Source organism: Microbacterium sp. bgisy189, assembly GCF_057707225.1.
The window spans coordinates 115,344-171,071 of record NZ_JBYIPT010000005.1 but is presented as its reverse complement, the minus strand read 5'-3'; the positions used below and the strand labels follow the sequence as shown (position 1 = coordinate 171,071).

55 protein-coding genes (2 of these 55 running past the window's edge) are annotated in these 55,728 nt (G+C 69.9%); 26 read left to right on the top strand and 29 right to left on the bottom strand.

Features of this window, described 5'->3' with window-relative positions:
- Positions 1-109, bottom strand: partial view of a methionine synthase gene (locus tag AC3ENX_RS08860; protein ID WP_434811504.1) — the 5' portion only. It extends 917 nt beyond the left edge of the window; only the first 109 of its 1,026 coding nucleotides appear in the window; the start codon lies at positions 107-109; its stop codon lies off the left edge, out of view.
- Between the two features lie 17 nt (positions 110-126).
- Complete coding sequence (locus AC3ENX_RS08855) at positions 127-1,116, bottom strand: putative oxygenase MesX (protein WP_434811503.1); 990 nt, start codon at positions 1,114-1,116, stop codon at positions 127-129.
- 119 nt (positions 1,117-1,235) lie between these two features.
- Here AC3ENX_RS08855 and AC3ENX_RS08850 point away from each other — a divergent pair, with 119 nt between their 5' ends.
- Genes AC3ENX_RS08850 through AC3ENX_RS08840 form a run of 3 tightly spaced genes read left to right on the top strand, consistent with a single transcriptional unit; the run spans position 1,236 to position 3,575 of the window.
- A complete protein-coding gene (locus AC3ENX_RS08850; RefSeq protein WP_434811502.1) occupies positions 1,236-2,177 on the top strand; it encodes a LysR family transcriptional regulator in 942 nt (313 codons plus the stop codon).
- Between the two features lie 52 nt (positions 2,178-2,229).
- Positions 2,230-2,580, top strand: coding sequence for an ArsR/SmtB family transcription factor (locus AC3ENX_RS08845; protein ID WP_434811501.1), 351 nt, complete (start codon positions 2,230-2,232; stop codon positions 2,578-2,580).
- Positions 2,581-2,609: 29 nt separating this feature from the next.
- Positions 2,610-3,575, top strand: coding sequence for an SRPBCC family protein (locus tag AC3ENX_RS08840; RefSeq protein ID WP_434811500.1), 966 nt, complete (start codon positions 2,610-2,612; stop codon positions 3,573-3,575).
- Between the two features lie 145 nt (positions 3,576-3,720).
- On the opposite strand, the gene sufU is transcribed toward AC3ENX_RS08840, so the two are convergent.
- From sufU to AC3ENX_RS08810, 6 genes are read right to left on the bottom strand one after another with little or no spacing between them, the layout of a single operon-like run.
- Positions 3,721-4,182, bottom strand: coding sequence for a Fe-S cluster assembly sulfur transfer protein SufU (sufU, locus tag AC3ENX_RS08835; protein ID WP_434811499.1), 462 nt, complete (start codon positions 4,180-4,182; stop codon positions 3,721-3,723).
- Positions 4,179-5,492 (bottom strand): aminotransferase class V-fold PLP-dependent enzyme, encoded by a 1,314-nt coding sequence (locus tag AC3ENX_RS08830; RefSeq protein WP_434811498.1) that lies wholly within the window; start codon positions 5,490-5,492, stop codon positions 4,179-4,181. Before AC3ENX_RS08830 ends, sufU begins: the two co-directional genes overlap by 4 nt.
- A gap of 52 nt (positions 5,493-5,544) precedes the next feature.
- On the bottom strand, positions 5,545-6,285 hold the full coding sequence (locus AC3ENX_RS08825) for a hypothetical protein (protein ID WP_434811497.1): 741 nt from the start codon (positions 6,283-6,285) through the stop codon (positions 5,545-5,547).
- Between the two features lie 36 nt (positions 6,286-6,321).
- Positions 6,322-7,548: an amidohydrolase gene (locus AC3ENX_RS08820; protein WP_434811496.1), complete on the bottom strand. Its 1,227-nt coding sequence runs from the start codon at positions 7,546-7,548 to the stop codon at positions 6,322-6,324.
- Between the two features lie 47 nt (positions 7,549-7,595).
- Entirely contained in the window at positions 7,596-8,612 is a 1,017-nt protein-coding gene (locus AC3ENX_RS08815) for a LacI family DNA-binding transcriptional regulator (protein ID WP_434811495.1), read from the bottom strand.
- An 8-nt stretch (positions 8,613-8,620) separates the two neighbouring features.
- Positions 8,621-10,303, bottom strand: coding sequence for a glycoside hydrolase family 13 protein (locus tag AC3ENX_RS08810; RefSeq protein ID WP_434811494.1), 1,683 nt, complete (start codon positions 10,301-10,303; stop codon positions 8,621-8,623).
- 93 nt (positions 10,304-10,396) lie between these two features.
- Here AC3ENX_RS08810 and AC3ENX_RS08805 point away from each other — a divergent pair, with 93 nt between their 5' ends.
- Both AC3ENX_RS08805 and AC3ENX_RS08800 read left to right on the top strand, forming a co-directional pair.
- Positions 10,397-10,915, top strand: a complete 519-nt coding sequence (locus tag AC3ENX_RS08805; protein ID WP_434811493.1) for an adenine phosphoribosyltransferase — start codon at positions 10,397-10,399, stop codon at positions 10,913-10,915.
- Between the two features lie 118 nt (positions 10,916-11,033).
- Entirely contained in the window at positions 11,034-12,401 is a 1,368-nt protein-coding gene (locus AC3ENX_RS08800) for a MinD/ParA family ATP-binding protein (RefSeq protein WP_434811492.1), read from the top strand.
- 6 nt (positions 12,402-12,407) lie between these two features.
- On the opposite strand, the gene AC3ENX_RS08795 is transcribed toward AC3ENX_RS08800, so the two are convergent.
- Positions 12,408-13,328 carry a 2-hydroxyacid dehydrogenase gene (locus tag AC3ENX_RS08795; RefSeq protein ID WP_434811491.1) on the bottom strand — a complete coding sequence of 307 codons (921 nt, stop codon included), beginning with the start codon at positions 13,326-13,328 and terminating at the stop codon, positions 12,408-12,410.
- A 114-nt stretch (positions 13,329-13,442) separates the two neighbouring features.
- On the opposite strand from AC3ENX_RS08795, the gene AC3ENX_RS08790 reads away from it, so the two are divergent.
- A complete protein-coding gene (locus AC3ENX_RS08790; RefSeq protein WP_434811533.1) occupies positions 13,443-13,874 on the top strand; it encodes a DUF1761 domain-containing protein in 432 nt (143 codons plus the stop codon).
- A gap of 37 nt (positions 13,875-13,911) precedes the next feature.
- Here the strand turns inward: AC3ENX_RS08790 and hpxO are convergent, their stop codons facing one another.
- From hpxO to AC3ENX_RS08770, 4 genes are all read right to left on the bottom strand, one after another.
- Positions 13,912-15,099 (bottom strand): FAD-dependent urate hydroxylase HpxO, encoded by a 1,188-nt coding sequence (hpxO, locus tag AC3ENX_RS08785; protein ID WP_434811490.1) that lies wholly within the window; start codon positions 15,097-15,099, stop codon positions 13,912-13,914.
- Between the two features lie 63 nt (positions 15,100-15,162).
- Positions 15,163-15,483 (bottom strand): hydroxyisourate hydrolase, encoded by a 321-nt coding sequence (uraH, locus tag AC3ENX_RS08780; RefSeq protein ID WP_434811489.1) that lies wholly within the window; start codon positions 15,481-15,483, stop codon positions 15,163-15,165.
- Position 15,484: 1 nt separating this feature from the next.
- Entirely contained in the window at positions 15,485-15,982 is a 498-nt protein-coding gene (gene uraD / locus AC3ENX_RS08775; RefSeq protein ID WP_434811488.1) for a 2-oxo-4-hydroxy-4-carboxy-5-ureidoimidazoline decarboxylase, read from the bottom strand.
- Between the two features lie 44 nt (positions 15,983-16,026).
- Positions 16,027-16,632, bottom strand: a complete 606-nt coding sequence (locus AC3ENX_RS08770) for a helix-turn-helix domain-containing protein (RefSeq protein WP_434811487.1) — start codon at positions 16,630-16,632, stop codon at positions 16,027-16,029.
- Positions 16,633-16,849: 217 nt separating this feature from the next.
- Here AC3ENX_RS08770 and AC3ENX_RS08765 point away from each other — a divergent pair, with 217 nt between their 5' ends.
- Positions 16,850-18,499, top strand: coding sequence for an NCS1 family nucleobase:cation symporter-1 (locus tag AC3ENX_RS08765; RefSeq protein WP_434811486.1), 1,650 nt, complete (start codon positions 16,850-16,852; stop codon positions 18,497-18,499).
- Positions 18,496-19,203 (top strand): aspartate/glutamate racemase family protein, encoded by a 708-nt coding sequence (locus tag AC3ENX_RS08760; RefSeq protein ID WP_434811485.1) that lies wholly within the window; start codon positions 18,496-18,498, stop codon positions 19,201-19,203. The genes AC3ENX_RS08765 and AC3ENX_RS08760 overlap by 4 nt, the downstream gene beginning before the upstream one ends.
- Positions 19,204-19,223: 20 nt before the next feature.
- On the opposite strand, the gene AC3ENX_RS08755 is transcribed toward AC3ENX_RS08760, so the two are convergent.
- The 3 genes from AC3ENX_RS08755 to AC3ENX_RS08745 are packed head-to-tail and all read right to left on the bottom strand — an operon-like array spanning position 19,224 to position 21,903.
- A complete protein-coding gene (locus AC3ENX_RS08755; protein ID WP_434811484.1) occupies positions 19,224-20,012 on the bottom strand; it encodes an ABC transporter ATP-binding protein in 789 nt (262 codons plus the stop codon).
- A 14-nt stretch (positions 20,013-20,026) separates the two neighbouring features.
- Positions 20,027-20,893 (bottom strand): ABC transporter permease, encoded by an 867-nt coding sequence (locus AC3ENX_RS08750; RefSeq protein WP_084201860.1) that lies wholly within the window; start codon positions 20,891-20,893, stop codon positions 20,027-20,029.
- 53 nt (positions 20,894-20,946) lie between these two features.
- Complete coding sequence (locus AC3ENX_RS08745; RefSeq protein WP_434811483.1) at positions 20,947-21,903, bottom strand: ABC transporter substrate-binding protein; 957 nt, start codon at positions 21,901-21,903, stop codon at positions 20,947-20,949.
- A 191-nt stretch (positions 21,904-22,094) separates the two neighbouring features.
- Here AC3ENX_RS08745 and AC3ENX_RS08740 point away from each other — a divergent pair, with 191 nt between their 5' ends.
- From AC3ENX_RS08740 to AC3ENX_RS08715, 6 genes are all read left to right on the top strand, one after another.
- Positions 22,095-22,715: a helix-turn-helix domain-containing protein gene (locus AC3ENX_RS08740; RefSeq protein WP_434811482.1), complete on the top strand. Its 621-nt coding sequence runs from the start codon at positions 22,095-22,097 to the stop codon at positions 22,713-22,715.
- 73 nt (positions 22,716-22,788) lie between these two features.
- Positions 22,789-24,177, top strand: coding sequence for an allantoinase AllB (gene allB, locus AC3ENX_RS08735; RefSeq protein WP_434811481.1), 1,389 nt, complete (start codon positions 22,789-22,791; stop codon positions 24,175-24,177).
- The gene (locus tag AC3ENX_RS08730; RefSeq protein WP_434811480.1) at positions 24,174-25,259 is read left to right on the top strand and encodes an acetamidase/formamidase family protein; all 1,086 of its coding nucleotides are present in this window, start codon (positions 24,174-24,176) and stop codon (positions 25,257-25,259) included. The genes allB and AC3ENX_RS08730 overlap by 4 nt, the downstream gene beginning before the upstream one ends.
- A 136-nt stretch (positions 25,260-25,395) precedes the next feature.
- The gene (locus AC3ENX_RS08725; protein ID WP_434811479.1) at positions 25,396-26,970 is read left to right on the top strand and encodes an AtzH-like domain-containing protein; all 1,575 of its coding nucleotides are present in this window, start codon (positions 25,396-25,398) and stop codon (positions 26,968-26,970) included.
- A complete protein-coding gene (locus AC3ENX_RS08720) occupies positions 26,967-28,214 on the top strand; it encodes a pyridoxal-phosphate-dependent aminotransferase family protein (protein ID WP_434811478.1) in 1,248 nt (415 codons plus the stop codon). The genes AC3ENX_RS08725 and AC3ENX_RS08720 overlap by 4 nt, the downstream gene beginning before the upstream one ends.
- Positions 28,211-29,515, top strand: coding sequence for an allantoate amidohydrolase (locus tag AC3ENX_RS08715; protein WP_434811477.1), 1,305 nt, complete (start codon positions 28,211-28,213; stop codon positions 29,513-29,515). The genes AC3ENX_RS08720 and AC3ENX_RS08715 overlap by 4 nt, the downstream gene beginning before the upstream one ends.
- 6 nt (positions 29,516-29,521) lie before the next feature.
- On the opposite strand, the gene AC3ENX_RS08710 is transcribed toward AC3ENX_RS08715, so the two are convergent.
- Positions 29,522-30,136, bottom strand: coding sequence for an LOG family protein (locus tag AC3ENX_RS08710; RefSeq protein ID WP_434811476.1), 615 nt, complete (start codon positions 30,134-30,136; stop codon positions 29,522-29,524).
- Positions 30,137-30,208: 72 nt separating this feature from the next.
- On the opposite strand from AC3ENX_RS08710, the gene AC3ENX_RS08705 reads away from it, so the two are divergent.
- Both AC3ENX_RS08705 and AC3ENX_RS08700 read left to right on the top strand, forming a co-directional pair.
- Positions 30,209-31,579: an amidohydrolase family protein gene (locus tag AC3ENX_RS08705; RefSeq protein ID WP_434811475.1), complete on the top strand. Its 1,371-nt coding sequence runs from the start codon at positions 30,209-30,211 to the stop codon at positions 31,577-31,579.
- Positions 31,580-31,645: 66 nt separating this feature from the next.
- A complete protein-coding gene (locus AC3ENX_RS08700; protein WP_434811474.1) occupies positions 31,646-33,112 on the top strand; it encodes a D-alanyl-D-alanine carboxypeptidase family protein in 1,467 nt (488 codons plus the stop codon).
- Positions 33,113-33,128: 16 nt separating this feature from the next.
- Here the strand turns inward: AC3ENX_RS08700 and AC3ENX_RS08695 are convergent, their stop codons facing one another.
- From AC3ENX_RS08695 to AC3ENX_RS08670, 6 genes are all read right to left on the bottom strand, one after another.
- A complete protein-coding gene (locus AC3ENX_RS08695; RefSeq protein WP_434811473.1) occupies positions 33,129-33,923 on the bottom strand; it encodes an ABC transporter permease in 795 nt (264 codons plus the stop codon).
- Positions 33,923-34,726 (bottom strand): ABC transporter permease, encoded by an 804-nt coding sequence (locus tag AC3ENX_RS08690; protein WP_434811472.1) that lies wholly within the window; start codon positions 34,724-34,726, stop codon positions 33,923-33,925. The genes AC3ENX_RS08695 and AC3ENX_RS08690 overlap by 1 nt, the downstream gene beginning before the upstream one ends.
- On the bottom strand, positions 34,726-35,547 hold the full coding sequence (locus AC3ENX_RS08685; RefSeq protein ID WP_434811471.1) for an ABC transporter ATP-binding protein: 822 nt from the start codon (positions 35,545-35,547) through the stop codon (positions 34,726-34,728). The genes AC3ENX_RS08690 and AC3ENX_RS08685 overlap by 1 nt, the downstream gene beginning before the upstream one ends.
- A gap of 7 nt (positions 35,548-35,554) precedes the next feature.
- On the bottom strand, positions 35,555-36,658 hold the full coding sequence (locus AC3ENX_RS08680) for an ABC transporter substrate-binding protein (protein WP_434811470.1): 1,104 nt from the start codon (positions 36,656-36,658) through the stop codon (positions 35,555-35,557).
- 116 nt (positions 36,659-36,774) lie between these two features.
- Positions 36,775-39,519, bottom strand: a complete 2,745-nt coding sequence (locus AC3ENX_RS08675; RefSeq protein WP_434811469.1) for a molybdopterin-dependent oxidoreductase — start codon at positions 39,517-39,519, stop codon at positions 36,775-36,777.
- Entirely contained in the window at positions 39,516-40,340 is an 825-nt protein-coding gene (locus AC3ENX_RS08670) for an FAD binding domain-containing protein (protein WP_434811468.1), read from the bottom strand. The genes AC3ENX_RS08675 and AC3ENX_RS08670 overlap by 4 nt, the downstream gene beginning before the upstream one ends.
- A 118-nt stretch (positions 40,341-40,458) precedes the next feature.
- Between AC3ENX_RS08670 and AC3ENX_RS08665 the strand changes: the two genes are divergently transcribed.
- Together AC3ENX_RS08665 and AC3ENX_RS08660 are read left to right on the top strand one after the other, a co-directional pair.
- Positions 40,459-41,541: an XdhC family protein gene (locus AC3ENX_RS08665; RefSeq protein ID WP_434811467.1), complete on the top strand. Its 1,083-nt coding sequence runs from the start codon at positions 40,459-40,461 to the stop codon at positions 41,539-41,541.
- Entirely contained in the window at positions 41,538-42,098 is a 561-nt protein-coding gene (locus AC3ENX_RS08660; protein ID WP_434811466.1) for a nucleotidyltransferase family protein, read from the top strand. The genes AC3ENX_RS08665 and AC3ENX_RS08660 overlap by 4 nt, the downstream gene beginning before the upstream one ends.
- 84 nt (positions 42,099-42,182) lie before the next feature.
- Here AC3ENX_RS08660 and purQ read toward each other — a convergent pair whose 3' ends face one another.
- Together purQ and purS are read right to left on the bottom strand one after the other, a co-directional pair.
- Positions 42,183-42,890 (bottom strand): phosphoribosylformylglycinamidine synthase subunit PurQ, encoded by a 708-nt coding sequence (purQ, locus tag AC3ENX_RS08655; RefSeq protein WP_434811465.1) that lies wholly within the window; start codon positions 42,888-42,890, stop codon positions 42,183-42,185.
- Positions 42,887-43,132 carry a phosphoribosylformylglycinamidine synthase subunit PurS gene (gene purS, locus AC3ENX_RS08650; RefSeq protein WP_434811464.1) on the bottom strand — a complete coding sequence of 82 codons (246 nt, stop codon included), beginning with the start codon at positions 43,130-43,132 and terminating at the stop codon, positions 42,887-42,889. The genes purQ and purS overlap by 4 nt, the downstream gene beginning before the upstream one ends.
- Positions 43,133-43,430: 298 nt before the next feature.
- Here purS and AC3ENX_RS08645 point away from each other — a divergent pair, with 298 nt between their 5' ends.
- The 5 genes from AC3ENX_RS08645 (at position 43,431) to AC3ENX_RS08625 (ending at position 49,239) form a co-directional block, all read left to right on the top strand.
- The gene (locus tag AC3ENX_RS08645) at positions 43,431-44,708 is read left to right on the top strand and encodes an ABC transporter substrate-binding protein (RefSeq protein ID WP_434811463.1); all 1,278 of its coding nucleotides are present in this window, start codon (positions 43,431-43,433) and stop codon (positions 44,706-44,708) included.
- Between the two features lie 100 nt (positions 44,709-44,808).
- A complete protein-coding gene (locus AC3ENX_RS08640; protein WP_434811462.1) occupies positions 44,809-45,792 on the top strand; it encodes a carbohydrate ABC transporter permease in 984 nt (327 codons plus the stop codon).
- Positions 45,792-46,685, top strand: a complete 894-nt coding sequence (locus AC3ENX_RS08635) for a carbohydrate ABC transporter permease (RefSeq protein WP_434811461.1) — start codon at positions 45,792-45,794, stop codon at positions 46,683-46,685. Before AC3ENX_RS08640 ends, AC3ENX_RS08635 begins: the two co-directional genes overlap by 1 nt.
- Positions 46,686-46,741: 56 nt before the next feature.
- On the top strand, positions 46,742-48,229 hold the full coding sequence (locus tag AC3ENX_RS08630) for a GH1 family beta-glucosidase (protein ID WP_434811460.1): 1,488 nt from the start codon (positions 46,742-46,744) through the stop codon (positions 48,227-48,229).
- The gene (locus tag AC3ENX_RS08625; protein ID WP_434811459.1) at positions 48,226-49,239 is read left to right on the top strand and encodes a LacI family DNA-binding transcriptional regulator; all 1,014 of its coding nucleotides are present in this window, start codon (positions 48,226-48,228) and stop codon (positions 49,237-49,239) included. The genes AC3ENX_RS08630 and AC3ENX_RS08625 overlap by 4 nt, the downstream gene beginning before the upstream one ends.
- A 22-nt stretch (positions 49,240-49,261) precedes the next feature.
- Here AC3ENX_RS08625 and AC3ENX_RS08620 read toward each other — a convergent pair whose 3' ends face one another.
- From AC3ENX_RS08620 to AC3ENX_RS08610, 3 genes are all read right to left on the bottom strand, one after another.
- Positions 49,262-50,137 carry a VOC family protein gene (locus AC3ENX_RS08620; RefSeq protein WP_434811532.1) on the bottom strand — a complete coding sequence of 292 codons (876 nt, stop codon included), beginning with the start codon at positions 50,135-50,137 and terminating at the stop codon, positions 49,262-49,264.
- A gap of 110 nt (positions 50,138-50,247) precedes the next feature.
- Complete coding sequence (locus AC3ENX_RS08615) at positions 50,248-51,606, bottom strand: uracil-xanthine permease family protein (RefSeq protein WP_434811458.1); 1,359 nt, start codon at positions 51,604-51,606, stop codon at positions 50,248-50,250.
- 91 nt (positions 51,607-51,697) lie between these two features.
- Positions 51,698-52,594 carry a phosphoribosylaminoimidazolesuccinocarboxamide synthase gene (locus AC3ENX_RS08610; RefSeq protein WP_434811457.1) on the bottom strand — a complete coding sequence of 299 codons (897 nt, stop codon included), beginning with the start codon at positions 52,592-52,594 and terminating at the stop codon, positions 51,698-51,700.
- Between the two features lie 88 nt (positions 52,595-52,682).
- On the opposite strand from AC3ENX_RS08610, the gene AC3ENX_RS08605 reads away from it, so the two are divergent.
- The 3 genes from AC3ENX_RS08605 to AC3ENX_RS08595 all read left to right on the top strand — a co-directional run bounded on the left by AC3ENX_RS08605 (position 52,683) and on the right by AC3ENX_RS08595 (position 55,606).
- Complete coding sequence (locus tag AC3ENX_RS08605) at positions 52,683-53,324, top strand: TetR/AcrR family transcriptional regulator (RefSeq protein ID WP_434811456.1); 642 nt, start codon at positions 52,683-52,685, stop codon at positions 53,322-53,324.
- Between the two features lie 77 nt (positions 53,325-53,401).
- Positions 53,402-53,911, top strand: coding sequence for a septum formation family protein (locus AC3ENX_RS08600; RefSeq protein ID WP_434811455.1), 510 nt, complete (start codon positions 53,402-53,404; stop codon positions 53,909-53,911).
- A 114-nt stretch (positions 53,912-54,025) separates the two neighbouring features.
- Positions 54,026-55,606, top strand: coding sequence for a DHA2 family efflux MFS transporter permease subunit (locus tag AC3ENX_RS08595; RefSeq protein ID WP_434811454.1), 1,581 nt, complete (start codon positions 54,026-54,028; stop codon positions 55,604-55,606).
- Between the two features lie 31 nt (positions 55,607-55,637).
- On the opposite strand, the gene purD is transcribed toward AC3ENX_RS08595, so the two are convergent.
- Positions 55,638-55,728, bottom strand: partial view of a phosphoribosylamine--glycine ligase gene (gene purD / locus AC3ENX_RS08590; protein WP_434811453.1) — the 3' portion only. 1,184 nt of this gene lie beyond the right edge of the window; the window shows 91 of its 1,275 coding nt (coding positions 1,185-1,275); the start codon falls outside the window, past its right edge; the stop codon is at positions 55,638-55,640.

Sequence of the window (55,728 nt, the reverse complement as noted above, 5' to 3'; positions counted from 1 at the left end):
CGAGCGCGTCGCCTTCGAGCTTCCACGGTGACCACAGGGTTTCGGGCTCGGCGAGCCACGACGGCTTGGGCAGGCTGCCGACGATCGAGGTCGGAAGGAGGGTGCTCATGTCGTGATCCTCCGCGCTCAGCCGACCGGGGCGAGCGCGCCGGCGAGCCACTGCTCGAGCGCGTCGTTGTGCGGCGTCATGAAGTGCTCGTCGGTGTACTTGCCCTGCGTGACGCCGAGTCGGCTGCGCTCTTCGCGGTCGTAGTCGATCTGCGTGCGCGAGAAGTCCAGCGACTCGAGGGTCGGCCGGTAGATGTCGGCTGCGGCCGAGTTCGCGTTGTAGATCTCGGGGCGGTAGATCTTCTGGAACGTCTCCATCGTGCTGATCGTGCTGATCAGCTGCAGGTTCGAGTAGTCGCTCAGCAGGTCGCCGCGGAAGTAGAACGCGAGCGGCGCGACACTGCCGCGCGGCATGAAGTACCGCACCTGCAGGCCCATCTTGGCGAAGTACTCGTCGGTCAGCGAGAACGCGTCCTGCTCGTACTCGACGCCCAGCACGGGGTGCACGTTCGTGGTGCGACGGTAGGTCTTGCTCGTCGAGACGCTGATGCAGATGACCGGTGTCTGCGTGAAGCGCTCGCGGTACGCGTCGGATGCCAGGAACTGTTCGAACAGGCGGCCGTGCAGCAGGCCGAAGTCGTCGGGCAGGTGCGACGATCCGCTGTTGCTGAGCGAGGGGAGCACGATGCTGAAGTCGTAGTCGCGGACGTACGACGAGAAGTTGTTGCCGACGATGCCGTGGTGGCGGGCACCCGTGCGGCGGTCGACGATCGAGGTGTCGAGCACTTCGAGCAGCGGAAAGCTCTGCGCTTCACCGTCGGCGGTGAAGTCAAGATGCACCGAGACGATCTCGAGTTCGACGGCGTAGCGGTCGCGAGTCGGGTTGTCCCAGCCTGCGAGGTCGTTGAACCGGTTCTCGATCATCGCGAGCGTGTTGCGCAGGTTCTGCTGACGGTGCTCACCGCGGGCCAGGTTCGCGAAGTTCGTCGTGACGCGCGAGTCGTCGGAGGGGGTGTAGTCCTCGTCGAAGCGTGTCGTCGTGAAGCGGAAGCTGAAGTCGTGGGCCATGCTCGTCATCCGGTCGGGTGGGCCGGGGTCGGCCGCAGAAGGGGGATGCATCAATGGTGACGCCGCAAGGCGGTTATCGGGTAACTTGCGCTGACTATGCGCTCATATAGGGTTTGCCTATGGCTCAACGATCGGGCGGGATGACGCTGCTGCAGCTGCGCTACTTCATCGAGGTCGCGGCCGAGGGGTCGATCTCGGGCGCGGCCGACCTGCTCTACGTCGCGCAGCCGACCATGTCGGCCGCGATGAAAGACCTCGAGTCGCGCGTGGGCCGGCCGCTGCTCGTCCGCTCCGCGCGCGGCGTGACCCTCACCGACGAGGGTGCCGAGTTCCTCGGCTACGCCCGCCAGGTCGTCGAGCAGGTCGAACTGCTCGAGCAGCGCTACCTCGACCGCCCGCCCTCCCGCCGTCTGCTCGGCGTCTCGACGCAGCACTACTCGTTCGCCGTCGACGCCTTCGTGCGCATGGTGAAGGCCTCGGATGCCGCGGAGTACGAATTCTCGCTCCGCGAGACCCGCACGTGGGACATCATCGAAGACGTCCGCACGCTGCGCAGTGAAATCGGCATCCTCTATCGCAACGACTTCAACCGGAAGGTGATCGACAAGCTGCTGCGCGACTCGGGGCTCGCCTTCCACCCGCTGTTCCTCGCCGACCCGCACATCTTCATCTCGCGCACCAACCCGCTCGCGAAGCGGGAGCGGGTGACGCTCGACGACCTCGCCGACCTGCCGCGCCTCACGTTCGACCAGGGTGCGAACAACTCCTTCTACTTCGCCGAAGAGATCCTCTCGACCCGCTCGAGCCGGCAGGACATCCGCGTGTCCGACCGCGCCACGATCTTCAACCTCATGATCGGCCTCGACGGCTACACGATCTCGACCGGCATCATCAGCGACGAACTCGACCCCGAGATCGTCGCGATCCCGCTCCAGGTCGAAGAGCGCATCGAGATCGGCTGGATCGACCACACCGCCATCCCGCTCACCGACCAGGCCCACCGCTACCTGTCAGAGGTGCGCGCCGTCGTCTCCGGCTTCGGAGTGCAGCTGCTCGACTGAGGTTGTGAAGACCTCTTGACACCCGGCATCCACTGCCTTAACGTACAACCAAATGGTTGTACAAGATTCCAGCCCGGAGCTGACCGACGATGAGACCGACCGCCTGTTCCATGCACTCGCGGCGGCGACCCGCCGTGACATCCTGCGTCGCACGATCGAGCGCGAGCAGTCCGTCTCGGCGCTCGCCGCTGACTACGACATGTCGTTCGCCGCGGTGCAGAAGCACGTGGCCGTGCTCGAAGCCGCACACCTCATCGTCAAGCGCGCCGAGGGCCGGGAGCGGCTTGTCCGAGCGGATCCCGTCATGATCGCCCGCGCCCGCGCCCTGCTGTCGCGCTACGAAGACCTCTGGCGCGCACGCATCGACCGGCTCGACGCGTTCCTCGCCGAGCCCGAGCACTGACCCATACGAAGTCACCCAAGGAGAGAGCAATGCCTGTCACCGACATCACCACCGACACCGAGAACCTCACGATGACGCTCGTCGCCGACGTCGACGCATCCGTCGACCGGCTGTGGCGCGCGTTCACGCAGCCCCGCCAGCTCGAGCGCTTCTGGGGCCCTCCCGGGTGGCCGGCCACCTTCACCGACTTCGACTTCACGGTCGGCGGCCGCGCGAAGTACCACATGACCAGCCCGAAAGGTGAGGCCTCGTACGGGGCGTGGGAGTTCCTCTCGATCGACGAGGGCAACGGCTTCGAAGTGCTCGACAACTTCACGGATGCCGAGGGCACCGTCTTCGATGGCTTCCCGACCATGCGCATGACGTACGCATTCACCGCGACCGACACCGGCGCGCGCATGACCAACGTCACGACGTTCGCCTCGCTCGAAGGGCTGCAGCAGGCGATCGACATGGGCGCCGTCGAAGGCTCGCGCATGGCGATGGACCAGCTGGATGCCGTGCTGCACGACCTGCGCGACTACGCGCAGGGCAAGGGCACCCGCACCGAGATCCTCGACGACACCCACGTGCGCATCACCCGGCTCATCGAAGGTCCGCAGGACCTCGTCTGGCGCGCGCACCAGGAGCCCGAACTGCTCAAGCAATGGCTGCTCGGCCCCGACGGCTGGCAGATGGTCGAGTGCGAAGTCGGCGACACCTACCGCTACGTGTGGCAGCAGGGCGACGACGAATCCACCCGTTTCGGGTTCGAGGGGGAGACGCTCATCAGCGAGGCGCCGCGGCGCTCGGTGACGACCGAGAAGATGATCGGGATGGAGGGCGAGGGCACGATCAACGACCTGCAGCTCTACGAAGAGGACGGTGCGACCCTGCTCACGCTTCTCATCGAGTACCCGAGCCTCGAGCTGCGCGACATGATCCTAGCCACCGGCATGACCGACGGCATGGAGACCAGCTACGCCCGTTTGGAGGGTGTGCTCGCCGCCGTCTGACCTGCGGCATCCCCCGCGAACCCTCACACTCTGCTCGAACCCTCAGAGTTTTCGACGCAGGAGTGTGAGGGTTCGCGTCAACTGTGAGGGCTCGGCGATGAGGGGATGCCGCGGCGAGTGTGCGAATCGCCTCAGCGGGCCAGTCTCAGGCGCGGGCGATGGCATCCTCGAGCGCGACCCACGCGAGCATGGCGCACTTCACCCGCGCTGAGAACTTCGAAACCCCCGACAGCGCGGTCGCGTCGGCGTAGGTCTCTTCGTCGAGCGGGATCTTGCCGCGCGAGCGCAGCGCCTCGCGGAACCCTTCGATGAGCGCATCGACCTGCTCGCGGGGAAGGCCGGCATCCCCGGCATCCTCTTCGACGAGCGCGGCGAGCATGGATGCCGACGCCTGCGAGATCGAGCAGCCGGTGCCGTCCCACGTCACGTCGATGAGGCGCGCGCCGTCGTCCGAGACATGCACCTGCAGGGTCACGTCGTCGCCGCACATCGGGTTGTGCTGGTGCGAACTCGCGACCCGGCCCGGCTCGTCGGCGATGCCCTTGCCGCGCGGGTGCTTGGAGTGGTCGAGGATGAGCTCCTGGTAGAGCGAATCGAGCCCGTTCATGCGTCTGCTCCGAAGTAGGGACGGATGCCGCGGACGCCATCGAGGAACGCGTCGACGTCGGCATCGGTGTTGTACAGGGCGGTCGAGGCGCGCACCGACGCGGTGATGCCGAACCGCTGGTGCAGCGGCTTCGCGCAGTGGTGGCCGACGCGCACCGCGATGCCGAGCGCATCCAGGTACTGCCCGGCGTCGTGCGCGTGCACACCTTTGACGTCGAACGACCACAGGCCGACGCGCTCCACAACCTCGGCGTCGCCGAGCAGACGGATGCCGGGGATCTCGCGCAGCCCGTCGCGCATGCGCTCGGCAAGCCGGGCCTCGTGCGCGTGCACGGCATCCACACCGGCATCTTGCAGGTAGCGGACCGCCGCGGCCAGGCCGATCGCGGGGCCGACCGGCTGCGTGCCGGCCTCGAACTTCTGCGGCGCGGGCAGGTAACCTGCCTCGTCGAGCGTGACCGTCGTGATCATCGACCCGCCGGTGAGGAACGGCGGCAGCGCGTCGAGCACCTCGGCGCGACCATAGAGCCCGCCGACGCCGTACGGGCCGAGCATCTTGTGGCCGCTGAAGACGGCGAGGTCGACGCCCGATGCCGGCAGGTCCAGCGGCAGGTGCGGCGCCGACTGGCAGGCATCCATCACCGTCAGGGCGCCCGCCTCGCGGGCGAGTGCGACGAGCTCGGCGACCGGGTTGATGATGCCGAGCACGTTCGACACGTGTGTGAAGGCGACGACGCGGGTGCGGGCGCCGATGAGGGATGACGCGGCATCGAGATCGAGCTGCCCGTCGTCGTGCAGCGGGATGTGCCGCAGCGCGGCGCCCGTGCGCGCCGCGAGCTCTTGCCACGGGATGAGGTTCGCGTGGTGCTCGCTCTCGGTCACGACGATCTCGTCGCCCGGCTTGAGGGCGAAGCGGGATGCCGCCTCACCGCCGCGTCCGAGCGTCGCATTGCCGATCGAATACGCGACGAGGTTGAGGCCCGCCGTGGCGCCGCTCGTCCAGGCGAGCTGCTCGGGGGCGGCACCGACGAACCCGGCGACGGCCTCACGGGCGTCCTCGAACAGGTCGGTCGCCTCGGCCGCGAGCGTGTGCGCACCGCGGTGCACGGCCGCATTCTGGTGGGTGAGGAAGTCGTACTCGGCCTGCAACACCTGCCGCGGCTTCTGGCTCGTCGCACCAGAGTCGAGATACACGAGCGGGTGGCCGTTCACCTCGGTCTGCAGGATCGGAAAATCCTCCCGCAACGCGGCGGCATCGAACACCCGCACGGGTGCGGGCGCTGCGGTATCGGTCAGGCCGGGGGAAGTCACCCCTCTAGGCTACGCCGCCCGTGACGGCCAGGGCCCGGTGTGACCCCCGGGGTCAGCGCTCGCCCTGGTAGAACGTGTAGGTCACGCCCGTCACCGCGTCGGCGCTCGCCTTCGCGAACGCGCTGAAGGTGCGCACCCCGTCGTTCCAGAACGTGCCGCGGTCGGTGCCGAACACGAGCTGCGTGTGGCTGCCGTCGGCGGTGTCTTCAGCATCCGGTCCGAGCGCCTGCGCGTCGGCGACACTCATGCCGATCTCGATGCCGAACTCGTCGGCGATCGTGACCTCGCCGACCGTGTTCGCTGTGTAGTCGACATAGGTCGGGGCGGGGATCTCGTCGCGTGGCCGGTTGCCCTCGCCCAGCCGTACGTCATAGAGCCGGAAGCCGTTCCAGTCGTAGATGTCGTAGGCCCAGTTCTCGGCGTCTCCCTCGAGGAAGTCCTCGGTCGGTTCGCTGCCGAACGCCTCACTCAGCGCATCGATCGCAGGCTGCGCCTCGGCCGCCCAATCGTGCTCATACACCTCGGAGCCCGCGGCATCCGTCAGCGTGAAGCCGGTGCCCGACACCTCGATGCGCGCCCCGTCGGTCTCGGCAGGCGGCGTCGAGGCGTCGTCGCTCGGCGCCGTCTCGGTGGTCTCGACGGGCGCCTCGCCGGTCGTCGTCTGCTCGGATGCCGGAGTGCTCGACCCGCCGCGGTTCATCGCGATGATCATGGTGACGATCACGGCGACCGCGAGCACACCCGCGATCACCGCCAGAACGATGGTGGAGCGTTGCGCACGTGCGGGGGCCATGCATCCAGTCTCCCCGATGCGGCTGGGTGCGCCGTGCTAGTCCAGGAACTCGGTCGCCGCGACGACCAACGCATCGACGCCCCGCTCGATCGTGGGGTGCAGCACGGGCGCGAAGAGCGGGGAGTGGTTCGTCGGAATGTCTTGGGCGATGCGACCGGCAGCCTCGGCATCCGCGTACGTCTGCGGGTCGACCCCGCCCCAGAACCAGAACACGAGCGGCACGCCCGACTCGCGCGCGAACCACGAGACGTCTTCACTGCCGGTGAACATGCCCGGGTCGATGACCGTGCCCGCCCCGAACGCGTTGTCGAACGCCGCGGTCAGGCGCGCGGTGGCGTCGTGGTCGTTGATCGTCGGCGGCAGTGTGTGGTCGATCGAGATGACCGGCTCCTCCTCGGCACCGGATGCCGCGGCCTCCGCCCGCACGATCCGCTCGACCCGCGCCATGACGTCGGCGCGCGCATCGTCGTTCGGGTACCGCAGACTCAGCTCGAGCTTCGCCTCGGCGGGGATGATGTTGTTCTTCAGCCCAGCGTGGATCGAGCCGACGGTGACGACCGCCATCTCACGCGGGTCGACCTCGCGCGAGACCACCGTCTGCAGGCGCATGACGGTCGCCGCGGCCATGACGACCGGGTCGATCGTCGCGTGGGGGCGCGAACCGTGCCCGCCGCGACCGAGCAGCCGCACGCTGAGCCCGTCGGATGCCGCCATCTGCGTGCCCGGGCGCACCCCGATGACGCCCGCGGGCAGCGGTGTGAGGTGCTGGCCGAGCACGACGTCGGGCTTCGGGAACCGGTCGAGCACACCGTCGGCGATCATCGCCTGTGAACCCGCGCCGTACTCCTCGGCCGGCTGGAAGACGGCCACGACGGTGCCCGACCACTCCTCACGCGTCGCGAGCAGCTTCTCGAGCGCGCCCAGCAGCGCGGTCACGTGCATGTCGTGGCCGCACGCGTGCATGACGGGCACATCGGTGCCGGCCGGGTCGGTGCCGCGCGCGGTGCTGGCGTAGGCGAGGCCGGTGTCTTCTTCGACGGGCAGGGCATCCATGTCGGCGCGCAGCCACACGACGGGACCGTTGCCGTTGCGGATCGTCGTCGCGACACCGGTCTTGCCGATGCCCTCTTCGAACTCGAGTCCCAGCGCCGCGAGCTCACGCGTGATGACGCCCGCCGTGCGGGTCTCTTGGAACGACAGCTCCGGGTGACGGTGCAGGTCGATGTAGAGGGCTTCGAGGTCGATCGGGTGGCGCTCGGTCATGCGTCAGAGCCTACGCGGGTGCCCCAGTCGAACGCGGGCAGCGGAAATCAGCGGGGCGCGGGGCCCGTGGTGGTGCGCACGATGAGTTCGAACGGCAGCGACGCGTCGTCGGGCAGCGACGCGTCGTCGGGCAGCGAGCCGGTCTCGACAAGCGCGAGGATCGCATCGCCGGCCCGCTCGCCCTGGTCGTGCGGAAACTGCGCGACCGTCGTCAGGCCGAAGAACTCGCTCATCTCGTGGCCGTCGACGCCGACGATCGACAGATCACGCGGCACGTCGAGACCCAGCTCGCGCGCCGCGAACAGGGCGCCGAAGGCGAGCTCGTCGGATGCCGCGAAGATCGCGGTCGGACGCCGCTCGCCCTGCAGCAGCTTGCGCGCCGCGCGGTGGCCCTCGTCGATCGTGAAGTCGGCGGGTTCGAACCCGGCCGGCTCGAGCCCCGCCTCGGCGAGGGTCGCCTCGAACCCGCGGGTACGCAGCGTCGGGATGTCGTGCTCGTCGCCGGCCTCTTTGTCGAGACCGATGTGCGCGATCTCGCGATGCCCGAGCTCGAGCAGGTGCTCGGTCGCCGTGCGTGCGACCGCGACATCGTCGACCCGCAGTGCCGCGAGGCCGGGGCCGGGCGCACCGAGACCGACGACCGGAAGCCCTAGGTCTTGCAGGTGGGCGACATCGTCGGCATCGAGATCGACCGACAATGCAACCAACCCGTCGACGCGACGGCGCCGCAGCGACGACGAGAACAACCGGCGACGCTGCTCGGGGTCGTCGGTCACGTTGTAGAGCGTGATGTCGTACCCGCGCGGCGCAAGATGGTTTGCGATGCCGCTGAGCACCATCGCGAAGAACCACTTGTCGAGCAGCGGCACCAGCACGCCGATGTTCTGCGTGCGACCCGATGCCAGGCTCGACGCGGATGCCGACACGACGTAGCCCATGGCATCCGCCGCGTCGCGCACCCGCTCACGAGTGGCGTCCGAGATGCGGCCCCGGCCGCTGAGGGCGCGGGAGACGGTCGCCGTCGACACATTGGCTCGACGGGCGACCTCCTCCAGGCTCACCATCGCGGTGCTCAGCCGGCGGCCAACCAGACAGTCGTGTCGACGGGCAGCAGACCGCCCTCGAACGCGTCGCTGGCCGCGATCAGGGTACCCGCGGGCAACGCGACCGGTTCGGCGCCGAGATTGGCGATGACCGTGAGATCTCCGTTGCTGAAGGCGAGCACGTCATCAGCGTAGCCGCTCAACCACGTCAACTCGCCTGCACCGAGGTTCAGGTCACGGCGCGCCGCGAGCAGCGTGCGGTACAGCCACAGCGTCGAGTCGGGGTCGTCCTCCTGCGCCGAGCGCGCCAGGGCGTCGAATTCTGCGGGCTGGGGCAGCCACGATTCGCCCGACGTGCTGAACCCGTACGACGGTGCACCCGACTCCCACGGGATCGGCACACGGCAGCCGTCGCGGCCGTAGCGCTCGCCCTCGGTGCGGAACCACGTCGGGTCCTGGCGGGCGTCGTCGGGCAGGTGGATGACCTCGGGCAGGCCGAGCTCCTCACCCTGGTACAGGTACGCCGAACCGGGCAGCGCCAGCATGAGCGCCGTGGCGGCCCGCGCGCGGCGGAGACCGACTTCGGGGATCGGCTGACCGGGCGACGCAGGACCGATGCCGTGACCCTGCGGGTTCTCGGCGGTCAGCGCCAGCCGCGACGCGTGACGAACGACATCGTGGTTCGACAGCACCCACGTCGACGGTGCGCCGACGGCGGGGTAGGCGCGGAGGGACTCCGAAATCACCTCGCGGAGCTCAGCGGCATCCCACTCGGTCGTCAGGTACGAGAAGTTGAACGCCTGGTGCATCTCGTCGGGGCGCACCCACAGCGCGGTCTTGTCGACGGTCGGCAGCCATGCCTCTGCGCACAGGGCGCGGTCGCCCTCGTACTCGGCGAGCACACGGTTCCAGTCGCGGTAGATCTCGTGCACGCCTTCCTGACCCCAGTAGGGCACGTCGTCGGCGTCGCCGCCCATGCTGTCGCCGTCGACAGCGGGCAGGTGGTCGGGCAGGCCGTCGGTCTTGACGAGGCCGTGCGCCACGTCGACGCGGAAGCCGTCGACGCCGCGGTCGAGCCAGAACCGCAGGATGCGGCGGAACTCGTCCTGCACCTCGGCGTTTGCCCAGTCGAAGTCGGGCTGCGACGTGTCGAACAGGTGCAGGTACCACTGGCCCGGTGTGCCGTCGGCCTCGGTCACGCGCGTCCACGCGGGCCCGCCGAAGACCGACTCCCAGTTGTTCGGGGGCAGTTCGCCCTGCTCGCCGTTGCCGTCGCGGAACATGTAGCGGGCCCGCTCGCGGCTGCCCGGTGCTGCCGCAAGGGCCGCCTGGAACCACTCGTGCTGGTCGGAGCTGTGGTTCGGGACGAGGTCGACGATCACCCGGATGCCGCGTCCGTGCGCCTCGCCGAGCATGCGGTCGAAGTCTTCGAGCGTGCCGAACAGCGGGTCGACGTCGCAGTAGTCGGCGACGTCGTAGCCGGCATCCTTCTGCGGCGAACGGTAGAACGGGCTCAGCCACACGGCGTCGACGCCGAGCTCCTGCAGGTGCGGGAGGCGCTCGGTGATGCCGCGCAGGTCGCCGATGCCGTCGCCCGACGCGTCCGCGAACGAGCGCGGGTAGATCTGGTAGATGACGGCGGTACGCCACCATTCCGCACCGGGGCGGCTCTCACCGATGGGAGCCAGGGTGGACAGGGTCGAAGTGTTCATGGATACATGGTAGGGCAAGCGCTTGCGCATTCTTACCTCCAATTTCTCGGTCTCGGATCATCCTCGCAGGTGCGACGCGCGTACCCTGGATCGGTGATTTCACAGGCCCTCGACCGCGCCGAGTCGCTGATCGCGACGATTCCCGACTTTCCCGAACCCGGCATCCTCTTCCGCGACATCTCGCCCCTGTTGGCGGATGCCGATGCCCTGCGCACCGTCGCCGACGCGCTCGTCGAGCCGTTCGCCGGCACCTTCGACGTCGTCGCCGGTGTCGAAGCGCGAGGCTTTCTGCTCGCCGGAGCCACCGCGATCGCCGCGGGCGTGGGCATGGTGCCGATCCGCAAGGCGGGAAAGCTGCCGCGACCGGCGGCATCGGTGTCGTACGCCCTCGAGTACGGCGAAGCGGCGATCGAGATGGCGGCAGACCTGCCGCCCGGCAGCCGCGTGCTGCTGCTCGACGACGTGCTCGCCACCGGTGGCACCCTGCGCGCCGCGAAGGAGCTGCTCACGACGCTCGGCTACGAGGTCGCCGGCACCGCAGTGCTGATGGAGCTCGAGCACCTCGGCGGACGCGCCGTGTGCGGCGACGTGCACGCCCTGTTCAAGGTCTGAGTCGCTCCCGGCCCGACCTCAAGCCGGATGGGATGATTTTCTGAGCCCGATCAGCATCCCCCCGAGCATGATCCGCCCCGAACACGATCGGCCGTGCGCCCGATCAAGAGAGGCCCCCGTGGGAACCACCACCTTCGAGCCGACCGTGCGCATCACGTCGGCCACCGCCGCCGAACTGCACGTCTCCGGTGACATCGACCAGCTCTACGCGTCGAGCGCCGAGGGCCTGCGCGACCGCATCGTCGAAGCGATCCGTCAGCTTGCGGCATCCGCCGGCGAACCCGTCACCGCGACCGTCTTCGACGACGACGTCAGCTGGCCCATCATCGTGCACCCCGACGGCACCTATCTCGAAGCGGCGTCGCTCGACGACGCGCCGGCGCCCGCCGCTGCCGCTGTCGCCCCGATCTCTGCCGTGCCGCTGCACCCCACGACCCCCGCGCCGGTGTCGGCCGCCACACCAGCACCGGCCCCCACGCCGGCGGAGGCGCCGGCCGCCGCGGCATCCGCCCCGCTGCGGTCGACCGCGACCCGCCGCGACGCCACCCGCGCAACCCCGACCGTCGACGACTTGCTCGGGTCGCGCGCCGAGCGCGCCCGTGCCCGTGCGAACGAGGGCTGGCAGGGCGCCGTGCGCCGCATGACCGGCGGCGCCATCTCGCCGCGCCCGGGCAAGGCCGAACGCTCCCGCATCGAGCGCGAGCGCAAGGTCCAGCGACGCCTCGACGCACCGCGCACGATCGTCGTGCTGAACCCGAAGGGCGGCGCGCACAAGACGACCTCGACGCTGCTGCTGGCCGCCACCTTCGGCACCCAGCGCGGCGGCGCGACTCTCGCGTGGGACAACAACGAGACGCGCGGCACGCTCGGCTGGCGCGCCCAGCACTCGCCCCACAACCGCACCGCTGTCGACCTGCTCGAAGAACTCGACCGGTTCACCGAGCCGACCGGCGCGAGCCTCGCGGCCCTCGACACCTACGTGCGCACGCAGGTCGACGCACGCTTCGACGTGCTGGCATCCGACGAAGACGCCGCCGCCTCGTCGACGATCGACGCCCCCGCATTCGACCGTCTGCACGACGTGCTCTCGCGCTACTACCGGATCATGGTCGTCGACACCGGCAACAACATGCGCGCCTCGAACTGGGTCGCCGCGGTCGCTGCCGCCGACCAGCTCGTGATCGTCTCGACCGTGCGCGAAGACACCGCGGCATCCGCTGCGTGGCTGCTCGACGGGCTGCGCGAGAAGGGCTTCGATCACAAGATCGACAGTGCCGTCACGATCCTCGCCGCCCCCTCGCAGCGACCCGACAAGCGCCTCGCCGAACGCCTGCAGCGCCACTTCGAACAGGTGACCTCGGCCGTCGTGCACGTGCCCTTCGACGCCGCGCTCGTCGACGGCGGTCCGATCGACTTCGAAGCGCTCTCGCCCGAGACCCGCGACGCCTGGCTCACGGTCGCCGCCACGATCTCCGACCGCCTCTGACGCGGGTCAGGTGCGGATGACGATGTTCTCGGGCTCCTTGCCCGCGAGCATGCGGTCGATCTGACGGCGGACCAGACGGGCGATGCGCGGCTGCATCGCCGTCGACGCGCCGCCGACGTGCGGCGCGATCAGCACACTGTCGAGCCCCCACAGGGGATGGTCGGCGGGCAGCGGCTCGGGGTCGGTCACGTCGAGCGCCGCCCGGATGCGGCCGCGCTCGACGTGCGCGACGAGCGCGTCGGTGTCGACCAGCGGGCCGCGCCCGACGTTGACGACGAGCGCCCCGTCGGGCAGCGCCGACAGGACGGCGTCGTCGACGATGTGTCGCGTCGCCTCGCCACCGGGCAGCGATGCGATCAAGATGTCGACCTCGCCCAACAGGTTCGGCAGCTCGTCGACGGCATGCACCTCGACGCCGTCCTCGACGCGAGCCCGCGACGCGACCGCGACGAGGTCGACCTCGAACGGTGCCAAGCGTGCCGCGATGGCTTTGCCGACGCCGCCGTAGCCGAGCAGCAGCACCCGCCGGTCGGCGAGGCTCTCGGCGAACACGGGCGCCCAGCGACCCTCGTCCTGTGCACGCACGAACGACGGCAGCTGGCGCTGCGCCGCCAGCGTCAGGGCCACGGCGAGCTCTGCCGTCGACGTTTCGTGCACCGTCGCGGCGTTGGCGAACACGGTGCCCGGCGGCAGCGTCCGCTCGACACCCTCGTACCCGATCGACTGCCCCTGCACGAGACGCGTCGACACGTTCGCGAGGTGCGGCAGCCCGCGCCCGGCCGACATATACGGCGGCACGACGATGTCGAGGTGCGGATGCGGTGACGCGTCGTCCATCGTCCACACGACCGCCTCGACGCCGGGCGGCAGCGGCTGCAGATCGGCGGCGAGACGTTCGGTCGGGACGGCAACGACGAGATCGGTCACCCGATTCACGCTACCCGCGCGGCGAGGTTCATGGCGCGGCCGATGACGCGGCGATACGCTCCGGGCAGCGGTCCGCATCGGACGCCGCACCCCGGATGCGTGGAGGAAGCGATGATGATCCCCGAGATCAATTATTGGGCCGTGACGCTCGCGATGCTTTCGAGCATGGTGGTCGGATCGATCTGGTACACCCCGAAGGTGTTCGGCACGAAGTGGGCCGAGCTCGCGAAGGTCGACATGGACCGCCCCGGCGCATCGGCATGGCTGCCGATCCTCGTGACGGTGCTCGTCAGCTTCGTGACCGCGTGGGTGCTCGCCGGCGCCACGACGCTGGCATGGCACTTCTACGAGGGCAGCTACCTCGTCGCGTCGCTGCTGACCGCGATCATCCTGTGGGCGGGCCTTACGGCTGCGCGTTTCATCACGCACGACGCGTTCGAGGGCCGCCCCACCAACTTGACGGTCATGAACATCGCCCACGAACTGGTGACGGTCGTGGTCATGGCCGTCATCATCGGCGTCTGGCCGCCCGCCGGCACTGTCTGAGCGGGCGACTGACCCCGCGCCGTCGGGTTCGCGGGACTCAGAGCAGCGCCGCGCCGAGTTCGACCGGGCTGCCGTCGATGTTGCCGACGATGCCGCGGATGATGCCGACGCCGTCGGCGCCGCGCAGACTCTCGTACCAGGCATCCGTCGCGTCGGGGTCGTAGGCGTGCGTCTCGTGCCCGCGCTTGCGTGCACGCAGCACGAGCTCGCCGGCCCGCTGCGACCGGATGCGCTCGTAGCGGCGCAGGGTGTCTTCGACACTCACGGTGTTGGTCGCGAACGCGATGCCCAGCGCGAAACTGTCCTCCAGGGCCGAACACGCGCCTTGGCCGATGTCGGGTGCGGTGTTGTGTGCGGCATCCCCAAGGATCGCGACCCGGCCCTTCGCCCAGGTATGGAAGGGGGTGATGTCCCAGATCTCGACGCGGTTGAGCGACCGTGCCGGATCGATGCGCTCGAGCAGCCGCTGCACACCCGGCGCCCAGCCGTCGAACGCCGTGCGCAGGGGGCCGGTGCCCTCGGACGGGTGGTAGGGCACCCCGGCGGGCTGCGGCACGTCGAACCAGAAGTAGAACCGGTCGCCGGCCACGGGCATGACCGCGGCACGCTTGCCGTCGGCCACGTACGTGGTCCACTGGTCCGGCGGACCGATCTCGTCATCCGTCTCGATGAGGCCGTTGAAGTTCGTGTACCCCGAGTACTCGCGCTCGATCGGCACGGCGTCATCCGGCTGCACATGCGCGCGGGTGATCGAGCGGGCGCCATCGGCGCCGATGAGCAGATCGCCGGTGTCGGTGCTGCCGTCCTCGAAGGTGACGGTCACCGCATCGCCGGCGTCCTCGATGCCGACCATCCGCATCCCGAGTCGGATGTGGTCCATCCCCACGCGCTCCATGAGCAGGGACTGCAGGTCGGCCCGAGCGACCGGGTAGGGGCGCTGGCCGGTCTGCGTCGTCACCGGCTCCAACGAGAACCGGCACAGTTCTTCGCCGCTGTACCCGTCGACATACGCCATGTGATCCATGGCGCCGCCGAGGGCCGCGACCTCGTCGGCCAGCCCCAGCCAATTGAGCACCTTGACGCCGTTGGACCACAGCGACAGCGCCGCGCCGACCGGTTTGTTCTCGCGCATCCGGTCGTAGATGACGACCTCGTGGCCGAGCCGTCGCAACGCAATGGCCGCACTGGTTCCGCCGATTCCCGCGCCGACGATGATGACCTTCACATCCGCAGGCTACGGATGCTGTGTCACCGTCAGGTTTCGTCGCGCTACCGGGGCGTTACGCCGTCACGACCCGCGATACGTCGAGTACGCGAACGGGCTCAGCAGCAGCGGCACATGGTAGTGCGGGCGGTCGGCGACGGTGAACGCGACCGTCACCGACGGGTAGAACGCCTCGACGCCTTGCGCCACGAAGTACGGCCCGGTGGCGAACGTCAGCGTGTAGTCGCCCGGCTCCAGGGCATCCGGACCGAGCGCGAGCCGGCCGTCGGCGTCGGTCTGTCCCGACGCAAGGGCGGCGCCGTCGGGGCCCACCAAAGTCACCGCGACACCCGTCGCGGGCACACCCGCGGTCGCGTCGAGGATGTGGGTCGTCAGGTGGCTCATGTCAGTCCTCCAGGCTCGAGCGCAGGCGCAGCAGCGCGATCTGGCGCAGCTGATCGCGCGCTTCGGCGGCTTCGGTGGCGTCGTCGTTGCCGAGCCGGCGGCGCACTTCGGCCAGCATCTCGTCGGCGCTGCGGCCCGCGGCGCGGATGAGGAACACGCGCCCGAACCGGGCTTCGTAGTCGGCGTTGGCCTGCGCCATGGCATCCGTCGTCGAAGCGGATGCCGTCGCCATCGCCGCCTGCTCGCGGGTGCTCGCGGCAGCTTCCGCCCCCGACCCCGCGGGCTTCTGCCCGATGCGCGGGTGGTGGGCGAGCGCGGCATCCAGATCGGCGTCGGTCCAGCCCCGGGCGAGCTCGTCGGCGCGCGCGGTGACCTCGCCGACCGAGGCGTACGGACGCGCCGCGACGACCGCGTCGACCCACGCGGGAACCGCCGCCCACACCGCGACCGTCGCCGCGGCCGTCTCGCGGTCAGCCGCGTTGAACTCCGAGAGCTGCATGCACCGACCGTATCGCCGCGGCGTTTCGTCCCCGTAACGTGCGCTCAGCGGCCCGGGTGGACGATCAGCCACTGCGCGACGACATCCTCGGTTCCGGTGTTGTGCAGCAGGTGCGGAACGGAGCACGGGTAGCTGATCGCGTCGCCGGCGCGCAGCGTCACCCGTTCGTCGTCGAAGTCGATCGTCAGCTCGCCCGCGAGCACCGTGCCGATCTCGTAGCCGTCGTGGCGGAACAGTCCGTCTTCGGGATGTGCGGTCGCTCCCGGCGGGTACGTCGTGATGAAGTAGTCGACGCCGGGAGAGGGCACGGGCGAGATGCGCCGGAACGTCACGCCCCCCTCGAGCGGGATCTGCACGGCATGCCCCGCGCGCTGCAGCGCGAACCCGTGGTGCGCGTCATCGTCGGCGGCACGGTCGTCACCGATTCCGAACACGTCGGCGAGCGGCACATCCAGTGCGTCGGTGATCGCGATCAGACGCGCGATGCTCGGCTGCAGCACGCCGCGCTCGATCTGCGAGACGGCGCTCGGCGAGATCTCCAGCCTGGTGGCCAGCGCGCGGGCCGAGATGCCGCGCGCCTTGCGCAGTTCGCGCAGGCGCGCTCCGACCGGCGCGGTGGTCGCTTCGGGAGCGGCGGCGGGGTCGGCCATGGCTCCGATCCTAGACGGCGCATCGGGGCGGACGTCCCGGTCACGCCTCGACCGCACAGTGTGAAGTCGGAACTTCACAACGCTGTTACATCCGCGAAACCGATCGCGATGTGTGAAGGGATAGCTTCACATTCAGTTCCACCCGCCGCGGACTCCTCGTCGTGGTCACCCCATCCATGCACCACTCGCGAACCACCGGCCAGCGGAAGGCTCACTCATGTCGCAGCAACAGATCAACCCACCCACCACCCCACAGGACATCGTCGAAGCCGCGGGGCACCCCGTCGGCTCGGGCAACGTCAAGCCGGGCTACGACCCGCGTCTCGCGAACGAGGATCTCGCTCCCCTGCGCAAGCAGAAGTGGAGCTGGTACAACATCTTCGCGTTCTGGATGTCCGACGTGCACTCGGTCGGCGGCTATGTCACCGCGGGCTCGCTGTTCGCCCTCGGCATCGCGGCCTGGCAGGTGCTCGTCGCCCTCGTCGTCGGCATCGTCATCGTCCAGGTCTTCGCGAACCTCGTCGCCAAGCCCAGCCAGAAGACGGGTGTGCCGTACCCGGTCGTGAACCGTGCGATCTTCGGCATCAAGGGTGCGAACATCCCCGCCATCATCCGCGGCGTCATCGCGATCGCCTGGTATGGCGTGCAGACCTTCCTCGCGGCTGAGTCGCTCAACATCATCTTCCTCAAGTTCATCCCGGGCTCCGAAGCGCTGCTCGACGTCGGCTTCCTGGGACTGTCGGCGCTCGGCTGGATCTCCTACGCGATCCTGTGGGTCGCGCAGGTGGCCCTGTTCTGGAACGGCATGGAGGTCATCCGCCGCTTCATCGACTGGGCGGGCCCCGCCGTCTATGCCGTCATGATCGTGCTCGCGGTGTACCTCGTCTCGCAGGCGGGTTGGGAGAGCATCGACCTGAACCTGTCGGATCCGGATGCCGCGCCCCAGGACTTCTGGGGAACGATCGGCCTCATGGTGATGGCCGTCGGCATCGTCGTCGCGTACTTCTCGGGTCCGATGCTCAACTTCGGCGACTTCGCCCGCTACGGCCGCTCGTTCCGCGATGTCAAGCGCGGCAACTTCTGGGGTCTGCCGGTGAACTTCCTGTTCTTCTCGATCCTGACGGTCCTCACGGCGGCGGCGACGCTCCCCGTCTTCGGCGAGCTACTGGTCGACCCGATCCACACGGTGCAGGCCATCGACACGCCGTTCGCTATCCTGCTGGGCGGGCTCACGTTCGTCACGGCGACCGTCGGCATCAACATCGTCGCCAACTTCATCTCGCCCGCGTTCGACTTCTCCAACGTCGCGCCGCACCGCATCTCGTGGCGCATGGGCGGCATGATCGCCGCCGTCGGATCGGTCTTCCTGCTTCCGTGGAACTGGTACGCCGACGCGACCGCGATCCACTACTCGCTGGGTGTGCTCGCCGCGCTCATCGGCCCGCTGTTCGGCCTGCTGATCGCCGGCTACTATGTCGCGGCGCGCCAGCGCATCAAGGTCGACGACATGTTCACGATGTCCGAGCAGGGCGCCTACTGGTACCGCAAGGGATACAACCCGAACGCGATCAAGACGCTGCTGGCCGCGGGCATCCCGACGATCCTCCTCGCGATCCTGCCGAAGACGTTCGCCGACCTGGGGCTGTTCGACATCTCGTGGATCGGCAACTTCACTTGGTTCATCGGATGCGCTCTCGGCTACGGCCTGTTCATCCTGTTCGAGCGTATCGACCCGCAGGTCCCGACGTTCGACGGCGAGGACGAGGGCATCTCGGACGGCACGATCGACGGCGCCGCCGCGACCGCGGACTCCGAGCCGCCGGCCATCTCAGCGGAGGTCCCCGTGGTCGTGGAGCACGGCGCGTGAGGATCACCCTCATCAACCCCAACACCTCCCGGGCGATGACGGCGAAGATCGCCGCCGCCGCCCGGGAGGCGGCGGGGCCCGGCGTCGTGATCGACGCGGTGTGCCCCGAAACGGGCGCCGCCGCGATCGAGTCGCACGTCGACGAGGTCCTCGCCGCCGCGGCGGTGGTCGACCTCGTCCGGCAGGACCAACAGGCGGGGGGCAGTGATGCATACGTCATCGCCTGCTTCGGGGATCCGGGGCTGGATGCCGCGCGGGAGCTGGTCGACGTTCCCGTCATCGGCATCGCGGAGGCCGCGATGCACGCCGCGACCCTCGCGGGACGCAGCTTCGCCGTCGTCACGACCCTGAGCCGCACGCTCGGCCGCGCACGCGACCTCGTGGCCCGCTACGGCATGGGCGACGCGGCCGTCTGGCTGACGGCCGCCGAGATCCCCGTGCTCGAGCTCGAGGACTCCGGGTCGGAGGCCACGGCATCCATCACCCGTCTCTGCCACGAAGCGGTGCGCCGCGAGGCCGACGTCATCGTGCTCGGCTGCGCCGGGATGGCGGATCTGTGTCGCATGCTCACCGCGACAGCGGGTGTCCCCGTCGTCGACGGTGTCGCGTCGGCTGTGGGCCTCGCGACCGCGATGGTGCGGATGGGGCTGAAGACGAGCAAGCGCAGCGAGTACGCGAGCCCACCCCGCCTCGTCGCCGTGTGAGGCGCTGCCCGCGGCCGGTGTCAGGCGTGATCGCCTGCGCCGTGCACCAGGTCGGAGATCTCGCGCTTGTACGCGTTGAACGCGGGGGTCGTGACATCGCGCGGCTCGGGCAGGTCGATCGGCACGATGCGCGCGATGTGCCCGGGCACGCCGTGCGAGGCCCCACCCGTCATCACCACGACGCGGTCGGCGAGGAACACGGCCTCTTCGATCGAGTGCGTGACGAAGACGACGGTCGTGCGGGTCTCGAGGTGGATGCGCTTGAGCTCGGCCTGCAGGTCCGACCGCGTCAGCGCATCCAGCGCGCCGAACGGCTCATCCATCAGCAGCACGCTCGGCTCGTTCGCGAGGACGCGAGCGATCGCGACCCGCTGCTGCATGCCGCCGGACAGCTCGCCCGGGTACCGGTCGGCGAAGCGGCTGAGCCCGACGGTCTCGGTGAACCGGTCCGCGAGCTCGCGCACACGTGCTCGCGGCACACGTCGCCGCTTCGGGCCGTAGGCGATGTTCTCGCGCACCGTGAGCCAGGGGAACAGTCCATAGTCCTGGAAGACAACCCCGCGGTCCGGGCCGGGGGCGGTCACGGGCCGCCCCCCGACGGTGACGCTGCCGCTCGTGGCGGGCTCGAATCCGGCGAGGATGCGCAGCACGGTGCTCTTGCCGCAGCCGGATGCGCCGACGACGGCGATGAACTCGCCCGCAGCGATGTTGATGTCGACGTCGGCGACAGCCTGCACGCCCGCCCACTCCGGGCCGTAGCGCTTGCCGAGATCCTGCAGGACGACGTCGGCGGTGGTCAGATCGGTCATGTGCTGTGCTCCCGTCACTTCACCAGGGGGCGCCCGCGTGTGAGCAGGCGGAAGGCTCCGACGAGGATGCGGTCGGAGAGGAAGCCGGCGAGGCCGATCACGATCATGCCGACGACGATCATGTCGGTGCGCACGACGTCGCGGGCGAGGATGATCGCAGAGCCGAGGCCGACGTTGACGCCGACGCTCTCGCCGAGCACGAGCACGACCCAGGCGAGCCCGAGCCCGACGCGCATTCCGTTGATGACGGCTGCCGCCGAGGCGGGCACGACGATCTGGCCGAGGATCTCCCAGCGCCTGGCGCCGAGCATCTGCCCGGCCTCGATGAGCCGACCCGGGACCTCCTTGGAGCCACTGATCGCGCCGAGCACGATCGGGAAGAACGAGGACAGGGCGATCAGGAAGATCGTCGCCTGGTCGCCCCAGCCGATGAGGAGGCCGACGAGGGGCACCCACGCCGTCGCCGGAATCGGCCGGAACAGGTTGATGAACGGATCGAACATCGCGTCCATCTTGTAGTAGCGGCCCATCAGGATGCCGAGGGGGATGGCCAGCACCGACGCGATCAGGAAGCCGATGAGCACGCGCAGCGAGGACGCCCCGAGGTTTACCCACAGGTCGCCGGAGAAGGCGTCGTCGTGGATGCCCCCGAACGCGTAGTCCCACAGCGACGCGACGACGTCGCCGGGGGCGGGCAGATACCCCATCCGGATGCCGATGAGGGGAATCTCCCACGCTTGGTCGCGCCCGACCTGCCACAAGACGAGGAACAGGAACGGGATCGGGATCCCGAGGAGGATCCGCGTGAGGAGCGCGCGCTGATTGGGTCGCTGCGCGGGAGGGCGTCGGCGCACGGGTCGCGCCGTCGTCTGCGTGGCCATGCGGCCGCCCTTCTGACGTGCGGGGGCGGCCGCAGCCGCCCCCGCACGTGCGATCACGAGGTGAAGGAGGTGTCCACGATGTCGTCGCCCGTGGGCGTCGTGGTGATGAGCCCGATCGAGGCCATCGCCTCGGCGAGGGCGGAGAGCTGCCCGACGTACTCGTCGGACAGATCCGAGCGCAGCCAGAAGTTCGCCAGCGCCGACGTGAAGACGTCCTGGTCGCCGCCGAACTCCTCGACCATGCCGGGCAGCCACTCCTCGATGTTGTCGGCCATGTAGGCGGTCGTCGCGGCGTGCGTATCGACGACCTTCTGCACGAGCTCGGGGTTCTCCTCGATGAGCTTGCCGGTGGTGACCAGGCCGATGTTGACCTTGCCGATGGGCGTCGAGTACGGGTCGACGACCTCGGTGCCGCCGGCGTTCTTCGCGATCGAGACGCCGATCTCGACGCCCATGAACGCGTCGATGTCGCCCGCGATGAACGCCGATGCCATCTCGGGCACGGGGATCACCGACAGTTCGAAGTCCTCGGGGGTGAGGCCGGCCTCGTCGATCAGCAGGCGGAGGGCGACCTCCTGGGCCGAGCCCTGGACGATGCCGATCTTCTTGCCGACAAGCTCGTCAAGGCTCGACTCGCCGTTTCCGATGAAGCCGGATCCGCCGTCGGCGGCGCTCGCGATGATCTTGAGGTCGCGGCCCTGCGCGATGGAGGAGATCGTCGGGGTGACACCTGAGATCGCGAAGTCGATCGACCCCGACACGAGCGCGTCGGAGAGGGCAGGCGTCGTGTCGAGCGTGACGACCTCGAACTTCACATCGTCGACGGCGTGGTCGTCGTAGAGGAACGGCTGGTAGAAGTGCGGCTGGCCGCGCAGAGTGCCGATCTTGACGGTGACGGTCTCGGCGGCATCCGACGACGAGGGTGTCGTGTCACCCGAGCTGCAGGCGGACAGGATGAGGACGGATGCCACGGCCAGCGCGGCGGCGATGCGAGGACGGAATCGTGCCATGTGAAGGACTCCCGGGTTCGGTCCGCCGACGACACGGCCGACGGACGGTGCGAGGTGCTGTGTGGCCCCAGTAAAGCGAGCGCGGTGGCGCTCGCCATGAAGGCGGTGTAACGGTTGTGTTAAGTCATGACTGAACACGCGCGGAGTCGGTCGCGCATACGATGGGTCGCGCATGAGGACCGGAGGATGCCGTGGAAGAGAGCTCCCTGCCCGCACAGATCGGTGCGCGACTGCGTCGGCTGCGGACGGCCTCGGGCCGCTCCCTCGCGTCGGTCGCACAACAGCTAGGCATCTCGTCGAGCGCGCTGTCGCAGATCGAGACGGGCACGATGCGCCCTTCGGTCAACCGGCTCGTCGAGCTCGTCGCCGTGCTGGGCGCTCCCGTGTCGGCGATCTTCGATGATCTCGATCTGTTCGCACCCGACCTCGATCACGCCGCGGGTGACGTCGCCGAACCCCTCCCGGGGGTCCTCGTCACCGGGCCGGGCGAGGCTGCCCCCGCGCAGCTGGACCAGGGCGTCGTCTACCGGCGGCTGTCGCCGGCGCCTCTTCCCGGCGTCGACTTCTTCGAGTCGATCTACCCGCCCGGCTCCGCGTCCAGCGCCGACGGTGCGATGCTCGTGCATGACGGCCTCGAGTCGGGCTACGTGCGCTCGGGCGAGCTCACGTTCGAGTTCACGGAAGGCGCCGTGCGGCTCGGCGCAGGCGGGTCGCTCTCGTTCGCGGCGTCTCGGCCGCACCGCGTCGTCAACCAGACGGCGGACGTGGCCTCGGCGATCTGGCTGACGATCCTCCCGGCGCGCGGCGTCTGAACCCGGCGGCGTTTCACACGCCCGTTACGTGGGGGTAATCGCTCGCGTCACGTTAAGCAATAGCTTTAGAAGCGTGAAGACCGGTGAAGTGCAGGTGGATGCCGCGGAGCTCGTGATCCGCGCGGAGCGCGCGTGGATCGACGGTGCGTTCCGCCCGGCTGAGGTCGTCGTGCAGGGCGGCGTCATCGCGGACGTCCGGGTGCCCCACGGTGCCCCGCGCGGCGCCGTCGAAGTGCCCGAAGACGCGGCCCTGCTCCCCGGTCTCGTCGACTCGCACGTGCACGTCAACGAACCCGGCCGCACCGAGTGGGAGGGCTTCCGGTCGGCGACCCTCGCCGCGGCCGCGGGCGGCGTGACGACCCTCGTCGACATGCCGCTCAATTCGATCCCGCCGACGACGACGACCGATGCCCTCGCGATCAAGCGGGCGGCGGCCGCGGCATCCGCCTATGTCGACATCGGGTTCTGGGGCGGCGCCGTCCCCGAGAACCTCGGTGCGCTCGGGCCGGTCCACGACGCGGGGGTGTACGGGTTCAAGAGCTTCCTCGCGCCCAGCGGCGTCGACGAGTTTGGGCACCTCGATCGCGACCAGCTCGACCGCGCGATGGCCGAGGTTGCGGCGATCGGCTCGCGCCTGATCGTCCACGCGGAAGACCCCGACCTCCTCTCCGGTGACGGGTCGCTCGGGCGCGGCTACGCCGCCTTCCTCGCGTCGCGCCCGCCGGCGAGCGAGGAAGCCGCGATCGACGCCGTCATCGCCGCCGCGCGGCGTCACGGCGCACGCGCCCACATCCTGCACCTGAGTGACGCGCGCGCCGTTCCGGCGATCGCGGCCGCCAAGGCCGACGGCGTCGACCTCACCGTCGAGACCTGCCCGCACTACCTGACGATCACCGCCGAGGAGATCCCCGACGGCGCGAGCGAGTTCAAGTGCTGTCCGCCGATCCGCGAAGCGAGCAATCAGGACCTCCTGTGGCAGGGCATCCTCGACGGCACGATCGACGCGATCGTGAGCGACCACTCGCCCTCCACCGTCGACCTCAAGCGCTCGGGGAACGGCGACTTCGGCCTCGCGTGGGGTGGCATCGCGGGCCTGCAGGTGGGCCTCTCGGCCGTCTGGACTGAGGCGCGCCGCCGCGGCATCCCGCTTGAGATTCTGCTGCCGCTGTTCACGACCGGTCCCGCGCGCGTCGCGGGACTGACGGACGTCGGCGAGATCGCCGTCGGCGCGCCCGCGAACCTCGCGGTGTTCGGCCTCGACGACACCCTGCGCATCGAGGCGCGCGCCCTGCAGCATCGCAACCCCATCTCGGCCTACGACGGCAAGGTCCTCACCGGACGCGTGCGCCGCACGTGGCTGCGCGGGCAGAGTGTGTACGACGCGAGCGAAGGCGGCGCCGGCGAGGCGCCGTGGCTGAGGCGCCCACCGGCGGGCCGCCTCCTGTCGAGAGGAACGGCGTGAGCGAGATCCTGCAGCCCGGAATCGGGCCCATCCCCGGCGACCACTACGTCGCCGCGTCGCCGCAGACGGTGCTGTGGGGCAGGTTGCCGTGCGAGACGGATGCCCCGGTGCTGGCCGTTCCGGCGGGGGCGACCGTCACGTTCGACACCGTCAGCCACGAAGGCATCCTCCCTGATCAGGGGCAGGATCCGCTCGGATACTTCACGGGACACGGGGTCGCGCCCGAGGCGGTGCTCACGGACGCGATCGAGATCGCGGCATCCGTCCCCCGCGACGCGGTCGCCGACGGGCCGCATGTCGTCACAGGGCCTGTCTTCGTCGAGGGGGCGGAGCCCGGCGACCTGCTCAAGATCACGGTCATCGAGCTCGCGCCGCGCGTGCCGTACGGCGTCATCTCGAACCGGCACGGCAAGGGGGCCCTGCCCGGCACGCTGCCGCGCGGCCCCGAGAACGTCAGCGTCTTCACGCCGGTCGCCGGCGGCGCCGGGCGCCTGCCGCTCGTCGAGGGTGGCGAGCGCGTCGTGGGCTTTCCACTCGCGCCCTTCCTCGGCACGATGGGCGTCGCCGCCGCGGGTCCGGAGCGCCCGCACTCGGTGCCGCCCGGGTCGCACGGCGGCAACATCGACATCAACCTGCTCGTCGAGGGCGCGGTCCTGTACCTGCCCGTGCAGGTGCCCGGCGCCCTCGCCTACGTCGGTGACCCGCACTTCGCGCAGGGCGACGGCGAAGTCGCGCTGACGGCGCTCGAGGCATCCCTGCGCGCGACACTGCGCTTCGAGGTCGTGCCGCGTGCCGAGGCGCTTGCCGCCTTCGGCGAGGTCACCGGCCCCCTCGTGCGGACGGACGAGTACCTCGTTCCGACGGGCCTCGACCCAGACCTGAACGAGGCGATGCGCAAGGCCGTGCGCGCGGCGCTCGACCTGCTCGCCGCCCGGTACGGCATGGCCGAGCACCTCGCCTACGCGTACCTGTCGGCGGCCACCGACTTCGACATCTCGCAGGTCGTCGACATCGTGTGCGGCGTGCACGCCCGCATCCGCGAGGCCGACTTCGCCGGCGTCGAGACGGCGGGTGACGCGTGAGCGCGGCGCATAACTCAGGCTGTTCGGGGCTCAGGCAGGGGTATCGACGCCCGCGGGCGGGATTCTGCCTGAGTTATGCGCCCGTGCCGGCGCCCGCGCCCGCGCCGGCAGCCGCGCCCTCGGAGCGGGGTGACGCGTGAGCGAGATCCCCGCCGACCTGCGGGCGGCCTTCGACGCGTACGAGGCCGCGATCCTCGCGAACGACCTCGATGCGCTGGATGCCGCGTTCGCGCCCGGCGCCGAAACGATACGCGGCGACGGCGCGGGCCTGCTCGTCGGGCACGACACGATCAGCGCGTTCCGCGGCGTGCGCGGTGGGGTTCCGCCCCGCACGATCGAGCGCATCGAGTACCGCCCGCTGGCAGGCGACGTCGCGCTGCTCGTGTCGGTCTCGCGCTTCCACGGCGGTGGCACGGGACTGCAGACGCAGGTCTGGGAGCGCCTCGACGGACGCTGGCTCATCACGGCCGCCCACGTCACGCCGCGCGCGCAGGCCCTCGACCGGTCGGTCTGGCGATCGGTCGGCGACCCGCTGTTCCAGGGCGTGTGGGAGGGCCCGCTCGAGGGCCTCACCGTCGCCGTCAAAGACCTCTTCGCCATCAAGGGCTATCGCATCGGCGCGGGCAACCCCACCTACCTCGACTCGGCGCGCGCCGAGACGACGACCGCCCCCGCCGTGGCCGACCTGCTCCGCGGCGGAGCGTCGCTGCGCGGCATCGCCCGCACCGACGAGTTCGCCTACTCGATCGCGGGCGACAACGCGCACTACGGCACCCCGCCCAACGGAGCCCTCCCGGGAGCCCTGCCCGGCGGCTCATCGAGCGGACCGGCGACGGCCGTCGCGACGGGCCAGGCCGACATCGGCCTCGCGACCGACACCGCCGGCAGCGTGCGCGTGCCCGCGTCGTACCAGGGGCTGTGGGGTCTGCGCACGACGCACGGCCTCGTGCCGCGGCAGGGCTTGCTACCGCTCGCGCAGAGCTTCGACACCGTCGGGTGGCTCACGCGCGACGGCGCGACCCTGCAGCGCGTCGCGGACTGGTGCCTCAGCTACGACGGGTCGGACTCGACCGAGTCGGTCTTCGGTGAGTCCGGCGCCGACCTGCCGTGGCGCTTCGTCATCCCGGCCGAGGCGCTGGATGCCGCGGATGCCGCCACGCGCGCCGCGTTCGGGGCCTTCGTCGCGGCATCCGCTCTGCCCGTCGAGACCGCCTCGATCGGCGACCTCGACGACTACCTCGTGCCGTTCCGCACGGTGCAGGGCGCGGAGGCCTGGCGCAACAACGGCGACTGGCTGCGCGCGCACCCGGGCGCCACGGGCCCGGCCGTCGCCGACCGCTTCCGCGCGGCCGCCGCCGTCACGGCCGCCGACGAGGCCGCCGCCCGCGCCGCCCTCGCTCCGTTGCGCGCGCGGCTGACCGACCTCGTGACGGATGCCGTCCTGATCCTGCCGACCGCGCCGGGCCCCGCCCCCGCGCGGACGGCCGGCGGCGAGGGCATCGACGCCGTGCGCCAAGCGACGCTGCGGCTCACGACCCCCGCCGCCGTCGCCGGGTTGCCCGCCCTGTCGGTGCCGCTGCTGACGGTCACCTCGCCCCTCGGCCCCGCCCCCGTCGGCGTCTGCCTCATCGCGCGCGCCGGAACCGACATCGCCCTCGTGCGGCAGGGCCTCGCCCTGCACGCCCTCGTCACCGGAACGGAAGCACCATGACCACCGTCCTCCCCGGCCCCACCCTGCCCGGACCGATTGACCCGCCCGCGCGCCTGCTCATGGGCCCCGGCCCGATCTCGGCCTACCCGAGCGTGCTGCGCGCGATGTCGGCACCCCTCGTCGGGCAGTACGACCCGTTCATGACGACGGCGATGGCCGAGACGCAGGAGCTCTACCGCGGCGTCTGGAACACCACCAACGACGCGACCCTGCTGATCGACGGCACGAGCCGCGCCGGCATCGAGGCCGCGATCGTGTCGCTCGTGCGCCCCGGCGACCGCGTGCTGGTGCCGGTGTTCGGCCGGTTCGGGCACCTGCTCGCCGAGATCGCCGAGCGTGCGATGGCAGAGGTACACACGATCGAGACCGCGTGGGGGCAGGTGTTCACCCCCGCCGCCGTCGAGCAGGCGATCGTGCGGGTGCGCCCGACGCTGCTCGCACTGGTGCAGGGCGACACGTCGACGACGATGAACCAGCCGCTCGACGAGATCGGCGAGATCTGCGCGCGGCACGGCGTGCTGTTCTACACCGACGCGACCGCCTCGCTCGGCGGCAACCCCTTCGAGGCCGACGCGTGGGGGGTGGATGCCGCGAGCGCCGGCCTGCAGAAGTGCCTCGGCGGCCCGAGCGGTTCGGCGCCGCTCACCCTCTCGCCCCGTGCGGTCGAGGTCGTCACGTCGCGCAAGAAGGTCGAAGCCGGCATCCGCGAGGACGGTGACCCGGATGCCGCCGACTTCGTGCGCTCCAACTACTTCGACCTCGGCATGATCCTCGACTACTGGGGCCCGCGGCGCCTCAATCACCACACCGAGGCGACGTCGATGCTGTACGCGGCGCGCGAGTGCGCCCGCGTGCTGCTGGCCGAGGGGCGGGAGGCCGTCATCGAACGCCATCGCCTCGCCGGCGCCGCGATGCTCGCCGGCGTCCAAGGACTCGGTCTGCAGGTGTTCGGCGACGTGGCGCACAAGATGCACAACGTCGTCGCGGTCGAGATCCCCGCCGGGGTGGCGGGCGACGCGGCGCGGCAGGCGATGCTCGACGACTTCGGCATCGAGATCGGCACCTCGTTCGGCCCGCTGCACGGGCGGGTGTGGCGCATCGGCACGATGGGCTACAACGCGCGCCGAGACACCGTGCTCACGACCCTCGCCGCACTCGAGCAGGTGCTGCGCCGCTTCGGGGCCTCGGTGCCGGTGTCGGGCGGTGTCGAGGCGGCCGCCGACGTGTACGCGGGAGCGGCATGACGGCCGCGCCCAGCCTGCGCGACCTGCCCGAGGGCGTCACCGCGGCCGCCGCGCGCCGCGTGATGGCGCGCTGCGACGAGCTCTCGCGGGTGACGGCGACGCCGGGCACCATCGAACGCGTGTACCTGTCGCCCGAACACGCCCGTGTGAACCGGCTGGCCGCGGAGTGGATGCGCGAGCTCGGCATGCGCACCTGGCAGGACGCCGCCGGCAACCAGGTGGGCCGCATCGGCCCGGCAGGCGCCGATGCCGACGACGGCCCGGCTCTCATGCTCGGTTCGCACCTGGACACCGTCATCGACGCCGGCCGCTTCGACGGCATCGTCGGGGTGCTCATCGCGCTCGAGGCGGTTCGGCTGCTGCGGGCGCCCGGCGGCGGCATCCGCCTGCCGTTCGCCGTCGAGATCGTCGCGTTCAGCGACGAGGAGGGCACACGGTTCGGCACCGCGCTGCTCGGCTCATCGGCGGTCGCGGGCCGCTGGAACGAGCAGTGGTGGGATCTCGCCGACGCCGAGGGCGTGACACTGCGACAGGCGTATCGTGAGTTCGGCCTCGACCCGGGGCGGGTCGGCGAGGCAGCGCGCCGCCCCGACGAGCTGATCGGCTACCTGGAAGCCCACATCGAGCAGGGGCCCGAACTCGACCGCTCCGGTGAGGCGCTCGCCGTGGTCTCCTCGATCGCGTCGGCGCGGCGTTTCCAGCTCGTCGTCGAGGGTGAGGCACGTCACGCCGGCGGCACGCCCTACGACATGCGCCACGACGCGCTGCTGGGTGCGAGCGAGGCCGCGCTCGCCGTCGAGCGCGTCTGCGCGGCCGAACATCACATCATCGGCACGGTCGGACGCTTCGAAGCGTTCCCCGGCGCCGTCAACGTCATCCCCGGCGAAGTGCGCTTCAGCCTCGACCTGCGCGGCGAGTTCGACGGGGAGCGCGACCGGGTGTGGCTCGCGCTGACCCGCGAGCTCGACGAGATCATGGGTCGCCGCGGGCTGCGCTGGCGGTCGCGCGAAATCCACCGCGCGGCCGCCGTGCCGTGCGATCCGCTGCTGCAGGACGTCGTGCGCGCCGGCATCGTCGATACGCTGCCGCAGCGCGGCGAGGAGCCTCCCGTGATCTTCAGTCGGGCCGGGCACGACGGCATGGCGCTGGGCGCGATCACCGGGGTCGGCATGCTGTTCCTGCGCAACCCCGAGGGCATCAGCCACCACCCCGACGAGGCGGTATCGGCCGCCGACGTCGCACGTGGCATCCGCGCGCTCGCCGCCGCCGTGCTGCACCGCGCCGCCGAGCCGGCCGCGTAGCGGCGATCAGGGGCGCAGCGCCGACATCTCGGCGCCCGGCGAGACCACCCCGCGCGCCGGTGGCGTGTAGTCCTGCAGAGCAGTAAGTGCGGCATCGACCTCGTCGGCGACGACGAGCATGTCGGTGTACCGCGGGTGGGTGAAGCTGCGATCGCGCATGTTGGCCACGAGCGCCAGGAACGGGTCGTAGTAGCCGTCGACGTTGAGCAGACCGACGGGCTTCTCGTGGATGCCGAGCTGCGCCCACGTCCACTGCTCAGTGAGCTCCTCGAGTGTGCCGGGCCCGCCGGGCAAGGCGAGGAACGCGTCGGCGCGCTCGCTCATGATCGTCTTGCGCTCGTGCATCGTGTCGACCACGATCAATTCGCTGAGCTCACCATGGATGTCCTCGCGCACCCGCAGCGCGTGCGGGATGACGCCCGTCACATGCGCGCCCGCCTTCATCGCGGCATCGGCGACCTCGCCCATCAGCCCGACATGTCCGCCGCCGAAGACGAGGTTCATCCCGTGCGACGCGATCGCTTCGCCCACGGCGCGGGCCGCGTCTGCGTAGAGCGGATCGGCTCCCGGCGCAGACCCGCAGAAGACGGTGACGGTGAATCGATGCGGCGCGGTACCCATGGACCGACGGTAGATTCGGCGTGTTTCCCCAGTGTGACAGGGCGGAAACAACGTGGGTCTACCGTCGAGCACATGACCCTGCTCGTCACCCACGCCCACCTCATCACGGTGCCCGCCGGCACGGCCGATCCCGGCTTCGTCGAAGACGGCTGGATGCTGGTCGGCGACGACGGACGCATCGCCGCGATCGGGTCGGGCACGCCCGCAGTGACGGCCGACGAGACGCTCGACGCGTCGGGGATGTTCGTGGCGCCCGGATTCGTCTCGAGCCATTCGCACCTGTTCACCTCGGGGCTGCGCGGCCTGGGCGTCAACGACACGCTCTACGGCTGGTGCGACTCGATGCTCGGCACCACGGCTCACATGAGCGCCGAGCAGCTGTACTGGTCGACCCTCCACGGCAGTCTCGACTTCCTCTCCCACGGCGTCACGACTGCGTACAACTTCACCGACCCACTGCAGGCGTGGGAGTCGATGGTCGACGGCAAGCGCACCGGTACTGCGGGTATGCGCGAACTGGAATATCACTTCCGGCAGGCCGACGGCTGCCTCGACGCCGGCATCCGGTTCGTCGACGCGAGCGGCTTGGACGTCACCGTCGGCACCGATGACGAGATTCTCGAGCGGTTCGCCGCCGAGGTCGCGCACACGAGGGCGATGGACCCGAGCCTCGCCCTCGGCGCCTCCATCATGGGCCAGGTGCAGTGGTCGCCCAGGCCCGAAGCCGCCGAGCTCGAGGTCGAGGCGATGCGTCGCTACGGCGTCACCAACCAGGCCCATTTCCTCGAGTCGCCCGAGGCGATCGAGCACCAGCAGTCGAAGTTCGCGCTGTACCGCGATGCCGGCGCGCTCGGCCTCGGGCTCATGTTCGGGCACTTCATCCAGACCACGCCCGAGATCATCGAGCAGTCCGTCGCAGGCGGGGCATCGATGTCATGGCAGCCGGCCTCGAACGGCCGGCTCGCGTCGGGCATCGCGCTCGTGCCCGAGATGCTCGAGATGGGTATGAAGGTCGGCGTCGGGCTCGATGACCAGGCGTGCACCGACGTCGCCGATCCCTGGCAGAACATGCGCATCGGCATCTACGCGCAGCGGGCCCGCACGAAGGATCCACTCTCGATGACGCCGGAGTTGATGCTGCGCCTGCACACGCTGGGCGGCGCCGAGATCATGGGCGTCGACGATCGGGTCGGCAGCCTCGAAGTCGGCAAGTTCGCCGACTTCGTGGTCGTCGACCCGCGGCATCCCGACGTCGGTCCGCTGTGGCACCCGGTGCGCAGTTACGTACTCGCGATGAGCCCGCGAAACCTGAAGCAGGTCTACGTCGGCGGACGTCTGGTCGACGAGTCGGGTGTGTCGGTGAATCCGCTCGCGGTCGAGGCCTCGGCGAAAGTGCACGAGCTGCCGGCATCCGTGGTGCCGTTGCGGGGTCACCCGCACTGATCGGGTTCCGGTGATCCCGCCCGGTTCGGGCAGGATGGAACCGCACCGATCGGCAGGGGGTCCACGATGCAGCACGACCGCGCACCCGAGTCCGGACGCGTCGATGACGAGGTCGACGCGCTCGCCGACTTCGAGGTGCTCATCCGTGACGAGCACCACTACGACCGTGCCGGGCAGGTCATCGCGGTGGCGCCGCCCGCCGCAGACCTGGCAGCGCCGCAGTCGCCGCAGCGACCGCCCCGCGCGCCGCGCGCACCCGTCGATCCCGCGGTGCGACGCCGCCGCATCCGACGCGCTGCGCTGGGCATCGGCATCCCCCTTGTCGTGCTCGCCGCGGCCGCGGGCGGCTACGTCGCCTGGGCACTGAACGCCCCGCTGCCCGCACCGACGGGACCGGCCGCAGTCGCCCCGACCGCCCCCGTGGGCTTCGCCGCAGACGTGTCGTTCCCACGCTCGGGCTCGGCCGCGATCTCGGTGTCGGGCGCCGAGGATTACCTGGCCACCTCGGGCGACCAGACCTGGCTTGCCAGCGGGGGAGACGACGCGCGCCCGATGGCGAGCATCACGAAACTCATCACCGCGCTCGTCGTGCTCGACGCGTACCCGCTGGAGCAGAACGAAGACGGCCCGACGATCGTCTTCGGCCCCGCCGACCGAGCGCTCTACGACTACTACTACGTGCGCGATGCGACAATCGCGCCGATGCCGCGCGGCACCAGCATGTCGCAACGCGATGCGCTCGCAACCATGCTGATCCCCTCGGCGAGCAACTACGCGACGGCGCTCGCCCGGTGGGCGTTCGGGTCGGATGCCGGCTTCACCCGCGCTGCGCGAGCCTGGCTCGACGAGCACGGTCTCACGGACACGCGCGTCGTCGAGGCGACCGGGATCGATCCCCGCAACACGAGCACTCCGACCGATCTGCTCGAGGTCGGCAGGCTGGCATCGGCGGATCCCGCGATCGCCGCCATCGTCGCGATGCCGTCGTTCGAAGCGGCCGACGGCACCTCCCTGATCAACACGAACGACCTGCTCGGTGTCGACGGCATCACCGGCCTGAAGACCGGTACCCTCTCGGGCAGCGGCTCGAACCTCCTTTACTCGGCGACGATGGACGTCGGCACCGAGACGCCCCTGCAGATCGTCGGTGTCGTGCTCGGCGGGCAGAGCCGCGGCGCGGTCTCGGCCGGTGTCCTGGACACGCTGGAGAGCATCCGCGGCGGCTTCGGCACCGTCGCGCTGGCGCAGCGCGGCGACACGCTCACGACCTACACGACCGAGTGGGGCGACAGCGTCGATGTGATCATCAGCGAGGACGCGTCGCTGCTCGTGTGGGGCGACACCCCCATCGAGGTGCGCCTCGACGCCGGCGAGCCGACCGCGTGGATCGACGGTGAACAGGTCGGCAGCATCACCTGGACGGCAGGCCCTGAAACGATCACCGTGCCCATCGAAGTCGACGGCACGATCGACCCGCCCACCGACGAATGGCGTCTGCAGCACCCGCAGGAACTGCTCGACGCCGCGCGCTGAACCGCGCGGCCCGCACTCAGGCGACTCCGTTCACCATCCCCATGCGGGCGAGCACGAGGTTCTCGAGGATCTGCACGACGTTGTAGAGGACGAGTGTGATCACCGTGATGAGGGCGATCGAGGACCACAACTGGGCGAACTGCGCCTGCGCGTTGAACTTGAGGATGGCGCCGCCGATCCCGAGCCCCGTCGACAGCCATTCGGCCAGCAGTGCGCCCGTCACCGCGCTCGGCACCGAGACCCGCGCGGCGGCGAACACCGACGGCAGCGCGCCGGGCAGGTTCACTTTGCGCAGCGCGGTGAGTCGCCCGCCGCCGAACACATGCACGACGTCGAGGCTCTGACGACTCGCACGGCTCAGGCCGAACAGGACGTTCGCGAGCGCCGGGAAGAGCACGACGACGGTGCCGATCACCGCGACCGATGCGGGCGTGCCGCGGCCGGTGATCAACAGGATCACGGGGGCGATTGAAACCAGTGGGATCGTGCGCAGCAACAGCACGAGCGGCATGACCCCCGCCTCGATCGCCTTCGACAGGCTGAACAGGATCGCCAACACGATCGCGACGGCCATTCCGACGACGAACCCGGTCACCGAATCGACCAGGGTCTGCCCGAGCAGTGGCATGAGTTGATCGCGGTGCGCCGCGGCATCCTCGCCTGCGAACAGGAACTCCCAGACGTCGAGGGGACCCTTGGCGACGAACGACGGGATGCCGGCGAAGCTGACGATCGCCTGCCACAGCAGCAGGAGCACCACGAGCGTGATGCCGGCGTTGCCGAGCGAACGGCCGAGTGCGCGGCGCAGCATCAGGCGGCCCTTCCCGCCACCCAGGGCGTGACCAGACGGATGAGCAGGCCGACGACCCCGTAGGCGACGAGGGCGAACACGGCGCACAGCAGGAACACCGACCACACGCCGGCAGAATCGAGCTGCCCCTGCAGGCGAATGAGCGTGGGCCCCACGCCGGCGGTGATCGCACCGAGGTACTCGCCGAGGACCGCGCCGAGGAACGCCGTCGGCACCGCGATCTGCAGCGCGTTGAGGATTGCCGGCAGCGCCGCGATCAGTCGTACCTTCGTCAGCTGCGTCCAGCCGCCGCCGCCGAAGACCCGCACGACATCGAGCGCGGCCCTGTCGGCCGACTTGAAGCCCAGAATCGAGCCGACCACGGTCGTGAACACGCACACGAGCGCCGCGAGGAAGATCGCCGTCGCCGACGGGTCGCCGGGGTTCTTGGCGCCGCCGATGACGACGATCGAGATGCCGCCGACGGCGACGATGGGGAGGCAGTAGCTCACCACCGCGATCTGTGTGATGACCGTCTCCGCGCGAGGAACCAACAGCACGACCGCTGCCAGCACGAGGGCGATGCCGTTGCCCCACAGGTAGCCGATGCCGGCCGCGGTGAGGGTGGGCGCGAACACGTTCCACGCCCCGGCGACGTTGCCCTGCAGGAACAGCCAGTCGAAGACCGCGAAGGGCGTCGGCACGGGTGTGAACGTGGTGCCCTCGGCGGGCGTGAAGGTGAGCGCGAACAGCCACCATGCGACGACGAGCACGACCCCGCCGAGCACGCCTGCCATCCAGCCCGGCATCCGCAGGCTGTTCATCAGGCCTCCGCTTCTGCCCGCCCGTCCGAGCCGAACAGCAGCTCGGACGCCTGATCGACGTAGGCGTGGAACTCGGGCGTGCGCATCATGTCGGGCGTGCGAGGGCGCGGCAGGTCGATCTCGAGGATCGCCTTGATCCGGCCCGGCCGCGGTGACATGACGGCCACCCGGTCGGCGAGGAAGATCGCCTCGCTGATGCCGTGCGTCACCAGCAGGGTCGTCGCCGGCTTCTCGGTCCAGATGCGCAGCAGTTCGAGGTTGAGGTTCTGGCGCGTCATGTCATCGAGCGCACCGAATGGTTCGTCCAGCAGCAGCACCGACGGCTTCAGCACGAGTGCCCGGGCGATCGATGCCCGCTGTCGCATGCCGCCTGACAGCTGCGACGGCTTGGCGTTCGCGAAATCCTTGAGGCCGACGAGCGAGATCAGTTCGTCGACATAGTCGTGGTCGACGGGGCGCCGGGCGACTTCGAAGGGCAGTTCGATGTTCTTGCGGACGCTGCGCCACGGCAGCAGTGCGTGGTCTTGAAAGGCGATGCCGAGCTCGCTCTTGCTGCGCAGCTGGTCGGGCGTCTCGCCATCGACCAGCGCGGTGCCCGAGGAGGGGTGCTCGAGAGCGGCGAGGATGCGCAGGATCGTCGACTTGCCGCAGCCCGATGGGCCCAGCAGCGCTAGGAACGAGCCCTTGTCGGTGTGCAGGTCGGTGTCTTGCAGCGCCGTGAGCGACTTGCCGCCGCGCAGCGCAAAGGTCTTCGAGAGGGAGCTGATGTGGATGCCGGTGCCCGTGAGGGCACCGGCATCCGTGTGGGTCGAGTTCGACATGAATCCGTTAGGGCAGGTAGTCCAGCAGGTCGGGGTTCTCGGCGTAGATCTCGTCGATGATCGTCGTGTCGAACAGCTGGTCGGCCTCGAGGTCCCAACCCGACGCCGACAGCGACGCGAGGGTCTGCTCCTTGAGCTCGTCCGAGATGGTGAACAGGCCGTTGGCCTCGGTCTCTTCGGTCGAGATCAGCAGCGCCTGCGCCTCGATGCCCGCCGCGGTCTTTGCCGGGTCGAGATCGCCGAAGGTGAGGTCTCCGGCGGCAGCCGACGCGTTGTAGTGCTCGATCACCTTCGCGACCGTGTCGTCGATCGGTTCGGTGAACGTGTGCGTCCAGCCCTTGATCTCGGCGATGAGGAACGCCTTGATCAGTTCGGGGTTCTCCGCCAGGTACTGGTCGGTGACGGCGAACGACTCGGCCACATAGGGCAGGCCGTTGTCGGCATAGGCGAGGTTGGTCACCTCGTGGCCGGCCATCTCGACCGTGATCGCCTCGTTGGTCAGGTAGGCCATGAAGCCGTCGACCTGGCCCTCCATGAGCGGGGTCGGGTCGAAGTCGACCGGCACGATCTCGACCTCGGACGCGTCGATGCCGTTGGCGTTGAGCAGCGCCGCGAACACCGAAGCGTTCGAGTCCTGCACGCCGATCTTCTTGCCGATGAGGTCCTGAGGGGTCGCGATGTTCCCGCCGTCGGCGAGCGAGAGGATCGTGAACGGGTTCTTCTGGAACGTGGTCGCGACGATCTTCAGCGGCGCGTCCTGCTCAGCGACTGCGGCGCCGACCGAAGCGGCGTCAGTGAGGGCGACCTGCACGGTGCCCGACAGCAGCTTGGCGACACCGGTGTCGGGACCGGCGATGCCGATCACGTCGTCGAAGCCGGCCTCGTCGTAGTAGCCCTCGTCGTACGCGTAGAACTCACCGGCGAACTCCTCGTTCTTGATCCAGGAGTACTGCACGCTGATCTCGCCGTACGAGGCGGCTTCGTCCGGGCTGCCGGATGCCGCCGGCTCGCTGCTGGACGACGCGCAGGCGGACAGGGCGAGGGCTGCGGCTGCGGCAGTCGCGAGCAGAGTGGCTGCGCGACGTGCGCGACGGCTGTGGGTGTGAAGCATCGGGTCTCCTTACCGGGCGAAAGGTGCTGATCGAACGTATCCACGCCACGTTTCCAATCCGTTTCGCGTCGGAGCGACGACTGTTACCGGTTTCGGGTGCTCGTCGCAGCGGCGGCTCACCCGGCTGCGGGCAGTGCCTGCGCGAGGCGCCAGACGCGGTCGCGAGTGAAGGGCTGCATGTAGGGCCGAGTGCCGAGCGCGCGGGCGATCGCATTGCCGATCGCCGGCGCCACGGGGTTGTACGGCGACTCGCTCATCGACTTCGCGCCGAACGGGCCGAGACTGTCATCGGTGTCGGCGAAGTACACCTCGGTGTCGGGGATGTCGCCGATCTGCGGCACCCGGTACAGCCGGAACACGGGATTCTCGACCCTTCCGTCGCCATCGACGAGCACTTCTTCGTAGAGCGCGCTGCCGATGCCCTGCGCGACACCGCCCTCGATCTGCCCGCGGCACTGCGCCGGATTGAGCACGACACCGGCATCCGCCGCCTGCACCGACTGCAGGATGCGGACGCTCCCCGTCTCCGGGTCGACGGCCACCCGCACCGCGTGCACGTTGAAGGCGAGCGAGCGCTGCGCGCCGGTCTCGCTGCCCGTGGCGGTGAGTCCATCGCCGGTCGAATCCGCCGAGGCTGCGACGATCTCGGCGTGGGTGACGGTGCCGGTCGGGGTGCGCACCCCGTCCGGGGTCAAGACCGCATCGGCGGGGTCGGTGCCGTGCAGTTCGGCCGCGGTGCGTCGCATCCGCTCCGCCAGCGCGAGGCACGCGGCGTGCAGGGCTTTGCCAGCGACCGTGATGCCCGCCGACGCGAAGGCACCGGTGTCGTGGGCGACGGCATCCGTGTCACCGTGCCAGAGCTCGAGCCGTTCGAACGGCACGGCGAGGTCGGTCACCGCGATCTGGCGCAGCACCGTGGTCGTGCCGTTGCCGAATTCGGCGGTGCCGGTGCGCAGCAGCACGGTGCCGTCGGCGCGGAGTGTCGCCGACGTCTTCGCGAAGTGACCGAACGGGGCCATCGTCGCGATCATCGCGAGCGCCATGCCTTCGCCGACGAGCCACCCGTCCGGCGCGCCCGGTGCATCGCGGTCCCGCTCGAGCGCGGTCTGCGCGAGATCGAGACACTGGTCGAGGCCGTAGCTGCCCCACACGAGGTCGTCGTGCGCGTGCGGGTCGGTGGGCCCGACGACGTTGCGCCGGCGCAGTTCGAACGGGTCGATGCCCAGACGCTCGGCGAGCATGTCCATCGCGGATTCGACCGCGAGCACGACCTGCCCGAGGCCGTAGCCGCGGAACGCGCCGGAGGGGATGTTGTTCGTGTAGACGACCTCTGCCGTCGTGCGCCGAACCGGTACGCGGTACACCGATGTCGATTCGGCCAATGCGTGGAACAGCACGCCTCGGGAGTGGTTGCCGTACGCGCCCGTGTCGCTGAGCACGTCCAGCGCGAGTGCCGTGAGCCGGCCGTCGCCGTCGGCGCCGAGGCGCACGCCGATGCGCATGGGATGCCGCACCGAGGCGCGCTGGAACTGGTCGGTGCGTGTGAACTCGTACGCGACGGGGCGACCGGTTCGCAGCACGGCGAGCGCGACGAGGTCTTCTGTGAAGATCTCCTGTTTGCCGCCGAACCCGCCGCCGAGGCGGGCGGTGTGCACGCGCACCCGCTCGGGCGCGAGGTCGAACAGACGGGCGAGTTCGTCGCGGGTGAGGAACGGCACCTGTGTCGACGAGCGGATGACGAGCCTACCGTCGTCGTCGAGCCACCCCACCGATCCGTGGGTTTCGAGTTGGGCGTGCGAGACGCGCGAGGTCTGCCAGGTGCCCTCCACGACGACGGCGCTGTCGCTGAGGGCGTGTTCGAGCGCCGATTCGGAGCCTTCGTCGATGCTGAGGATCACGTTGCGGTCGGCGTCGTCGACACGGTCGTCGGTCGTGCGATCGGGGTGGATGACGGGGGCGCCCGGGCACCGGGCAGCCTCGGGATCGAACACCGCCGGCAGGACGTCGTAGTCGATCGTGATCAGTCGACACGCAGCATCGGCGATCTCGGCCGTGTCGGCGACGACGGCCGCAACCCGCTGCCCGATGTGTCGGACGACATCGTCGAGCAGGCGGGTGTCGTCGGGGTCGTCCTCGCGGTGCTCGTGGCGCGCGGTGGAGTACCGCAGCGGCGGTGCGTCCTCGTGCGTGAACACGTCGACAACGCCCGGCAGGGCGCGGGCAGCACTCGCGTCGATCGACCGGATTCGGGCGTGGGCGTGCGGGCTCGCGACGACCCGCAGCACGAGGGCGCCCTCCGCGGGATGGGTGGGTTCGAGATCGAACGTGAACGGCTCACGTCCCTGTACGATCCGTCGCGCGGCCTCTGGCGCGACCGACCGCCCGACGGTGCGGCCCGCCGGCTCGCTGGTCCCGGTCTGCCGGACGGGACCGAGAACGGCCGCCCGAACCGCCTCGCGGATCGGGCGATAGCCCGTGCAGCGACACAGGTTGCCTTTCAGTCGACGATCCAGGTCATCGAGGTCCTCGGCGCACAGGGTCGATGCGGTCACCGACAGTCCCGGTGTGCAGAACCCGCATTGGAACCCGAAGCCGGTCGCGAGGGCTTCCTGCACGGGATGCAGTTCGTCCCCCGGCGCCAGGCCCGCCGCCGACGTGACGTGTCGGCCTTCGACGCGCCCAGCCGGTACGAGACACGAGTGCACGGGTGTGCCATCGAGCAAGACGGTGCACGCCCCGCAGTCGCCGGCATCGCACCCCTTCTTCACCGCGGTTTGCCCGACTTCCCGGAGCAGGGTGCGCAGGCACTGACCTGGACGCGGCTCGGCATCATGCGCGATGCCGTCGACATCGAACCTCATGCGGCCTCCACGAGGTCGGCAAGCACCCGGGCGGCCAGCACACGCGAGACGCCGCGCCGCCAGTCAGCAGCGCCGAGCGGGTCCGAGTAGTACCTCGGTGCCGCGGCGACGGCCGTATCGAGGACGGCCGGTGTCGGCGTCGATGCGAAGCGGAGCACCGTGGGTGCCTCGGTCGCGGCGGTGACCGTGAAGACTGAGGACCCGCCCGGGTGGACCCGCCCGGTGACGACCGCTCCCGACCGGCCGTGCTCGGCGAGGGCGATCTTGCGAAGGGCCGCGCGGGCACGGAGGGCTGCCGCCGGCACGTGCACCGCGCGGAGCACTTCTCCGCGGCCGAGCATCGTGGTGCCATTCCCGGTCACGACATCTGCCACCGGCAGCCGATACGCGGTGCCGTCCGGCATCCATACCTCCGCCACCGCGTCGAGCGCGACGGCCAGCGTCGTCATGGCGCCCGCCGCGAACCCTCGACAGATGTTGCCGCCGACGGTCGCGGTGTTCCAGATCTTGAACGACCCGAGGAGGGCGTTCGCGGCATCCGGAACGATGCGCAAAGCCTGCCACTCCGGCCGGAACGACAGCAGACGCTCGGCTCCGGCCACCAGGCGGGCGATCGTGCAGGTTGCACCGATGCGCAGGCCCGTCTCGTCGGCGTGCACCTCGTCCCAACCGAGGCCGGTCAGGTCGACGAAGCCCGAGACGTGCGGCTGTGGCTGGCTCATCAACCATGAACCGCCCGCCAAGAACGTCTCTCCGTGGGCGAGCGCGAGGTCGTCGCGCGTCCTGGCGACGCGGTACGCGGTCACCGATGTGATGTCCATGTCGCCTCCGTTCGCCGGTCGGGTGCCGGCGAGAGGTCTGAGTGAAACAGACGTGAGTTTCGACGGTGTTTCACGCGGCGGCAACAGGGCGGCAACACGACGTGTTTAGCGTTGCCGCATGAGAGAGGTGCTGTCGATCGCGGCCGACTGGGTGCGGGAGCGGCGGCCGTTCGCGCTCGCGACGGTGGTCGACGTCGCAGGCAGCGCGCCCCGCGGAGTGGGCGCGGCGATGATCGTCGACGGTGAAGGTCGCATCGCCGGCAACGTCTCGGGCGGTTGCGTCGAATCCGCCGTCGCGGCCGCGGCGCTGGAGTGCCTCGACGACGGCGCAGTCCGTGCACTGCACTTCGGCATCGCGGGTGATGCGGTGTTCGAAGTCGGGCTCATGTGCGGCGGATCGATCGAGGTCGTCGTGCAGCTCGTCGAGCCCGACGGCGACCTGGCCGGGGCCCTCTGCCTACTCGAAGGGCGCGAGCGGGCAGGCATGCCCGCGACGCTCACGCTGCCGCTGGAGGCGGGCACCTCGCGTCGCCCCGTCGTCGTGACGGCAGACCCCGGCGTACCCGATGCCGCCGTGGTCGAGGTGCTGCACGAGCGCGACCGCCCGCCCGAGCGGGTGCTGCGCGTCGGGGTCGGCTCGCCGCCGCGACTGATCATCGTCGGAGCCGTCGAGTTCGCCGTCGCGCTCAGCCGGCTCGCGATCGCGACCGGGCGTCGCGTCACCGTCGTCGACCCGCGTACCGCGTTCCTCACGCCCGACCGGTTCGCCGGCGCCGAACTCGTCGCCGCGTGGCCCGACGCCTACCTGCGCGGGGCTGAGCTGGACGGGCGGACCGCGGTGTGCGTGCTCAGTCACGATGCCAAGCTCGACGAGCCCGCGCTGACGGTCGCCCTGGGCTCCGCCGCCGGCTACGTCGGGGCGATGGGGTCGCGGTCGACCGATGCCGATCGGCGTTCGAGGCTGGCGCGGGCCGGTGTCGCGTCGCGAGATCTGGAGCGGCTGCGCTCGCCCATCGGGCTCGATTTGGGCGGCCACACCCCCGACGAGACCGCGCTGTCGATCCTCGCCGAGATCGTGGCGGTGCTGCGCGGCGGGAGCGGCTCGCCATTGCGGGAGCGGACCGGTCCGATCCACGGCAACCACGCCGGTCTGACGGTCGCTGCGGCACCTGGCGTCGCGTGCGGGGTCGCACCGTCGTGACCACTGTCGGGATCGTGCTCGCCGCGGGGGCGGGCACCCGCTACGGGCTGCCGAAGGCGCTCGTCAGCTGCGACGACGGCACGCCATGGCTGCACCGGGCGGTCGCCGCGCTGCGCGGCGCAGGATGCGATCCGGTCCTCGTCGCACTCGGCGCCGAGCGCGACCGCGCGAGCAGACTGGTGCCGGCACGCGCCGACGTCGTCGAGGTGCCGCGCTGGCGCGACGGCATGGCGGAGTCGCTGCGAGAAGCGCTGCGTGCCGCAGACGCGACCGACGCCGACGCGGCGGTGATCGTGCCGGTCGACACCCCCGACCTGCCGGCCGCGGTGGTCGCCAGGGTCGCGGCCGGTGCGACGGCGGCATCCCTCGCGCGCGCCGTCTACCTGGGCGCGCCCGGGCACCCGGTGCTCATCGGGCGTGCCCACTGGCACTCGGTTGCGGCGAGCGTGCGCGGCGACCGCGGTGCCGGCGACTACCTCGCGGCGCACGGGGCGCGCAGCCTCGAGTGCGCCGACCTGTGGCACGGCGCCGACATCGACCGGCCAGCGGGCACCTGAGCGCGAGAAACCAGATCTGCGCGAGAAATCACCGCACGCGCGGTGCGTCGCGTCGGCTGTGGTTTTTCGCGGGCCGAGCGCGGGTCAGGCGACGGATGCCGCGAGCGACGCGACGGCAGACGTGAAGAATGTGAGTCCGTCGACGCCGGAGCGCATGGCCTCGGCAGTGTCGGGACCGAATCCGGGTTCGACTGCGTGCTCGGGGTGCGGCATGAGGCCGACGACGTTGCCGCGCTCGTTCGTGAGGCCGGCGATGTCGTCGAGCGACCCGTTCGGGTTGACGCCGAGGTAGCGGAAGGCGACCAGGCCTTCGCCCTCGATGCGTGCGAGGGTCTCGGCGGAGCAGGTGAACCCGCCGTCGCCGTTCTTGAGCGGGATGACGATCTCCTGGCCCTCGTCGAACCCGTTCGTCCACGCCGTCGACGCGTTCTCGACGCGCAGGCGCTGGTCGCGGCGGATGAACTGCTGGTGGGCGTTTCGGATCAGACCGCCCGGCAGCAGGTGCGCCTCGACGAGCATCTGGAAGCCGTTGCAGATGCCGAGGATCGGCATGCCCTTGGATGCGGCATCCTTCACTTCGGTCATGATCGGCGCGACGGCCGCGATGGCGCCCGCACGCAGATAGTCGCCGTAGCTGAACCCGCCGGGCAGCACGAGCGCGTCGACACCGTCGAGGTCGTGCGAGCCGTGCCACAGCGCGACCGGCTCGGCACCCGCGAGGCGGACGGCGCGCTGCGCGTCGCCGTCATCGAGCGAGCCGGGGAAGGTGATGACCCCGACGCGCGCGGTCACTCGACGACCTCGATGCCGACGACGTCTTCGATGACCGAGTTGGAGAGGATCTCGGCCGCGATCTTCTCGACGTCGGCGAGGGTCTGCTCGTCGGCGGTCTCGACCGTGAGCTCGAACCGCTTGCCGATGCGAACACCGTCGATGCCGGCGTGACCGAGACGGGTCAGGGCTCCGGCGACGGCCTTTCCCTGCGGATCCAGCAGCTCGGCCTTGGGCATGACGTCGACGACGATGGTGGGCATGAAAGACTCCGGGACTCGCGGATGGGATTCGCGTCCAGTCTAGCCGCGGCGCACCGTCTGCCCGGTGCCGCCGCAATCCGTCCGCCCGGCGGCGGCTGCCGGCGCGATCACGGGTTCGGCGTGCCGCACGTGCCAGTGCCGTGATCGAAGCGTGACCCACGTGGCGGCGGTGCACCCTTGACACCGTGGGAGCGCTCCCGTAGCGTCGGCACCACCACGATGAGAGCGCTCCCACGAGGGGTGTGGCAGCGAACCAACCGTGGTCACCTGCACCGCCCACACCACAAAGGAGTGACCTGTGAACACCCGAGCCCTGCGTCGAACCGGCCTCGCCGTCGGCGCCGTCACCGTCTCCGCGCTCGCCCTGTCGGCCTGCGGCGGCGGCGACACCGCCGCAACGCCGGATGCCGATCCGGACGAGCCCATCGAACTCACCCTGGCGACGTTCAACGACTTCGGCTACACCGACGAGTTGTTGCAGCAGTACATGGACGACCACCCGAACGTGACGATCGTGCACAACCGCGCCGCCGAGTCGGGCGACGCACGCGCAAACTACTTCCAGAAGCTCGGCAAGGGCGGTCTCGCCGACGTCGAGGCCGTGGAGATCGACTGGTTCGCCGAGGCGATGCAGTACAGCGATCTGCTCGCCGAGGCCCCGGACTCCGTCAAGGGGCGCTGGCTGGATTGGAAGGAGGCGGCAGCGACCGACGCCGATGGCAGGCTCGTCGGATTCGGCACCGACATCGGACCGCAGGCCGTCTGCTACCGCAGCGACCTGTTCGCCGAGGCCGGGCTGCCGTCCGACCGTGCCGAGGTCGCGGCGCTCTTCGACGGCGACTGGGACAACTTCCTCGACGTGGCCGATCAATACCGCGAGGCCACCGGCCAGCCGATGATCGACTCCGCCAACTCGGTGCTGCAGGGCATCGTCAACCAGATGGAGTACACCTACACCGAAGCCGACGGTACGGTCATCGCGACCACCAACCCCGAAATCCAGGCTGCCTACGAACTCGTCGTGGAGCGGGCCATCCCCAACTCGGCATACTCCGGTCAGTGGAGCGATGACTGGTTCGCCTCGATGGCCGGTGGCGAGTTCGCCGCGATGCTCTGCCCCGGATGGATGCTCGGTGTCATCGAGGGCGGCGCACCGGAGGTCGCCGGTTGGGACATCGCCGACGTCTTCCCGGGCGGTGGCGGCAACTGGGGCGGCTCGTACCTGACGGTGCCGGCCGACGGCGACAACGTCGAGGCGGCGCTCGCGCTCGCCGACTGGCTCACGGCGCCGGAACAGCAGATGCAGGCGTTCGAGAGCGCGGGCACCTTCCCGAGCCAGACCGAGGCGCTGGAGGGTGACGAACTGGCCGCTGCGACCAACGCCTACTTCAACGACGCGCCCACCGGCGAGATCCTCAGCAGCCGGGCCGATGCCGTGACGGTGGCGCCGTACAAGGACGAGAACTACTTCACGTACCACGACGGTCTGCAGAACGCGGTGAACCGGGTGTTCGACGGCCTCGAAGACGCCGAGACCTCGTGGAACACGTGGGTCGCCGAGGTCGAAGCGCTCTGACCACACCGACCGCCCGACCGGGTGGTGCGCGCGCCCACTGCGCCGCGCGCACCACCCCCGGGCGTTCGCCCGCCCGTACGACCCGACCCGGAGCACTCTCGTGACAGCCACCGACACCCGTCCGTCCGGCCGACCCGCCGCGCCGCCGACGCCCACGCGACCCGCACGCGTGCTGTCGTTCTCACAGCGGTTGAGCAAGTGGGATCTGAAAGTCTCGCCCTACCTGTACATCTCACCGTTCTTCATCATGTTCGCGATCGTGGGGCTGTTCCCGATCGTGTTCACCGCCGCGATCTCGTTTCAGAACTGGGACCTGGTGCGCAACTCCGGTGAGTTCGTCGGCTTCGACCAGTACGCATGGATCCTGGCGAATCCGCAGTTCTGGACGGCGCTGCGCAACACGTTCAGCATCTTCCTGCTCTCCAGCGTCCCCCAGCTGATCGCGGCCGTGTTCATCGCCGTGCTGCTGGACCGCAACATCCGAGCCAAGACCTTCTGGCGCATGAGCGTGCTCGTGCCGTTCGTGATGGCGCCGGTCGCCGTCGCGCTGATCTTCTCGAACATGTTCGGCGACAACCACGGTCTCGTGAACAACCTGCTCACCGACTGGTTCGGCATCGCGGTCCCGTGGCACAAGGACCCGTTCTGGAGCCACATCGCCATCGCCACGATGGTCAACTTCCGCTGGACCGGCTACAACACCCTCATCCTGCTCGCCGCGATGCAGGCGATCCCCCGCGACTACTACGAGGCGGCCACCGTCGACGGCGCGGGCGCGATGCGCCAGTTCTTCAGCATCACGCTGCCGTCGCTGAAGGCGACGCTCATCTTCGTCATCATCACCTCGACCATCGGCGGCCTGCAGATCTTCGACGAGCCGCGCATGTTCGACAACACCGGCCAGGGCGGCTCGGCTCAGCAGTGGCTGACCATCACCCTGTTCCTCTACAACATCGGCTGGGGCGAATGGAACTTCGGTCGCGCCGCCGCGCTGGCGTGGATCCTGTTCCTCATCATCCTGGTGATCGGGCTGATCAACCTCGTCGCCACCCGCACACTCGTCAGGGACGAGGGGAGCCGCTGATGGTCACCGCAACCGACACCACCACACCCCCCGCACGACCGGCAACCGGTTCGCGCACGGTGCGCATCCGCGGCCGGCGAGCCGGGTTCTGGGTCTACCTCGCGCTGGTGATGGTGCTCATCGGCTCACTGTTCCCGTTCTACTGGTCCCTTTTGATCGGCTCCGGCGATGCCTCGACGCTGAACGACCCCGACATGTCGTGGTGGCCCGGGGGCAACTTCCTCGCGAACGCCGCCACCGTGGTCAGCGACCCGGCGGTCAACTTCTGGCGTGCGTTGTGGAACTCCATCTACAGCTCGGCACTCATCGCGCTCTCGGTGGTCGTGTTCTCGACCCTGGCCGGATGGGCCTTCGCCAAGCTGCGGTTCCGTGGCAGCGGTCCGCTGCTGGTGTTCGTGGTCGCGACGATGGCCGTGCCCATGCAGCTGGGCGTCGTGCCGCTGTACATCCTGTTCTCCGACCTCGGATGGACCGGCGAGATCGGCGCTATCATCATCCCGTCGCTCACCAGCGCCTTCGGGGTGTTCTGGATGACGCAGTATCTGCGTCAGTCGGTGCCCGATGAGCTGATCGAGGCAGCCCGGGTCGACGGCGCGAACTCGCTGCGCACCTTCTGGACGGTCGGGATGCCCGCGGCCCGCCCCGCCGCGGCGATGCTGGGCCTGTTCACCTTCGTGACCGCGTGGAACAACTTCTTCTGGCCCTTCATCGTGCTCGACCGGCAGGACCCGACCCTGCCGGTGGCGCTGTCGCTGCTGCAGTCCAACCACTTCGTGGACTATTCGATCGTGCTGGCTGGCGTGCTGCTGTCGACCATTCCGCTGCTGATCCTGTTCGTGTTCGCGGGCAAGCAGCTGGTCAGCGGCATCATGGCCGGAGCCGTCAAGGGATAACCTTCGCTGGGGCCGCCGCGCGCATCCCCCCTGCACGTCGAGAGGATCACGTCGATATGTCGTCGCACCCACCCCGCCCGTTCCCGCCCGGATTCCTGTTCGGGGCGGCCACTGCCGCGTATCAGATCGAGGGCGCCGCCTTCGAGGACGGCCGCACCGCATCGATCTGGGATGCGTTCAGCCGCGTGCCGGGCGCGGTGATCGACGCCGACAACGGCGACGTCGCGTGCGACCACTACCACCGGTATCGCGATGACGTGCGCCTGATGGCCGAACTGGGTCTGCAGACCTATCGGTTCTCGGTGTCCTGGTCGCGGGTGCGGCCCGACGGCGGCGCGGTCAACCCCGCCGGTATCGACTTCTACTCGCGGCTGGTCGACGAACTGCTCACCGCCGGCATCGTGCCCTGGTTGACGCTCTACCACTGGGACCTGCCGCAGGCGATCGAGGAGCGCGGCGGCTGGACCGCCCGTGAGACCGCCGACCGCTTCACCGAGTACGCGCTCGACGTGCACGACGCGCTCGGCGACCGCGTCGCGAACTGGACGACCCTCAATGAGCCGTGGTGCTCGTCGTTTCTGAGCTACACCGCGGGCATCCACGCTCCCGGGCGGTACAGCGTGCGCGACGGGATGCTGGCATCGCACCATCTGCTGCTCGGGCACGGGCAGATCGTGCAGAACCTGCGTGCCCGCGACGCGTCACTGAAACTCGGGCTCACCCTCAACCTCACCGTTGCCGACCCCGTCGATCCCACCGATGCCGGCGATCTCGACGCGGCGCGGCGCATCGACGGACAGTACAACCGCTGGTTCCTCGATCCGATCTTCCGCGGCTCTTACCCCGCCGACGTGCTCGAGGACATCCGCGCGGTCGAGCCCGATGCGGTCGCCGCCTTCGAGCACGCCGTTCGCCCGGCAGACCTCGAGACGATCTCGACACCGCTGGATACCCTCGGGGTGAACTACTACCACGGCGAGTACGTCGGCGGCAGCGCGCCGGCTGAGCCACCCGCAGGTGGCGACGCGCCGACCGACCGGCCGGTGCGCTCGCCGTTCCCGTCGCACGAGGGCATCCACTGGCACGAGCGGGGCCTGCCGCGCACCAGCATGCACTGGGAGGTGCAGCCGGAAGGCCTGACCGCACTGCTGCAACGCGTGCAGCGCGACTACACGGCGGCCGCCGGTGTGCCGCTGTACGTCACCGAGAACGGCGCCGCCTACGACGACGAGCCGGTGACCGCCGAGGGGCGCACGCGGGTGCCCGACCCCGAGCGCACCGAGTTCGTGCGCCGCCACCTGGGCGCGATCGTGGATGCGCTCGATACCGGCGTGGACGTGCGCGGCTATTTCTACTGGTCGCTGCTGGACAACTACGAGTGGGCCTGGGGGTACGCCAAACGGTTCGGCATCGTGCGCGTCGATTACGACACCCAGCAGCGGACGATCAAGGACTCCGGCCACGAGTACGCTCGAGTCATCGCCTCACGCGCCATCGACGTCGCACTCGCGAGCGGGGGAGGCGTGGGAACGGAGGACGAATGAGCACTGCCGCCCTCCGCGGCACGGTCACGATCGAGGAGGTCGCCTCGGCGGCCGGAGTCTCGCGCTCGACCGTGTCGCGTGTGGTGAACGGTTCCACGGGGGTCAGCCCGGCGGCTCTCGCCGCCGTCGAACGGGCCATCGCCGACCTGAATTACGTGCCCAATCGTGCCGCGCGCTCCCTCGCGAGCCGCGCGAACCTCGCGATCGCACTGGTCGTCCCCGAAGACGCCGCGCGAGTGTTCGGCGACCCGTTCTTCGCGTCGATCGTCACCGGCATCAACGCCCGGATCAGCCGTTCCGAGTACGTGCTCAACCTGATGATCGCCAGCGACGATCCGCACGACAAGACATCGGCGTACGTTCGCAGCGGCGCCGTCGACGGGGCGATCATCGTGTCGCACCACACCAGCGACGCGTTCATCGACCGCATCGCAGCGGCCGTGCCGGTGGTGTACGGCGGGCGCCCCGTGCAGCCACGCGACGCTGCCTACTATGTCGATGTCGACAACGTGCGCGGTGGCCACATCGCCACCGCGCACCTGATCGAACGGGGCCGTCGTCGCATCGCGACCATCACCGGACCCGCCACGATGCCTGCCGGTATCGACCGGCTCGCCGGGTACCGTGCCGCGTTGGCCGATGCCGGACTGGCGGAGGGGCCGATCGCCGACGGCGACTTCACCGTCGACGGCGGCGCATCGGCGATGCAGGAGATTCTCGACGGCGGACAGCCGTTCGACGCCGTGTTCGTCGCCAGCGACCTCATGGCGCGCGGAGCGCTGGCCGCGCTGACCCGGTTCGGCCGACGGGTGCCTGAAGACGTCGCCGTCGTCGGCTTCGATGACTCGCCGATGGCCGTCAGCAGTACGCCCGCGCTCACCACCATGCGTCAGCCCTCCCGCGCGCAGGGCGAGCGCATGGCCGATGTGCTGATCGCGCTGCTCGCCGGTGACCATCCGCCGCAGGTCAGCATCCTCGACACCGAGCTGATCGTGCGCGACTCGTCCTGACCTGGCACCCGCGCCGCGCCGCTCAGGCGACGGTCGCGTGCAGGGCGTTGTTCCAGGGGTCGTCGAACGCGAGGGTGCGGCCGTCGTCGCGGGTGCGGATGCCGTGGTGCGACAGCCGCTCGCCGAGCGCTCCGAGGCTGTCGGCGTCGGGCAGGGTGAGATCGACGCGGCCGAGGCCGAGTGCGGGCATGCGGGGGCCGGCGCCGCGCGAGTTCCACACGTTCATGGCCATGTGGTGGTGGTAGCCGCCGGCGCTGACGAACAGCGCCTGATTGCCGAGTTCGGCGGTCGTGTCGAAGCCGAGCGCGTCGACGTAGAACGCGCGCGCCGACGCGACATCTCCGACCGAAAGGTGCACGTGGCCGATGGTCGCGGCATCCGTCGCCGTCGCGCCGTTGGCTGCAGCCTCGGTCAGGTGCTCGCCGAGGAACGCGTTCGGGTCGAGGTACAGGGTCGCCATCTCGACCTGGCCGTGCGTCCACGACCACTCCGTGCGGGCGCGGTCCCAGTAGAGCTCGATGCCGTTGCCCTCGGGGTCGGTGAGGTAGAACGCCTGGCTGACGAGGTGGTCGGCGCTGCCGGTGAAGGTCTGCGGCGCGCGTTGGGCGACGCTGTAGAGCGCTGCCGCGAGGGCTGCCTGCGACTCGAACAGGATCGCGGTGTGGAACAGTCCCGCTGACCCCGGCGCGGCGTGACGCAGCGACGGCTCGTGGCGCAGCACGACGAGGGGCCGCCCGGCGCGGCCGAGCGTGACCGTGTCGCCCGCGGCATCCAGCACCTGCAGGGTCACGACGTCGCGGTAGAACGCGGTCTGCGCGTCGAGGTCGCCGACCAGCAGCGTCACCGCGCCCATCGAGGTCGCTGACGCCAACCGCTCCTGAAGCTCACTCACACGCATGCACAACGCGCCGCGGGTTCCGGCCATTCCCGTCGCGTGTCCAGAACGCGCGGATGTGCGGAGGTGAGCATGCGCGTGTCTTGGATACTCGACGAGATTGGATGCCGGGGTCAGTCCTTTTGGACGTCGCCGCCGAGCTGGCCGATCGGCACGATGGGGCCGCCGTCGTCGGCGCCGGTCTTGCGCCAGCGGGCGATCGCGTTGCCGCCGTGGTAGATCGCGAGCGCGGCGAGGGTGCCGAGCACGATGCCGCCGAACTGCAGCTGCCCCCACGTCATGGTGAATCCGGCGATCGCGACGACGAACGCGACGGCGACCGTGTACTGGTTGACGGGGCGCGAGAAGTCGACCTGGTTGTCGACCCAGATCTTGATGCCGATGACGCCGATGAGGCCGTACAGCGCGGTGGTCACCCCGCCGATGACGCCGTTCGGGATCGTGAAGAGGATCTGCCCGACGACCGGCGAGAACGACAGCAGCACCGCGATCGACCCGGCCACCCAGTACGCGGCGGTCGAGTAGATGCGGGTCGCGGCCATGACGCCGATGTTCTCGCCGTAGGTGGTCGTGCCCGAGCCGCCGAAGGCGCCGGCGATCGTGGTGGCGACACCGTCGGCGACGAGCGCGCGGCCGGTGCGCTGGTTGATCGACGGGTCGCCCGTCATGGTCGCGACGCCGCGCACGTGCCCGACGTTCTCGGCGATGAGCACGAGCACGACCGGCAGGAACATCGGCAGCAGCCCCCACGCGACGGGGTCGGCGAAGGACGGCAGGTGGAACTCGGGCAGCCCGAACCACTTGCCCTGCTCGACGAGCTCGCCGACCGCGGTGAAGTCGACCTTGCCCATGAGCACCGCGACGATGTAGCCGACCACGACGCCGAGGAAGATCGAGATGCGGCCGAGGAATCCGCGGAACAGCACCGCGAAGAGGATGCAGGCCACGAGCGTGACGGTGCCCAGCAGTGCGTCCGCTTGGAAGTTCTGCCACGCGACCGGCGCGAGGTTCAGGCCGATGAGCGCGACGATCGCACCCGAGACGACCGGGGGCATGAGCTTCTCGATCCAGCCGGTTCCGGTGGCCTGCACCAGGAAGCCGACACCGGCCAGCAGCACACCGGCGATGAAGACGCCGACGAGCGCCTGCCCGATCTGCTCGGGCGTCTCAAGCGCCTGCCCGCCGTTGAGCGCGGTGATCGGCGCGATGAACGCGAACGACGACCCCAGGTAGCTGGGCAGCTTGTTGCGCGTCAGCAGCAGGAAGAGGATCGTGCCGAGGCCCGAGAACAGCAGCGTCGTCGAGACCGGGAAGCCGGTCAGCAGCGGCACCAGGAACGTCGCGCCGAACATCGCGACGACGTGCTGGGCGCCGATCGCGATCGTCGAACCCCAGCCGAGGCGCTCGCTGGGCTTGACGACCGCGTCGGGCTGGATGCGGCGACCGTCGCCGTGCAGGGACCAAACGGGCATGGGTGTGCTCCTCAGGGGGGGTGGGGGTGCCTGCCATCAGCGTAGCTGGGAAACCGCTGAGTGCCCGGCAGCGACGGGGGCGACGAGCGCGTCAGGCGGTGAGCAGGTCGAGCAGTTCGCGGTACTTGTCGGCGGTGCGGGCGACGATCTCGGCAGGCAGGGCCGGCGGGGTGCCCTGCTTGTTCCAGGCCGCGGCGAGCCAGTCGCGCACGATCTGCTTGTCGAAGCTCGCCATGCGCTCGGCCGGCGTCGTGCCGGTGCGCCAGGCCTCGGCATCCCAGTACCGAGACGAATCGCTCGTGAGCACCTCGTCGGCGAGGGTCAGCACGCCGGCGTCGTCGAGGCCGAACTCGAACTTCGTGTCGGCGAGGATGAGGCCCTTCGCCTCGGCGGTCGCGGCCGCGCGGCGGTAGATCTCGAGCGACGCATCGCGCAGCTGCGCGGCACGGTCGGCGCCGACGAGTTCGACGGCCTGCGCGAACGAGATGTTCTCGTCGTGCTCGCCGAGCGGCGCCTTGTAGGCGGGGGTGAAGATCGGTTCGGGCAGCCGGTCGCCGTTCTCAAGCCCATCGGGCAGGGCGATGCCGCACACGGTGCCGGATGCCTGGTACTCGGCCCAGCCAGAACCCGTGAGGTAGCCGCGCACGACGCACTCGATCGGCTGCATGTCGAGCGCCTTGACGATCATCGCGCGATCGGCGACCGCGGCGGGCGGGGTCGCGCCGGGCACGAGGTGATTGGCGATGGGCAGACCGCCGTCGGCGCCGGCGAGTTGGTCGAACCACCACAGGCTGAGGGCCGTGAGCAGGGCGCCTTTGCCGGGGATGCCGGGGTCGAGCACGTGGTCGAAGGCGCTGACGCGATCGCTTGCGACGACCAGCATCCGGTCGGCGGTCTCGATCGTCTCGCCTTCGGGCAGGTACAGGTCGCGCACCTTTCCGGAGTAGGTGTGGGTCCAGCCGGGCAGGGTGGTCGCAGCATCCGTCACCCGCCCATTATCGACCGCGCGCGGCCGATCCTTCGACCGCGCTGGACTGAAGCGCGGTTCAGCGGCAGGATGTGTGCGGGGAGGTCGAATGCCGCGCACCGAGGAACAGAATCGGATCATCCGCGAGCAGTCTCGCGCACGCCTGGTCGGCGCCGCGTTCGAGGTGTTCGCCGAGAAGGGGTACCACGACGCGAGCGTCGCCGACGTGACCGCGCGGGCCGGGGTCTCGCAGGGACTCGTGAGCTATCACTTCGGCGGCAAGCAGCAGCTCGTCGAGGCGGTGCTCGAGGAATGGCTCGCCGACGTCGAGCGGCTGGCGCACCTCGAGGGGGATGCCGATGAGCGCTTGCGTGCGGTGATCGAGCTGTCGCTGGATGCGACATCGAACATGCTGCCGCGCCATCGGATCGCGCTCTCGCTGGCCGTGCAGCCGTCGACCCATCACATCTTCGCCGAGGTCGAGGAGCGTCACGCCGAGGGGCTGGCCGTCGCCGAAGACGCGCTGCGGCGCATCTTCGACGAGCGCGGCGCCGCAGACCCGGCGCTGGAGGCGGTCATGCTGCGCAGTCTGCTCGAAGGGGTCGTCGCGAAGCGGTCGATCTCCGGCGAGAGCTACCCGCTCGACGCGGCTCGGCTATGGATTCTGCACCACTACGGGCTCGGCGTTGCACCCGCCGGCTCGGCGGCGGCAGAGGGGCGGCTGCGCGCAACCGGCACAGCCGTGGAATGAGGACGTTGCGCAGGTCGCAGCATCCGTGTATACGTTGACTGTACGTCCAGTCAGTCAAACGATTCCGGGGGGATCACATGGGAAACAGCAAGATCGCGGCACTGATCGCAGCCGCCGCGGCAACCGCACTGATGCTGAGCGGATGCTCGGTCATCGAGCAGGCACTCGGCGGCGACAACGCCGTGCGTGACGAGGACTCGAGCGAGATCACCGAGGGCGGCGACCTCGACGTCTTCACGCTCGCCGTCGGCGACTGCTTCGACGACGACTCGGCGGCCGGCACCGAGATCTCCGAGATTCCGGTCGTGCCCTGCTCCGAGCCGCACGACAACGAGGTGTATCACGAGTTCACGCTCGACGAGGGTGAGTACCCGGGTGGCGACGTCATCGAGACCGCCGCCGACGAGGGCTGCTTCGCCGAGTTCGAGAGCTTCGTCGGGATCGACTACGAGTCCTCCGTCTACGGCTACTCGTGGCTGACGCCCACCGAGAGCGGCTGGAACGAACTCGACGACCGCCTCGTGCAGTGCGTCGTGTACGAATACGGCGAGAAGCTCACCGGTTCGGTCGCCGGCACCGCACGGTGATCACCGTTGCGCCGGGACGCGTGTTCCGGCGCAACCGCTGCGGCGCCTCGCACAGCGGCAGGCGGCGATCGCAGGCGACGCAGCACCGACGACCGACCGTGAAAAGGCGAACGCATGACCGAGACCACCGCCACAGGATCCACCCGCACCGCGGCATCCGAACCCAACCCGTGGCGCGCACTGTGGGCGCTCGTCATCGGGTTCTTCATGCTGCTGGTCGACACCACGATCGTCTCGGTCGCCAACCCCGCCATCAAGGCGGCGCTCGACCCCGACACCAACGACCTCGACAACGTCGTGTGGGTCACGTCTGCCTACCTGCTCGCCTACGCCGTGCCGCTGCTGATCACCGGACGGCTCGGTGACCGGTTCGGCCCGAAGAACATCTACCTCATCGGGCTCGCCGTCTTCACGCTCGCCTCGCTCGGCTGCGGCCTGTCGCAAGACCTCGGCACGCTCATCGCGATGCGCGCTGTGCAGGGGCTGGGAGCCGCGATGATGACGCCCCAGACGATGGCCGTCATCACCCGCACCTTCCCGCGCAACCGTCGAGGCGCCGCCATGGGGCTGTGGGGCGCGACCTCGGGCGTCGCGATGCTCGTCGGCCCGCTCGCCGGGGGCGTCCTCGTCGACGGACTCGGCTGGGAATGGATCTTCTTCGTCAACATCCCCGTCGGCATCGTCGGATTCGTGCTCGCCTGGATGCTCGTGCCCGCATTGCCCACGCATCCGCACCGCTTCGACATCGTCGGGGTCGTGCTCAGCGCCGTCGCCATGTTCCTCGTCGTCTTCGGCCTGCAAGAGGCGGAGCACTACGACTGGGGTGTCATCTGGGGACCGATCTCCGTGCCGCTGCTGATCGGCGTCGGCGTCGCCGTGTTCGCGCTGTTCGTATGGCAGCAGATGCGCACCCGCAGCGAACCGCTCGTGCCGATGGCACTGTTCCGCGACCGCAACTACTCCGTCGCCACCATCGCGATCGCCGCCGTCGGGTTCACCGCGGCGAGCATGTCGCTGCCGCTCATGTTCTTCGCGCAGCTCGCACGCGGCCTCACCCCCACCGAAGCGGCGCTCATCATGGTGCCGACCGCGCTCGGCGCCGGCATCCTCGCCCCCTTCGCAGGCCGCCTGCTCGACCGCACCGACCCGCGCTTCCTGCTCGTGCCCGGCATGCTCATGGTGTCGGCGTCGCTCGTCTGGTACGCCGCGCTCATGAACATGGACACCCCGATCTGGGTGTTCCTGCTGCCGGCCGCCCTCATGGGCATCGGGCAGGCCGGCATGTGGGGGCCGCTCGCGACCACCGCGACCCGCAACCTCGACGTGCGCTGGGCCGGTGCCGGCTCCGGCGTCTACAACACGCTGCGCACCGTCGGCTCGGTGCTCGGCTCGGCCGCCATCGCCGCCGTCATGCAGGGGCGCCTCGAAGCGAACCTGCCCGGCATGGATGACGCCGGCTCCGCCGTCAGCGGCGGCACCCTGGCCGAACAGATCGCCGCGCCGTTCTCGACCGCGATGGCCCAAGCCACGCTGCTGCCCGCCGCCGTCGTGCTGATCGGTGTCGTCGCGGTGCTGTTCATGGAACGTCCAGCGGTGCTGAGCTCCCGCGAAGCCCGGGCGCCCGCGAGCCCACACACTTCCGCCGAACCCACCCAGTTTTCGCGCACAGGACGTGAGGGCTCGCGAAAAGTCTGAGGGTTCGCGGAAGGGCCGCGGCGCTGAGCCGTCAGTCCTCGGCGACGCGGGCGGCGATGTCGGTGCGGAAGTGCGAGCCCTCGAGGCCGATGAGACCGATCGCCTCGTAGGCGGCGGCGCGG

Excerpts from the sequence above, each read along its gene's own strand:
- AC3ENX_RS08855 (WP_434811503.1), bottom strand. The coding sequence starts at position 1,116 with ATGGCCCACGACTTCAGCTTCCGCTTCACGACGACACGCTTCGACGAG.
- AC3ENX_RS08850 (WP_434811502.1), top strand. The coding sequence starts at position 1,236 with ATGGCTCAACGATCGGGCGGGATGACGCTGCTGCAGCTGCGCTACTTC.
- AC3ENX_RS08845 (WP_434811501.1), top strand. The coding sequence starts at position 2,230 with ATGGTTGTACAAGATTCCAGCCCGGAGCTGACCGACGATGAGACCGAC.
- AC3ENX_RS08840 (WP_434811500.1), top strand. The coding sequence starts at position 2,610 with ATGCCTGTCACCGACATCACCACCGACACCGAGAACCTCACGATGACG.
- sufU (WP_434811499.1), bottom strand. The coding sequence starts at position 4,182 with ATGAACGGGCTCGATTCGCTCTACCAGGAGCTCATCCTCGACCACTCC.
- AC3ENX_RS08825 (WP_434811497.1), bottom strand. The coding sequence starts at position 6,285 with ATGGCCCCCGCACGTGCGCAACGCTCCACCATCGTTCTGGCGGTGATC.
- AC3ENX_RS08820 (WP_434811496.1), bottom strand. The coding sequence starts at position 7,548 with ATGACCGAGCGCCACCCGATCGACCTCGAAGCCCTCTACATCGACCTG.
- AC3ENX_RS08815 (WP_434811495.1), bottom strand. The coding sequence starts at position 8,612 with ATGGTGAGCCTGGAGGAGGTCGCCCGTCGAGCCAATGTGTCGACGGCG.
- AC3ENX_RS08810 (WP_434811494.1), bottom strand. The coding sequence starts at position 10,303 with ATGAACACTTCGACCCTGTCCACCCTGGCTCCCATCGGTGAGAGCCGC.
- AC3ENX_RS08790 (WP_434811533.1), top strand. The coding sequence starts at position 13,443 with ATGATCCCCGAGATCAATTATTGGGCCGTGACGCTCGCGATGCTTTCG.
- uraH (WP_434811489.1), bottom strand. The coding sequence starts at position 15,483 with ATGAGCCACCTGACGACCCACATCCTCGACGCGACCGCGGGTGTGCCC.
- uraD (WP_434811488.1), bottom strand. The coding sequence starts at position 15,982 with ATGCAGCTCTCGGAGTTCAACGCGGCTGACCGCGAGACGGCCGCGGCG.
- AC3ENX_RS08770 (WP_434811487.1), bottom strand. The coding sequence starts at position 16,632 with ATGGCCGACCCCGCCGCCGCTCCCGAAGCGACCACCGCGCCGGTCGGA.
- AC3ENX_RS08765 (WP_434811486.1), top strand. The coding sequence starts at position 16,850 with ATGTCGCAGCAACAGATCAACCCACCCACCACCCCACAGGACATCGTC.
- AC3ENX_RS08755 (WP_434811484.1), bottom strand. The coding sequence starts at position 20,012 with ATGACCGATCTGACCACCGCCGACGTCGTCCTGCAGGATCTCGGCAAG.
- AC3ENX_RS08750 (WP_084201860.1), bottom strand. The coding sequence starts at position 20,893 with ATGGCCACGCAGACGACGGCGCGACCCGTGCGCCGACGCCCTCCCGCG.
- AC3ENX_RS08745 (WP_434811483.1), bottom strand. The coding sequence starts at position 21,903 with ATGGCACGATTCCGTCCTCGCATCGCCGCCGCGCTGGCCGTGGCATCC.
- AC3ENX_RS08720 (WP_434811478.1), top strand. The coding sequence starts at position 26,967 with ATGACCACCGTCCTCCCCGGCCCCACCCTGCCCGGACCGATTGACCCG.
- AC3ENX_RS08715 (WP_434811477.1), top strand. The coding sequence starts at position 28,211 with ATGACGGCCGCGCCCAGCCTGCGCGACCTGCCCGAGGGCGTCACCGCG.
- AC3ENX_RS08710 (WP_434811476.1), bottom strand. The coding sequence starts at position 30,136 with ATGGGTACCGCGCCGCATCGATTCACCGTCACCGTCTTCTGCGGGTCT.
- AC3ENX_RS08705 (WP_434811475.1), top strand. The coding sequence starts at position 30,209 with ATGACCCTGCTCGTCACCCACGCCCACCTCATCACGGTGCCCGCCGGC.
- AC3ENX_RS08700 (WP_434811474.1), top strand. The coding sequence starts at position 31,646 with ATGCAGCACGACCGCGCACCCGAGTCCGGACGCGTCGATGACGAGGTC.
- AC3ENX_RS08695 (WP_434811473.1), bottom strand. The coding sequence starts at position 33,923 with ATGCTGCGCCGCGCACTCGGCCGTTCGCTCGGCAACGCCGGCATCACG.
- AC3ENX_RS08690 (WP_434811472.1), bottom strand. The coding sequence starts at position 34,726 with ATGAACAGCCTGCGGATGCCGGGCTGGATGGCAGGCGTGCTCGGCGGG.
- AC3ENX_RS08685 (WP_434811471.1), bottom strand. The coding sequence starts at position 35,547 with ATGTCGAACTCGACCCACACGGATGCCGGTGCCCTCACGGGCACCGGC.
- AC3ENX_RS08680 (WP_434811470.1), bottom strand. The coding sequence starts at position 36,658 with ATGCTTCACACCCACAGCCGTCGCGCACGTCGCGCAGCCACTCTGCTC.
- AC3ENX_RS08675 (WP_434811469.1), bottom strand. The coding sequence starts at position 39,519 with ATGAGGTTCGATGTCGACGGCATCGCGCATGATGCCGAGCCGCGTCCA.
- AC3ENX_RS08670 (WP_434811468.1), bottom strand. The coding sequence starts at position 40,340 with ATGGACATCACATCGGTGACCGCGTACCGCGTCGCCAGGACGCGCGAC.
- AC3ENX_RS08665 (WP_434811467.1), top strand. The coding sequence starts at position 40,459 with ATGAGAGAGGTGCTGTCGATCGCGGCCGACTGGGTGCGGGAGCGGCGG.
- purS (WP_434811464.1), bottom strand. The coding sequence starts at position 43,132 with ATGCCCACCATCGTCGTCGACGTCATGCCCAAGGCCGAGCTGCTGGAT.
- AC3ENX_RS08635 (WP_434811461.1), top strand. The coding sequence starts at position 45,792 with ATGGTCACCGCAACCGACACCACCACACCCCCCGCACGACCGGCAACC.
- AC3ENX_RS08630 (WP_434811460.1), top strand. The coding sequence starts at position 46,742 with ATGTCGTCGCACCCACCCCGCCCGTTCCCGCCCGGATTCCTGTTCGGG.
- AC3ENX_RS08625 (WP_434811459.1), top strand. The coding sequence starts at position 48,226 with ATGAGCACTGCCGCCCTCCGCGGCACGGTCACGATCGAGGAGGTCGCC.
- AC3ENX_RS08620 (WP_434811532.1), bottom strand. The coding sequence starts at position 50,137 with ATGCGTGTGAGTGAGCTTCAGGAGCGGTTGGCGTCAGCGACCTCGATG.
- AC3ENX_RS08615 (WP_434811458.1), bottom strand. The coding sequence starts at position 51,606 with ATGCCCGTTTGGTCCCTGCACGGCGACGGTCGCCGCATCCAGCCCGAC.
- AC3ENX_RS08605 (WP_434811456.1), top strand. The coding sequence starts at position 52,683 with ATGCCGCGCACCGAGGAACAGAATCGGATCATCCGCGAGCAGTCTCGC.
- AC3ENX_RS08600 (WP_434811455.1), top strand. The coding sequence starts at position 53,402 with ATGGGAAACAGCAAGATCGCGGCACTGATCGCAGCCGCCGCGGCAACC.
- AC3ENX_RS08595 (WP_434811454.1), top strand. The coding sequence starts at position 54,026 with ATGACCGAGACCACCGCCACAGGATCCACCCGCACCGCGGCATCCGAA.